Source organism: Litchfieldia salsa (assembly GCF_900104555.1).
Taxonomy (GTDB): Bacteria; Bacillota; Bacilli; order Bacillales; family Bacillaceae_L; genus Litchfieldia; species Litchfieldia salsa.
In genome coordinates this window covers 1-57,671 of sequence record NZ_FNJU01000009.1, presented here as the reverse complement: position 1 = coordinate 57,671, position 57,671 = coordinate 1, and the positions used below count along the sequence as shown (strand labels likewise).

The window sequence follows — 57,671 nt, the reverse complement described above, 5'->3', positions numbered from 1 at the left end:
TGTACCCATTTACGTTGATTATCTGATAAGCCTGTACAGTAATGCTCCATTGTGTCACTTTCGAAGGGAAGATTCGGGTTTGGATCTTCTAGATGGAATCCTTCCTCTGACGGCAAGCCTTGGCAAAAACGATCATAGAATTGATTTTCCTTTGTTAAATATTCTAGCAATCTGCCTCGGATTGTGCTGTATGCAAAGGTAGAAAACCCTCCTTTCTTAGGGTCAAAGCGACAATGTGCCTCCCACAATGCAATTAATCCTATTTGGTAGAAGGCCTCGTGATCACGATACAGGTGTAATTTTTTCATAATGGTAAGAATAAGTGGTTTATAGTCATCTACTAGCTTTTCGAAGGGTTGGCTCAATGTAAAAGTTCCTTAAAAAAAGCGCGCTTTTTAATATTCCGTCGGTAGTTCTAAAGTAAATGAATTTCATGGGTTCGTCTAAATGGCAAGTGTGTTGTTTGATGGGGGGAGCATGCGGCGTAAATAACGTTTCATAAGAACATACGTGAAGTTTAAGGGGAGAACAGTGGGGGATATGTAGAGTAAGTATAGAATTTGGGAAGTGGGGACGGTTCTCGTGCACCACTTAAAAGAGATACTAGATTTGCATGAGGCCTTAGTACACCACTCAAAATGAGACGCGAGAACCGTCCCCATGCACCACCCATGCACCCCCACCAAACCTAAAAAAACAGATAGGGGATGCCCCTATCTGTTTGCTTGTAATGAGAGTTCTGCTAGATTAATTTTTCCATCTTCAACTAGGTGACATGCAGCTTGTTGTTCTCCATCGACATGGTGGAGTTTCGGCTCTTCTGTACGACAACGGTCAAAGGCGAAAGGACAACGAGTGTGGAACCTACATCCTGATGGAGGATTGATAGGTGAAGGAACATCACCTTTTAGTATGATTCTTTCTTTCTTTTCTCCAATATTTGTACTAGGAATTGCAGATAGTAAAGCATATGTGTATGGATGCTGTGGGTTTTCGAACAATGATTTCTTGTCAGCAATCTCTACTATTTTTCCTAAATACATCACGATGATACGATCTGAAATATGACGAACAACTCCAAGGTCATGTGAGATGAACAAGTAAGTTAATTGGAATTTTCGTTGCAAGTCTTTTAATAGATTTAGTACTTGTGCTTGAATGGAAACATCTAACGCTGATACAGCTTCATCACAAATAATTAACTTAGGATTTACTGATAAAGCTCTGGCAATTCCGACACGTTGGCGCTGACCACCACTAAATTCATGTGGATGACGATCAATTTGATGTGCGCCAATTCCAACCGTCTGAAGCAATTCCTCAATTACTTTTCGACGCTCATTCTTAGGAACGACATTTTGAATTTCCATCGCTTCTTCTAAAATTTGGCTGACTGTTTGTCTTGGATTTAATGACGCATAAGGATCTTGAAAGATAATTTGAAGATCATTTCGTTTCTTTCTCATTTCCTTTTTGTTTAAGCTCAATAAATCTTCTCCATCAAACATAACTTCTCCAGCATAAGGATTGTCTAGACGAAGGATTGCTCGACCTGTGGTTGATTTACCACAGCCAGACTCTCCAACAATACTAACCGTTTCGCCTTCTTTAACGGAAAAACTAATATCATCTACAGCTTTTACATGGTTGATTGTTCGTCCTAAGACTCCACCTTTAATAGGGAAGTATTGCTTGAGGTTTTTAACCTCTAGTAAGTTTTTTGTACTCATGGCTGAGGAACCTCCTCTTTTTCCCATTTCTCAGTATACATCCAGCAACGAACCTGATCCCCTTTGTTGATCTCCAACAACTCAGGTAATTCCGTCTTACAAATCTCACGAGCATGTTCACATCTTGGTGCAAATCGACAGCCTTGTGGAAGTGAAAATGGACTTGGAACAGACCCAGGGATAACAGCAAGGTCACCTTCGTAATCTCGGTCATGCTTTGGTACAGAATTGATTAGTCCAACCGTATATGGATGTTTAGGCTCAGTAAACAGTGTTTTCACATCTGCATACTCGACAACCTTCCCACAGTACATAACCGCAACATAATCACACATCTCAGCAACAACACCTAGATCATGTGTAATCATCATGAGGGAAGTGCCTAGCTCTTGTTGAAGTTTCTTAATTAAATCAAGGATTTGTGCTTGAATGGTTACATCTAGCGCAGTCGTAGGTTCATCTGCAATAAGTAGCTCTGGATTACAAGCTAGCGCAATCGCAATCATCACACGCTGACGCATTCCACCTGATAATTCGAAAGGATACTGCTTCGCGCGCTTCTCGGGTGATGGAATACCAACAAGCGTTAGCATTTCAACCGCTTTCGCCCATGCATCTTTCCGGTTTAATTTTTGATGAATTCGAATCGATTCTGAAATTTGTTCCCCACAGGTTAAGGTAGGGTTCAGTGAGGTCATCGGCTCTTGGAAAATCATCGAAATATTATTCCCGCGAATACCCATCATTTGTTTCTTGGTTTTGTCGAGTAGATTTTCCCCTTTGAAAAGAATTTCTCCACCAACAATTTTACCAGTTGTTTCTTCTAGCAAACGAAGAATCGATAAGGATGTAATACTTTTTCCTGACCCAGATTCCCCTACAACTCCAAGGGTTTTCCCTTTTTCTATTGTAAAATCAACGCCATCTACTGCTTTTACTTCGCCCTCATCTGTAAAAAAGGAGGTACGTAGATTGATTACTTCTAAGATATTATCGTTTTTCGCTATAGTCATTCTATTCAACCTCCTTAATTCAAGTCAATTCGTTTGTTAATGAGGCGGTACGTAATATCAACAAGGAAGTTAACAAGTACAAATAGGACCGCACAAACGAGAATGGTACCTTGCACCATTGGAAAATCATGCGCACGGATCGAGTCAATAATTAAACGTCCAAGACCGTTGATTGCAAATACAGTTTCAGTAATGATTGCTCCGCCTAGTAAACCACCAAACTGTAATCCTACGATTGTCACGACAGGAACTAGTGCATTACGTAGAGCATGCTTATAAATAACAAGACGATCACTCACACCTTTTGCATAGGCAGTACGGATATAATCCTGATTGATTACCTCTAACATACTTGAGCGAGTCATCCTTGCGATAATCGCTGCTCCACCTGTTCCTAATGTGATCGCTGGTAGAATAATATGTTCCCAGGTTCCCCAACCTGCAACAGGAAGGACTCCAAGATTAACGGAAAATAAATAAATCAACATAATACCAAGCCAGAAGTTTGGCATAGAAAGCCCGAATAATGCAACAAGCATAATACCGACATCAGTAAGAGAGTATTTTCGGGTAGCTGAAATGATTCCTGCAATTAACCCGAGTAAAACAGCAGCTGCTGTCCCTATAAGTGCTAACTGAACCGTAATGGCAAAACGGGAAGCGAAAATTTCTTCTGCTACTGGACGAGAAGTTCTGATTGATGTCCCTAAATCACCTTGAACGGCATTTGTGAGAAATCGAAAATATTGAACATGAAGTGGGTCATTTAGACCTAAGTTTTCACGCATTTGTTCAACTTGCTCTGGATTTGCATTTTCTCCTGCCATAATTTTTGCTGCGTCACCAGGGATCAGGTGCATCATCAAAAATACAGCTAATGTAACCCCAATCATAACGGGGATGGTTTGAAATAGTCTTCTAAGGATGAATACGAGCATTTAGTTCACCTTCCCTTCATTATTTTCTAGTTTTTGGATCTAACGCATCACGGAGACCGTCTCCGAATAAATTGAATCCAATAACTACTACTAATATAACTAATCCTGGAAACAGAGTGATATATGGTGCCTGACGGATATATGATCTTCCTTCACTCAACATCGTTCCCCATTCAGGATCTGGTGGTTGTGTTCCCATTCCAAGGAATGAAAGTGCTGCAGCAGTAATAATCGCTGACGCAATATAAAGTGTTGATTGAACAATAATAGGTGAAACGATATTTGGGAGGATATGTTTAAAAATAATTCTGAAATCTGTAGCTCCCATCGCTCTAATCGCATCAATGTACTCTAGCTTTTTGACTGTCAAAGTAGATCCTCGTACAATTCTAGCAAATGTTGGAACCGCGAAAAACGCAATCGCTATAATAACATTTGTTGTACTAGCTCCTAAAATACTAACGATCGCTAAGGCCAATAAGATTCCTGGGAAAGCTAGTAAAATATCACAAATTCTCATGATTAATGAATCAATCCATCTTCCATAATAACCAGCAACAATTCCTAGCACGATTCCGACAGCTGCTCCTAGAAGAGTGGATAAAACACCGACAGTTAAGGAAATCCTAGATCCATGAAGCAAGCGACTTAGAATATCTCTCCCTTTATCATCTGTACCAAACCAATGTTCTGCTGATGGTGTTTGCAATTTATTGGCAATATCTATGGTGTTTGGGTTATATGGTGCAATCGCTGGAGCTAATAAAGCAAGCAATACAAATACTGACACAATTATTGCACCTGCAAGTGCAGCTTTATTCTTAGCTAACTTCTTATAAAACTGCTTCGATGCAGTGAGCCTTGTACTCTGCTCACTTACAGGAATTGTTGTTGAAGATGTTGGTTGTAGCTCTGGTTGGCTCATCCTTAATCCCATCCTTTCATTCTTTAATTTTCTGTTACAAATTTTTTACACAGATAGGTATATAATACCGAGTCCATATAAATATTACAATAGTATGATTACTATATTTTTATAGAGTTTAATATCGTTGTTCGTTTTTTTAAAAATTCCCAAAATTCACTAAGGTAGAGTGAATTTTGCTATGTTTGTTAAAAAATCTGACAAACTTTATTATACTGGAAAAATGTTTACTTTATTGCTTTATGGCTAAAAAGTACTAAAATGTTAAAAAAATTAAGCGAAATTTATTGATGGTTTGTAATTTTTCGATTATTATAAACAAGGACCATGTAATCATGGGATTAATTAAGAAAAGAAATAGGGGGTTTTAGCATGAAGACAAAAAAGAATGTTTTCCTTATGCTTATGCTTGCATTTGTACTTGCATTAGCGGCATGTGGAAACAATGACAACACAACTGAAGAAAATTCAGGCAATGAGAGTGAAGAAACACCGGCTGTTCAAGAAGGTGGGGAGTTAGTATTCGTTACTCCTTCTGATGCTCCGACATTAGATCCTCATGGAATGAATGATACAGCGACAACAAATGCTACAACTCAAATTTTTGACCGTTTAACTGAATATGCAGAGGACGGTTCTGTTGTAGGTTCACTTGCAGAAGAATTCACTGCTGTTGATGATACAACTTGGGAATTCAAATTACGTCAAGGCGTTAAATTCCACGATGGAACAGATTTCACAGCAGATGCTGTTAAAATGAGCCTTGAGCGCTTAATTGATCCAGAGTTTGCATCTCCACGTGCAGTTGTTCTAAATATGATTTCTGAGATCGTTGTTGTTGACGATCATACTGTTCAAATCAAAACAGCTGAGCCTTTTGCTCCACTTCCGGCTCACTTAGCACATAATGCAGGTTCTATCATTGCGCCTTCTGCAATTGAAGAAGAAAACAATGGTGGAAAAAAGGTTGACGAAAATCCAGTAGGTACAGGTCCATTCAAATTTGATTCATGGAACCGTGGTGCTGAAATTAAATTTGTTAAGTTTGAAGATTACTGGGGTGAAGCTCCAAAGGTTGACTCTGTAGTATTCAAAGTTATCCCAGAACAAGCTACTCGTGTAGCAATGCTTGAAACAGGTGAAGCACATGTAATGTTAGTTGGTTCATCTGATGTAACAACTGTAGAAACAATTGACGGAATTGAGCTTGATCGTGTTAAGGGTACTCGTATGGACTATGTTGGTTTCAACATGAACAAAGAGCCATTTAACAACGAAAAAGTACGTCAAGCAATTGCAATGGCAATTAACAAAGACGATATCGTTAATGGAATTCTTGATGGTCAAGGTGTACCTGCTGTAGGTCCACTTGCACCAACTGTTGTTGGGAATTCTCAAGATTTAAAGCCACTTGAATTTGATGTAGAAGCAGCGAAAGCTTTATTAGCAGAAGCTGGATTTGAAGATGGATTCGAGACAACTCTTTATGTAAACGAAGGAAGTAAAGAACGTGCTGACATCGGTGTATTAGTTCAAGCTCAATTAGCTGAAATTGGCATTGACGTTAAAATCGAAACAATCGAGTGGGGTACTTTCTTAGAAAAGACTGGTGCAGGCGAGCATGAAATGTTTGTACTTGGTTGGACAACTGTAACAGGTGATGCTGACTACGGTCTATACGCTCTATTCCATTCTTCAATGCATGGATCACCTGGTAACCGTTCATTCTATACAAATGAAACTGTAGATGCTTTATTAGAAAAAGGTCGTACATCTACAGATCAAGAAGAACGTAATGCTGCATATGCAGAAGTATCACAAATCTTAATCGATGAAGCTCCAATGGTTTACCTACAACACCCAGACTTCGTTCATGGTATGAACGGAATCGATGGACTGTTCGTAAACTTCAGCGGAACTCCATTCTTCCACAATGTAGGATTAACAAAATAATTAAACCAAAAAACCCCTATTTCATCCCGAAATAGGGGTTTTTGGTGCATGGGGACGGTTCTGATGTCTCATTCCCATTGGTCCTACCGTTCGATGATTCGAAATACCCCCCCAACACTTTCGAGTCAGATAACTCTCTCCTTTGTTCCTCTTAAATCCGCAAAAGGATAATCAAAACTAGCTTATTTAAGGTATACCGGTCCAACTTTTCCAATTAGAGTAAGTAATAAAAAAAATAATGTCGAAATATAATAGATTAGAAAGAATGAAGTCGATATAATAGAAGAAGTACAAAACCATATTAATTTCAGAGGATGATCTAAACTTGGATAGCATAGTGATTACAGGTTACGGAATGAAAATTCCTGGCGCGAATGATAAGGAAAGTTTTCATAGAGTCCTAGAAGAAGGGATCTCGACACTATCTGTGCTTGAGGGTGTTGGCCAAGGTCAGTCAAATATTGTGGCTGGTGTAATTGAAGGTGATTTTCTTCAATTAGGAGAACGAAATTACAAAAGGTATCCAAGATCAACAAGATTGGCTATAGCCGCTGCTAGTGATGCAGTAAAAATGGCAAATTTATCTTATGATCCATATAGAATAGCAGTTATTATAGGGACTTCAGCAGGTGCGATACTGGAAATCGAGCAGTATTCATCAGTTGCATTAGATTTGAAAAAATATCCTTTACAAGGGGTTTCGCTTGTTGATAGCCATACTCTTTCAGCTTCGGTAGCTGAGAATATTGGCACACGTGGCCCAACTTTTACAATAACAACTGGTTGTACAGCTAGCATTGATGCCATTTTAATGGCAAAGCTATTACTTCAATCCGGCCAAGTAGATGCTTGTGTAGTTGGAGGGGCGGATGCGCCTTTAGGTCAGTGGAGTATTAATGGCTTCACAAAGATGAGATCAATCGCATCTAATGTGTCAATTGACCAGACAGGTGTGCCTTTCTCTCAAGATCATCATGGGTTTGCCATTTCAGAAGGGGCTGGAGTATTAATTCTCGAACGTGAGGAACATGCAGTGAGACATGGTAAGACGATTTATGGCCACATTTCAAACGTCCTTTCTCGAAATGAAGGAAGGCCGATTTTACAGTCTGATGAAACCGGTCAAGAAATGCTACAAGCTTACAAGGACACACTTGGGGAAACGATTCCATGTTATGTCAATAGCCAAGCACTAGGCTTGAAAGTAAATGATCGAATTGAAGCATATATTCATAGAGAGAGCTTTAAGCCAACGGTTCCAATTACTTCTATTAAAGGAATGATCGGTCATTCCTTTGCAGCGATGGGGACTATTCAAGTTATTTCTGCTTTGATTTCCATGGAATATGGATTCATACCTCCTACCATCAAAACAGCAGGGAAAGGCTTTGAGGATTTACCAATTGTTTATGAAACGAGCTATCAACCTGTAAATATAGTAAGTATTACAACACATGGAAATAGTGGTAATAATGCTTGTTTAGTACTTACTAAATAGGGAGGATTTTTAAGTGTTTTTTCTATTCTTAGTTTTAGTAGCCCTTATTCCACTGTGTATAGGGGTCTCGATTTTCTTTATGTTTAAAAAAAGCAAGCTTGCAAAGGTGTTGTTTTTATTTTTAATATTAGCGTCAATTTGGCAAATTGATGTAGCTTTCTTATTTTCCTATGGCATTTTTCCGATTGATACGATTGATTTCTTTTTTCGTCTCTTACGAATAGGTTCAATTATGCTTACGCCAACCTTATTTTATGTAGGATACACGATTACTCAGCAAGAGATTCCAATGCTTTTTAAAAGTAAATGGCGCTATATCATGAATCGCAAGACAGTTATTGTCTTTTATGGTTGGAGTTTTATTGTGTATTTAGTTGGTTGGAGTAAAAATGGAATTGCTTCATTAAAGATCATCCAACCGAATGAAGCCTTCCATTTCTACTTTCCGACATACGGAAATTTATCTTGGATTTTTGACACGAATGTGTTGATGTTTGTCATTAGTATTATCGCTTGTTTTTTTATTGGAAAACAGATTAAGCAAGCTAATCTACGGTCTTTTCTTTTGCATTTTATTTTTACGACAGCTGTAGGTTATAGCATTGGGATCTTAAATATGTATCCTGAAGCTAAGCTGTTTCCTAGTGCAGTCGCTGTGTTGGTTTTTGCGATTTCACTTTTAATCCTATCTAATCGAATGCACCTTAATATTGTAAAAGAAATGAATAATGAGCTAGATCAACAGAGAACGTTCTTAAGAAATGTCATAGACCTCAATCCTAATTATATATACGCAAAGGACCAAGAAGGTCGATATTCACTAGCTAACCTTTCGTTTGCAAAGCTATATGGGAAAGAAATTGATGAGATTATCGGGAAAACTGAATTTGATATACAGGATGATAAACTGTTGGCAAAGGAGATTTTTCAAAGAGATCAGACAATCCTTGCTGAATCAAAGGGTGTGATGATTCCTGAGGAAGTTATTATTGATAAAAAAGGTAATATCAGGTGGCTGCAAACCTCTAAAATTCCGATTAAAACGAATGAAACTACTGTTCTATTAGGTGTTTCCAATGATATTACCGAGCGTAAATATCATGAAGACGAAATCACTTATCAAGCAAACCATGATGTGACAACAGGTTTAGCGAATAGAAGGCTTTTTAATGAGGATCTAACTACTTTATTTAAAAAGAATAATTCAGAACTAAATAGTGCTGTTATCATGTTGATTGACCTAGATCGGTTTAAATATATTAATGATACCCTTGGACATGATGTTGGGGACTTATTATTAATTGAGGTTGCAAAGAGACTTGAAATGTTCCTAGTCGAAAATAAGCTTACGAACGCGAAGGTTTACAGAGTAGGTGGGGATGAATTTACACTAGTATTCCCTAATTGTACGAAAGCTGAATCAATTGAATATGCTACGTCAATTTTACAGGAATTTAAAAAGGGATTTTCGTTTGGGGAAATGGAATATTATATTACTCCGAGTATCGGCGTCTCCTTATATCCTGAAGATGGGCGTGATGCAAAAACATTAATGAAAAATGCGGATACCGCGATGTACTATATAAAGGAACGAGAAAAGAATAATTTTAAGTTATTTACTGAAGATATGAATTATCATTTTTACAGAAAGATGATGATTGAGAAAGAACTAAGAGAAGCGGTTGAAAGAAATGAGTTTGAGCTTTATTATCAACCACTGGCGGATATCGATACAGGCTTAGTCTCTGGAATGGAGGCACTTCTACGCTGGAAGAACAAAACGCTGGGTGTTGTTTCACCTGCGGAATTTATCCCGATTGCAGAAGAAACAGGCCTTATCATTCCAATTGGTGAGTGGGTACTAAAATCAGCGTGTGAACAAGCCTTTAATTGGCAACAAATGGGATATAGACCATTGAAGGTAGGCGTCAATATTTCAATCAGACAGCTACTAGATAAGAATTTTCTGAAGAAAGTAGCGACGGTTGTAGAAAACTCTAAATTGGATCCTCGTTATATTGACTTAGAGGTGACAGAAAGTATTGCCATGCATGACTCAGATGAAATGATTTCAAAATTATACAGGTTAAAGGAAATCGGGGTAAGTCTTTCCATGGACGACTTCGGCACAGGGTATTCCTCACTGAGCTACCTTAAGAAATACCCATTAGATACGTTGAAAATTGATCAATCCTTTATTAGAAATATTACTAAAAAGAAAGATAATCAAGCAATCGTCAACAGTATCATCTCAATGGCAAAGCACCTTAACTTAAAAGTAACAGCCGAGGGAGTTGAAAATAAAGAAGAGTACCAATTTCTTAGCAACCTCCACTGTGACTTTGTTCAAGGATACGACATTAGCCGCCCTTTGAACGCAGAAGACTTCGAAAACAATATACTAGTAACAAATTAATGGTGCGCGGGGACGGTTCCCGTGCACCATTTTTTCATGTGACATGGGGACGGTTCTCATGCACCATTTTGATCCTATATGTAGATAGAGCATGAGACTTCGAGTACAATCTAGCATCGTCTGAATGAAACGCGAGAACCGTCCCCCTGCACCAATGCAGGCGCAAAAATACCTTCGATTTTCTTTTTTTATGCTATGATATCGTTAATAACACTAGAATAGGAGAATCGTATGAGTGAGAAGGATGTAGAACTTTATCATAGAATTCAACAAGGTGATAAGCACGCACTTGAACTGCTGTATGATCGTTATGAAAAACTACTATACTCTTTTTCCTTTAAGTTAACAGGTCAAAGGGAGTTGTCAGAAGAGGTTGTGCAAGAAGTGTTTATCAAGATTTGGACGAAAAAGGGAATCTATAATGAACATAAAGGGAAATTTTCCTCTTGGATTTTAACAGTTGCTCGAAATACGGGAATTGATATGATTCGAAAAAAGAAAGAGGTAACCTATTCAATAGAAGAACGTGATTCGATTTCCAGTCACGAGCCTTTAACAGAGGATCTTGTTGAATGGAAGGAAGAGGGTGCACGTATCAGGGACGCGATTTCAAGTTTAGCAAAGGAACAACGGGAAATTGTAGACTTGCTTTATTTTAAAGGCTTATCACAGCAGAAAATTGCAGATGCTTGTCAACTTCCTCTTGGTACGGTCAAAGGCAGGGTTCGGCTAGCATTACAGCATCTGAAGAAAAGACTGACCATCCATGAGAAAGGGGGGCAAAAATCATGAACCAAGTTGGTTGCGATGGGTTGCTAGATTATTTGAATGAGACAATTGATGAAGAAACAAAGAGAGCATTCGAACAACATATGGAAGGATGCGAAGATTGCCGAAATGAACTGTCTGAACTTCAGTCACTAACGGAGATCTTACCATTTGCTTCAGAACCGGTACCACCTCCAAGTGGAATGAAGTCTCGAATTTTAGAAAATGTATTTGCCACAGAACAAGAAGAAAAGATTAAACAGAACATAGAGCAAGCACCTTCTATCAAAAACGTTACGAATAAAAAGAGAAGCTGGTTAACCCCCTTGTTAGCTGCATCCTTATTGTTTTCATTACTAGGAAATAGCTACTATTTCCTAAATAAAAATAGCCCATCTGAAACACCTATCGTACAAGAAGGGACAGATAAGGTTATAAAAGTAGTTAACTTATCTCCATCAGAATCAATCAATGCAAATGCGATGGCATCGATGATTGATAAGGGCGATGAGATGGCATTGGTTATACAGGCAGACAGCTTAGCCCCTCTTAAAGGGACCGAAACCTATCAAGTATGGTTACTTGAAGATGGAAAACCATATCGGGCCGGAACATTTGTGCCAAATCAGGACGGAATAGGTGGCGTTTCATATATGGTGAAGGATGCGGGAGAACATTCATATGATACCATCGCAATCACCATTGAGCCAACAGCCGACAGCGAACTACCGCAAGGGGAAATTATTTTAAGCTCAGGACTATAATGTATCTTTTATTCAAGGAGAGGAAATTACCTCTCTTTTTTTTGCCTAAAAATAAAAATCCACTGATCCAATTCTAATGTTCATTCGTTTGCTTAATGATAAGACGTTAAATCCATTGAAGGGAGATCCTGTATGACAAAACGAATGAAAATGTTTTCGATTTTACTATGCGTTTACGTGATTTCAGGTTGTGATACTAGTGAACAGGTAGCTATGAGCCAACCAAAAGTTGAGTCTACAATGGTTGAGGAAAAAGTAGTACTGGCACCAGCTCCGTCACCTACTAATTCAAGTCCACCAATCATTCGGGATGAACGTGAGGGGATTATTCCGCTGACCATTGAAATTCCTTCAATTGGTGTCGAGGCTGAGGTTGAGGATGTTGGTCTTCTTGAAAATGGTCAAATGGCTGTACCTGAAGGGAGTGAAAATGTTGCTTGGTTTGAGCCTGGTCCAAAACCGGGAGAGCCTGGGAATTCGGTGATTGCTGGTCATGTTGATGATACTGTCAACCCGGCCGTATTTTACGACCTCCACAAAGTACAAATAGGTGAACATATTTACGTGACAGATCAACAAGGAAAAAGGCTGACCTTTTTGGTAAGAAAAAAAGAGATCTATCCTCGGACAGATGCTCCATTAGATGACATTTTTGGATTCACCTATCTTAGTATGTTGAATTTAATTACGTGTGAAGGTGAGTATGACCCCGAAACGACTGAAAGAGCAGAGAGATTAGTTGTTTTCGCAGAATTAGTTAAAAATTAATTTTTAAAAAAGTGATCCAAACATAGGGTAGGCATCGTTAGCTTAATGAAAAAAACAAACAAGGGGAGAGGTAGAAGAAATGAAAATGAAAACGAACTGGAAAAGAGCGTTAATAGCAGTACCTTTAAGTTTATCCTTACTTATACCAGCAGGAGGAATGGTGAGTGCGGCAAGCCAAGAATCGGTCCCTACGGTTTCGACACCTGGAGCAGATTTACGTTCTTCATTGGCACATTTATTAAGTGAACACGGATACTTAGCGATTGAAACAATGAGAAAGGGAGCGCAAGGAGCAGCTGATTTCGAGGCATCTGCAGCAGCATTAGATGAGAATACGGTAGATTTATCTAGTGCGATTGCTTCTGTATATGATGAAGAAGCGGGAGTCGCATTTGAAGAAATGTGGAGCGCGCATATTGGATTTTTTGTTGATTATGTAGTAGCCGTTGGAAAGAACGATGAGGCTGGAAAGAAAACCTCATTAGACGAATTATCTCAGTATAGACAGGATTTCTCGCAGTTTCTAGAAACAGCAACAGGAGAACGCTTGGAAGCAGGCGCACTTGCCGATGGTTTACAAATGCATGTAAACCAGCTAGTAGGGGCATTTGACAGCTATGTTGCAGGAGATTACAACAAGGCATATGAATATGAAAGAGAAGCCATTGGCCATATGCATATGGTTGCAAAAGGTTTATCAAGTGCAATTACTGATCAATTCCCAGAGAAATTTAATAATACGAAGGCAGTTACTCCAGCTGCAGATTTGAGAGCCGCACTAGATCACTTGTTATCTGAACATGCTGGGCTTGCGGCAATGGCGATGCAAAATGGAATTGATGGTTCAGATGATTTTGCTGCTTCTGCAGATGCATTAAATGCCAATACAGAGGACCTTGCGAAGGCAATTAGCTCGTTGTATGGTGAGGAAGCGGGTCAAGCCTTCAAAGAAATGTGGGAAAATCACATCGGATTCTTTGTGGATTATGTGAAAGCGACTGGAGCTAATGATGAAGAAGCAAAAGAGGCGGCACTATCGAACCTTGATAACTACCGTACCGAATTTTCAACATTTATTGAAACCGCAACAGAAGGAGAAGTTCCAGCCACTGCCTTAGCTGAAGGATTACAAATGCACGTCAATCAGTTAGTTGCTGCTTTCAATAGTTATATTGCGAAAGACTATGAAGCTGCCTATGAATCTATTCGTGAAGCATATGGCCAAATGTATGGAGCATCTAAGGCATTATCTGGAGGAATCGTTGCACAATCTCCTGACAAATTCGCAAGCCAAATGCCAACTGACATGCCTAAAACAGGACTAGTCCAACCAAGCACAGAAAAAAACAATATTCAGTGGGCACTGGTGCTTCTAGGACTATTCACAATTGCAACCGCAACTCGCGTCATCGCCCGAAAAAATTAAATGGAGCATGGGTGGTTCATGGGGACGGCTCTGCCGTCCCAATCGTGTTAAATTTAAAATGAGTTTGCTCATGGGGTGACTTTCCTTTTTTTTAAGATATTACCAACGAAAAGTTTGATAGTCTATTATTTCATTATCCTTTTTTGTCCTTTTTAGGTATAATATAGGATATTATACTTAATGTTTTGCACTCAACATGATACGGGGGATTGTCTGATGATATCGAAAAACCGTTATATCGTTCCTAACCAGACAGATTTTACAACCCTTGATGAACTAGAATTGATCTGGGAAAATACCAATGATGCCATCTTCTTGATTGCACCTAATGGCTCCGTGTTAAGGGCAAATCCAGCGTTCGAAGTAATTCTTGGTTTTAGCAGTGAAGAATTAAGAAATGATCCACAACCACCAATCATTCCTCAACACTTGATCAAGGATCAAAAGCCCTTTTTAGAAAAGATGAAAAAAGGTGAACGACTCAATTATTATGAAATCCAACGACTTACGAAAACAGGGGAATTATTAGATATTGTCGCTTCTTATTCGCCTGTCCTAAATCATGATGGCGAGTTATTATTTACGGTGGCTATGTACAAAGATGTGACAGAACAAGTTGCAGCACAAAAGAAGGTAAGGGAAAGCGAGGAAAAGTATCGATTCATTGCGGAAAATACATCTGATTTAATTATGATTTTAGATGAGGCAAAAATGATTACATATGTTTCTCCCTCGATAGTAGCATTGTTAAATGTCTTACCTGAGGATTGTATGAATAAATCGATCTCGGATTTCCTTTATGAGGAGGATGTTCCTCTTTTTATGGCATTGGTTGATACGGTAACGAAAAACAAAAAGACCTTACAATTAGAAGTTCGTTATAAAAGCGGGCATAATGAATTTTTGTGGATGGATGTAAAAGGTTCTTCTGTTGTCGAACAAGATAAGACGAGAACGATTATTGTCTCAAGGGACATAAGTGAACGTAAAAAGCATGAGGAAGAGCTAAGATATTTAGCTTTTCATGATACGTTAACAGGCCTTCCAAACCGTTATCACTTTAATGAATTATTAAATGATGAGATTAAAAAGTGTAGGAAAACCTCTAGTGATTTGGCTCTTATGTATCTTGATATTGATCTCTTTAAGAATGTGAATGATACACTTGGTCATGCTGGAGGAGATGCGGTTCTTATCGAATTTTCAAGGCGGATTAAACGTTCAATTCGATCGACCGATAAGGTCTGTCGTTTGAGTGGAGATGAGTTTGTTGTAATTATTTCAGAGCCTTTTAACCAAGACAATGTCCAAGCTATTGTGAAAAGAATACAAGCCGAAATTGAAAAACCAATGGTGTATGAAAATCAAAGCATCAACATAACAACATCAATTGGGATCTCTACATACAATGGTGAACTTTCTCCTGAGGAGATCGTAAAAAGAGCAGACCAAGCCCTTTATGAAGTTAAAGAAAATGGTAAAAACAACGTTTATTTTTGGTGAGACACGGGGACGGTTCTCATGCACCATTTTGTTTGTTTTAATAGAATATGAGAACTGTCCAGGTACACAAGTTTGAGATGAGGCATGAGAACCGTCCCCGTGAAGCAAATTAGTTGTATAGGCAACTACTTGTTGCTATAATGAAAACATCTTATGGTTGGGCAATAATCGTTATCATTTTCGGGACTAATTTCTACGCTGGGAGACCTTTTGGATGAAGAACTTTGTCAATGATTATATAGGTATTTTGATTCATCATACTGACTTAGCGTTAACGAGTTATGTTAAAGCGAAGCTAGAGCCCTTAAATATTGCACCTGAACAAAACTTAATCATGTTACTTCTATTGGAAAAGAACGGATTGACGCAAAATGAAATTGCTCAAAAACTGAACAAAGATAAAACCAATATTGCTCGTATGATCAGCAATCTTGAGAAAAAAGGTTTTATCCGAAGGCATGTTAATGAAGTTGATCGTCGTTCGCTCAATGTGTATCTTACCGATTGTGGGGAAAAACTAGGTGAAAAATTATATCCAATTGCTAGAGAACACAATCAGGTTGTCTGTTCTGGAATTTCCGAAGAAGAATTATTGATTGTTCAAAAAGTGTTGATGAAAATGAGAAGGAATGTAGAAAACAATGCTAAATAATTGATTACTCGTTTATTGAAACATTTTCGATAAAAAAGAGGTCTACACACGAAGTATAAAGCTGTTTTCTTAGCCATTTTAAACACAACAAGAATCCAATACATCCTAAGTAATATAGTTGCTATAACAACTATAAGAATGTAAGTATATTAATTTTAAGTAAGAGGGAGAGTTTTTTAAATGAATGTATTAGTTGTAAAAGCAAATAATCGTCCGGCTTCAGAGGCTGTTTCTAGTAAAATGTATGAAGGGTTTATGGCTGAATTAGAAGGTACAAACCTAAACGTAACAACTTATGATGTATATGAAGAGGATACTCCATATTTCGGTCAAGACTTATTCAATGCTTTCGGAAAAGTTCAAAACGGCGGAGAATTAACAGATGTTGAATCACGCCTATTAGCTGCTAAACAAAAAGCAATGGATGCTCTAACTGCAGCAGACGTTGTCGTGTTTGCATTCCCATTATGGAATTTAACAATCCCTGCAAAACTTCAAACGTTTATTGATTACGTTTATGCGGCAGGATTTGCATTCAAATACGATGCAGAAGGTAACATGGTTCAACTGATGACTGACAAAAAAGCGATTCTTTTAAATGCTCGTGGTGGAGTTTACTCAACACCAGAAGCAGCTCCAATGGAAATGGCTGTTAACTACATGCGTAACGTATTTGGTGGCGTATTCGGTATGGAAATCATTGACGAAGTTGTGATTGAAGGTCATAATGCAATGCCTGATAAAGCACAAGAAATCATTGCAGCTGGTATGGAAGAAGTAAAAGCTTCCGCACAACGCCTAGTGGCATTATCTAAATAATGGTGCATGGGGACGGTTCTCACGTCTCATTCAAAATAGTCCTGCCTGAGTTTCATACTCAACAGGGCTTTTTTTTTGGTTGTGGCGTGCAAGGGGGCTAAGCATGATGCTGGGTAGGGACGGTTCTCGTGTCTCAAGTAAGCTCAGCAATTGGTACTAAAGCGGAACGAAAGAACTTGCGATAACCCCCATACAAAATTGGCACACGAGAACCGTCCCCTTGAAACTTATTCGTGTTGGCTTCGTATTAAATGAAGGAGTTAAATTTTGGAAGGGGGAACAATGGTGGAGACTTTTTTGAAAGTTGAGGGTTTGAGGAAGTCATTTAAAGAGATAGAAGTTTTGAAGGAAATTTCCTTTGAAGTGAATAAGGGTGAGATTATGGCGATTCTTGGACCAAATGGAGCGGGGAAATCGACAACGATTCGTAATATCATGGGTATTATGTATCCTGATCAGGGGAGTATCACATTCCAAGGTCATACAGAAATTCCTCGTAATAAGATAGGCTACTTACCAGAAGAGCGTGGACTTTATAAAAATGTAAAGGTTTTGGATATCCTTCTTTATTTAGCCGATTTAAAGGATTATCCAATAAAAAAAGCGAAGGAGCGGGCACTTTCCTATTTGAAAAAGTTTGGTTTAGAAGGGAAGGAGAAGGTGTCTGTCGAGGAATTATCAAAGGGAATGGGGCAGAAGGTACAGTTTATCGCTTCTATTTTACACGAGCCAGAGTTTTTAATTCTTGATGAACCCTTTTCAGGACTTGACCCGGTGAGTCAGGAGCTATTTAAATATGAGATTAAGAATCTAGCAGCGAATGGAACAGCAATTCTATTATCCTCTCACCAAATGAACTTAGTAGAGGAAATGTGTGATCGTTTATTTTTAATCCATCGTGGTCAAAAGGTCATTTATGGAACAATGGGTGATGTCAAAAAGGAATACGCGAATTTCAAATGCACGATAAAAGGCAAAAATCGTGTGGAAGACGTTGAAGGGTTAGCAGAGGTACAACGAGTTGAACAGTCTGATGATGCGATTACTTTATTTCTATCAAAGGACGTAAATATAGCATCTTGGGTAAGGTCGTTACCAGAAACACTAGAAATCAATGAGTTAACCATTGACCGAATTTCATTACATGAAATCTTTATTGATATTGCGACTGATAAAAATATCCTAAAGGAGGGGGCAGAGATCAATGCGTAATTCATTAAAAGTTGCAAAATGGGAAATGAAAAGAAATATGAAAAACAAAACCTTTCTCATTGGTTTATTTTTAACCCCAATCTTATTCCTAGGGTTTATGTTCATTGGCACTCTTTTTGAAGATTCAGAGGGTGAACAAGAGCCGGCAACACGTGTACTTATAAATGATCAACTTGGTGTATTTGAAGCTCTCGAAATAACAGTGATTGATCAAGGTCTGAATTGGGAACTGGAAACTACAGATAAAAACAATGAAGTAATGATCGAAGAACTGAAAGGAATGGAAAATTCAGCGTATCTAGACTTAGACCAGGATTCTTTTGATAGTGGTGTATTTGAGGTTTATACGAGTGAAGAAATGAATCCATTCTTTATGAATGAAGTACAAGTGTTAGAAATTCCTTTAAAAACCATGCAAATGAAGGAATTAGGGTTAACGGATGAGGAGTTAGTTGCTGTTTCTAAAGGGGTGGTCTTTGAAGAAGCAATTGTTGATGAAATCACGGTTGGTGAAGAAGGTGAGGAAGTAAGTGGTGGTGAAGACCCATTTAAACGCGTTGTTCCTGGGGCCTTTGCGGGAATTATCTTACTCTCGATTGTGTTTTCAGGTATGTATATTTTTCAAAGTGCTTCTCAAGAAAAGAAAGATAAAGTGGCAGAAATCATTTTATCCTCGCTGACACCTGGAGAGTTGATGCAAGGGAAAATTATTGGTTACTTTGGTCTAGGAATGGTGCAGGCAGTTGTCTTCTTAGGGTTTGGTATTCCGATTGCCCTTTGGAAGTTAGAAATCCCTATATTTGAGTATTTATTTGTTCCAGAATTATTGCTTTATATCCTAATCGCGATCCTCGGTTACTTTCTATTCGCGGCTCTGTTTGTGGGAGTGGGAGCAACAATGGCAGATATGTCAACCGCAGGTAATTTTCAAGGGATGGTCATGATGCTACCTTTCCTGCCATTTATATTTATTGGGCCGGTTGTGGGAGACCCAAGTGGGTTAATTGCCCAAATTGGGACGTACTTTCCATTTTCAATGCCTGGAATTTTACTATTACGCCTCGTTTTATTAGATAGTTGGCCATGGATTGAAATCATCATCTCACTTGTTATTTTAGTGATCAGCATATGGTTGTTTATGAAGCTTGCAGGGAAAATCTTTAAGGTAGGAATCTTAATGTACGGAAAAAATGCGACACCTAAAGAAATTTGGAAATGGATTCGTGCTTAATCAATGATTTCTGGGGACGGTTCTCATGTCTCATTCACTGTTTACCTCAAATGCGATGGTGCACGAGAACCGTCCCCTTGTTACCATAAATAAGGTTTAACAACCATGAACCAAAGCATGGTCATTAAAAGAATAATATAGATCCAAACTGAGTTTTTTAGCTGTGTTGCTAACTCTTGATGATTCGCGCCTTCCTCGTTAAACCTTTTTAAGGTTGGAGAAAATGCGCGAGCCAAAAAGAATAATGAGGCAAACAAAATAATGATGGTCATTAGAATCCATGGAGTGTCCCATGTCCAAGGACTTAACACAACGAGCAATACTCCTGAACCTACAAGTACATGACCAGCGTGCTTTGTCAATCTGACAACAAAGCGGAACGTTTCTATGTAAAAGGCTAATTCCTTATCGACCGCATGTCCCATTTTTTTTACAATCGGTAAAAGTATAAAGAATGGTCCGAGTGAAATGATGACGCTAGAAACATGAATAAAAATGATGATACGATAAAATAAATCCATGCCAACTTATTTCGAATCTTCTATTGGATGAAACTCATGAACCCAGACCTTCATTGTAGGCAGCCAAGGCATGCCAGGGTGATATGAAAGAATCGTTTCTTTATATTCTTCCACAGATTCAAATCCTTCTTGACGTGCATGATCATCAGTCAAATCACCAAGAGATTGAGAATACACAGCCTCAACAGTGAATTGTTTCCCTTCTAATTCCATAACCTCGCCAACATCCGCATATCTTCCATTCCGCCTTGTTGCTGTTTTTCGCCCTTCTAGTACCAACTTAATATCATCACCCTTTGTGATGAGACGTTCAATACTACAGGTTTTCGGTGGTAATTCAGCTTGTCCATTTTGATTAGTCAATTTTAAAACTCCCTTCATTCTTATCTAATAACTATACCATAAGATGCAAGGTCAGTTCTTGAGGTGAGCGGGGACGGTTCTCGTGTTTCATGCCAAGACTTGAAATGGTGCACGCGGAAGGGTTCTCGACTTCTGTGCAAAGGGGCCTAAAATGGTGCACGAGAACCGTCCCCTGTTTCATTCAACAATTTCAATTAATTGTGTATGGATGTTGATGAAGTATGTTTCCAATAAATCGGCTAATTTTCCATTAAGATTTTGATACTCAGTATCGGCTTTTTCAATCACCTCATAAAAAGCTTCTTCTTGTATTTCATTATTTTCTAATGCCTTGAATAACTCCCACGATTTTTCACCATACTCTTTTTCAATTAAGGAATATTCATGAGCATTAATCTCTTCAAGAATGGATGTAAGTTCTTTGAAATAGTTGCTTGCTCCTAATTCTTCTATTTGCGTTCCAAACCAATTGAATAAAGCCTCATGACCTCCACTTTCAAGTTCAGAGTAGTAATGGTAAACAAGAGAAACTTTATTTGCGAGTTGGTTATCTGTTGGGAAATCATATTCGCTCATTAAAAAAACCATGGCATTCCAAATATCATCATTAGTTATTAAGTCTTTTCTATTCATTTTTTTTAACAACTAAAAAACCTCCTGAAATCATTGACTGTAAATATTCTCCAACCTACACTGAATATCCTTTTTGGTGCGCAGGGACGGTTCTCATGTCTCACTTATAAATAAAAGCCTTGATGAAGTATATTACTCATCAAGACTTTGGGTGTTTACATAAATCATCCTAGTGAAGTGTACACTACCATCAAGATCTATTTTATCAAAATATTAATTAATCAAAATCTTATCTAATACAAACTTTTCAACAACCTTAGCTACACCATCATTCATATTTGTGTCTGTCACATAGTCCGCGATTTCTTTAATATCATCTGGAGCATTTCCCATCGCTACACCAAGGCCAGCAAATTCAATCATCGCTTGGTCATTATAGCTGTCACCGATGGCAATAACCTCTTCGCGTTTAATTCCACAGGATTTGATTAGCTGTGCCAAGCTTGTCCCTTTTGTCACACCTTTTTCAGTGAATTCAAGGAAATATGGCTTTGAGCGCATAACACTAAATTCTTCCTCTAGTTCCACTTGAAGCTTAGCTTCTACTTCTTTTAATCTCTCTGGATCGCCGACCATTAATACTTTAACAACGGGTTCTGTTACAGAATCTGTGAATTTATCGACAAGTTTGATTGGAAGCTTTGTTATTTCCGATTCTCTAGTTGTATAAGGGTTGTCCACCTCTACTATAATTTCATCCCGAATATAGGTATGAATATTTACTCCTTCACGAACGCTTAGTTCATATAGTTTTTGAGCGGCTTCAATGGGCAATGTACTACTAAACATATCATCATTTGAATGGCAGTTAATAATCTTTCCACCATTAAAAGAAAGAATAAAGCTCTCAAATTTTTCTAAGGAAAGCTCTGCTGCAATAGGCTTCATTCCGAAAGTTGGTCGACCAGATGCTAGTACAACTTTAACCCCGTTTTCTTGTGCCTTCATCAATGCTTCCTTAGTACGATCTGAAATCGAGTGATCATCACGTAACAATGTATCATCCAAGTCAAGTACAATCATTTTATATGTCATATTGGTTTATCCTCTCTCCATCAGTAATTATTACTTATTTTACTAAAGAACCCATGAGAAGTACATGGTGTACGGGGACGGTTCTCGTGTCTCAATCTACAGTATCAAAAAGTGTGGTGGTTAAAATTAGTGAAAAGATAGTTGGTGGTTGAAACAGAGGGCCGTCTCAAACTAGAAGAATGCATCGGAGCGTTGGAATGACCACAAAAAAACACCGCAGGAACAGAAAGTCTCAGCGGTGCTTTTTCATCATTATAATTAAGTTTACGACCAATTAGTATCCAACATAAGCTGTTCCAACAATGATTAAAAGAATGAACAGCACAACGATTAAAGCAAAACTGTTGTTATACATTCTTTATAACACCTCCTAACGTGTTATAGTGTTATCTTATGCAAAAATAGGGTCAGCGGGTGGACGTTAGCCTAAGAGATTGGAAACTGGTGAAAGAGTCTAGGGTGGTGGATGAGACGTGAGAACCGTCCCTGCGCCCCAATTTCTTTTCTGGGGATAATTGTATATTTCCGGTAAATCAGATAAAATAGTATAATTGATTAATAAGTAAGTAAAGGGAGTTTATGTATAGATGAAAATTACAATAGCTGGTACTGGTTATGTTGGTTTATCAAATGCGGTTTTATTGGCTCAAAATAATGAAGTGATTGCTTTAGATATTATTCAAGAAAAGGTGGACATGATTAATAATAAGAAATCTCCAATTATTGATCATGAAATTGAAGAGTATTTAGCAACAAAGGAATTAAATTTAACAGCGACGACAGATAACTATAAGGCGTTTAAGGATGCAGATTATGTTATTATTTCTACGCCGACTAATTATGATCCAGAAAAGAACTATTTTAATACGAGAACAGTTGAGGCTGTCATTGCGAATGTGTTATCAATTAACCCGGATGCTGTTATGGTTATAAAGTCTACCGTTCCAGTTGGGTATACAGAATCAGTCAGAGAGAAGTTTGATACGCAAAACGTTATCTTTTCACCTGAGTTTTTACGAGAGGGAAAAGCGTTATATGATAATCTTCACCCTACTCGAATTATTGTGGGAGAGCAATCGGAAAGAGCAAAGAAATTTGCAGACTTGCTTGCTGAAGGTGCAATCAAAGAAGATATCCCGGTGTTATTTACAAACTCAACGGAGGCAGAAGCTATTAAGCTCTTTGCTAATACGTACTTAGCCATGAGAGTTGCCTATTTTAATGAATTAGACTCATATGCTGAGGTAAGAGGATTAAATTCAAAGCAAATCATAGAGGGAGTTGGACTAGATCCTAGAATAGGAGGACACTATAATAACCCATCATTCGGATATGGTGGATACTGCCTACCTAAGGATACTAAGCAGCTTCTTGCAAACTACGAAGATGTTCCCAATAATATCATGGCAGCGATTGTTGATGCTAATAGAACGAGAAAAGACCACGTTGCAGAGATGATCATTAAACGTAATCCAAAAGTAGTTGGGATCTATCGACTTACGATGAAAATGGACTCTGATAACTTTAGACAATCAGCCATTCAAGGGGTTATGAAGCGAATCAAATCTAAAGGAATCGAAGTCGTTGTTTATGAACCAGCATTAGAACAAGCTGAATTTTATAATTCTAGAGTCATCAATGACCTTGATGAGTTTAAGAAAGTATCTGATGTAATCGTAGCAAATCGATTGTCAGAGGATTTAAAAGAAGTAGAACAAAAGGTTTATACAAGAGATTTGTTTAGTAGGGACTAACAGGGGACGGTTCTCATGTCTCAACATTGAAAAGCACCACTGGAGCAAGAGTCCAGTGGTGCTTTTTGTTACTATCTATTGTTTGAAATCAATTAGTATCCAACATAAGCTGTTCCAACAATGATTAAAAGAATGAACAGCACAACGATTAAAGCAAAGCTGTTGTTATGCATCCTTTATAACACCTCCTTATGTGTTACAGTGTTATCTTATGTAAAAAGAGCATAAGCGGGTGGACGTTAGCCTAGTAAACTGAAAACTAATAAATGAGTCTATGATGGTGGCTTTGGCCACACAAGAACTGATCGCCGTACTTCTTTAAAATGACACACGATAGAACCATTCGAGGTACTTCTTTAAAATGAGACACGAGAACCGTCCCCGATTGACCCGATTGATATTTTTCTAGAATAGGATTGATGTTTAATCAAATGTTTGATTAGAGGTGTGAATCCATTGTCATTCCTACTAAACAACCGTTTGGATAAATCTTATCGGGTTTTAAAATGCTATATCGGCCTCGTTAACAAGGTCGAGTAGGGAACACAAGAAAGAGTAAAGATGTAAATCTGCCGTCCCAATCAAGGTTAATTGTTTTATTCCTCAAGTAAAAACATACGTTATCCAAAATTCTCCTAATTGATTACGAAGACCCACATGACACAAAAAATTTGGTAAAATAAATTAGAAGATAGAATGAGTAATCATAAAAGATTACTATTCTTATTATTAAGACTCGGGCATATTGTGTTGTGCAAAGCCCATAGAATTTGATTTTTATAGAAGGTAGGTCTTTGTATGGCAATTGTGACTTCTACGAACAGTATTCATCCTGAGGCAGCTCTTACATCGAACACAAAAATAAATAACGGCTCACATATATTATATGTTTCCTCTGATCCGGAAAAATATATAGAGAATGCAGTGGTCTTCATTTCTGCAGGTTTTAAACTAAATCAAATTATTTTATTTGTAGATGATCCAGAAATCTATTCAATTATCCTTAAAAGGCTAACGCAACTAGGATATACCGAGGAGCAGTTAGGTAGCATTATATTTGCTAATCATGACGAATTTTATCACACAAATGACATCTTTGATTCAGATCGTGTGTTTCAGACATTTGAGAATTTGATCGGTCCGTTTTTACATAAAAATGTACCAATCAGACATTGGGGAAAGGTAAAGTGGCTTAAAGGACAACCTGATTTACTCAAGAAGATTAAGGTATATGAGATCGCAACTGACGAATATATAAGTAAAGTAAATTCATTTGGAGTATGTGCGTATGATGGGATGGAAATGACAGCAAGTCTACATATGGAAATGATGAAATATCATCAGTATATTATGTCTGATACGAACTTTGTGACTTCAAGCTTTTATGAAAAAGAAAAACAAGCCCCCTCTATTAGGATGGAAGCTAAATATGAGGAAAAAATCATTAATCTACAAAACCAGGAATTCCATTACAAGCATCTTTTAGACGTCATGCCTGATGCTGTTTTTATCTCTTATAACGAATCAATTGTTTATGGGAATCGAGCGTTCTTCAAGCTTTTAGAATGTGAACCAAAGAGTTTAATTGGTAAAAAAACATTAGAACTTGCTCATTCTTCATTTTATAAAAAAATGAAGGCGAGCATGAATGGCTTGAAGGATGAGGATCAACCCTCACCAATTGAAGGGAAACTCGTTTCTTTTTCTGGTAAAAGCATTGATATTGAGGCTTTATCCTTTCCATTTGTTTTTCAAGAATTAAGCGATACAATTATTACAATAGTTCGAGATATTAAGGAACGAAAAGACAATGAAAAATTGGAAATAAGAAATGGAAAGTTAAGTATCGCAGGTCAATTAGCAGCAAGCATTGCACATGAAGTCAGAAATCCTCTTACCACAATTAAAGGATTTCTAAAACTATCCCAGGAAGGTTCATTGGATTTGGATGTCTACTCGATTATTGATGAAGAAATTGCCCGGATTGAAACCATTGCCAGTGAATTACTAGTGTTAGGCAAGCCTCTATCAACAACGTTAAAAGAAGCAGATGTAGGGAAAATATTACGTAATATCTGCACTCTTATGCAATCTCAAGCAAATATGGAAAATGTGAGTATTCAATTAACAGAAATGGAGAAAAACCTCTTTATTTTATGTAATGAAGATCAAATCAAACAAGTGTTCATTAATATTATAAAAAACGCAATTGAAGCAATGGAGGCTGGAGGAAAGATTCGTATCAAAGCCTTTAGGGAATTTGACGAAGTCATTATTGAAATTGTCGACGATGGAAAGGGCATACCAGACCATATCAAAAATAAATTAGGAGAACCCTTCTACTCGACCAAAGAAAAGGGGACAGGCCTAGGAATGATGGTCTGCTACAACATCATTGAACAACATGAAGGCCAAATCGAATTCAATTCCACCGAAGGCCAAGGCACCACCTTCACCATCAAACTGCCATTAGTATGATACATGGGTTTTCATGTTTTAATCATTCCGGTCGATTTGGTATACTAAAATAAGTTGAGACATGAGAACCGTCCCCGTGTCACAAAGAGAGTGGAGTTAAGATTTTCGCTTGGCCTAATGTGACCGGTCGGAAAGAAACAAGTGTATTTTGGATAAAGAACTGTTAATATATTATACATATTATCCCAAAAGTCAGGAATGAAATATCTGTCCGTGAAAAAGAGAACGGTTTTCAGGCATTTCGTATACGGCTGATTAGAAAAAGTGAGACATGAGAACCGTCCCCATGCCCCACAACCAATGGAGGAGTTTATATGAGTATTTTAGTTACAGGTGGTGCAGGATTTATTGGTAGTCATACTTGTGTTGAGTTGTTGAATGCAGGGTATGAGATTGTTGTGTTGGACAATTTCTTGAATAGTAGTCCTGAATCATTAAGAAGAGTTGAAGGTCTTACAGGAAAAAAAGTGAAAGTCTATGAAGTTGATTTGCTAGACAAAGATAAAGTGGATCTCGTTTTTGAAGAAAATCAAATCGAGGCAGTGATTCACTTTGCAGGCCTAAAGGCTGTTGGTGAGTCAGTCGAACTTCCCATCTATTATTACCACAATAATATAACAGGCACTTTAATTCTGCTAGAAGTGATGAAAAAGCATAATGTAAAGCATATTGTATTTAGTTCTTCAGCAACTGTTTATGGTACGCATGCAACCGTTCCGCTTGTTGAAGATGCACCGCTTGGGGCAACAAACCCTTATGGAAGTACAAAGCTAATGATTGAACAAATTTTAAGAGATGTCTATCAGTCAGACAAGAGTTGGAGCATCGCACTTCTTCGTTACTTCAACCCGATTGGAGCACATAGTAGCGGGGAAATCGGTGAAGATCCAAAGGGGATTCCTAATAACCTTATGCCATATATTACCCAGGTTGCAGCTGGTAAGCGAGAAAAGCTAAGTGTATTTGGTAATGATTATCCTACAGAAGACGGTACAGGAGTTCGTGATTATATCCATGTTGTCGATCTTGCCGTAGGTCATCTTAAGGCTCTTGAAAAAATTAAGTCTAGTACTGGTGTCGAAGCATACAACTTAGGTACTGGAGTTGGATATAGTGTCTTAGATTTGGTCAATGCATTCGAAGAAGCAACAGGTGTGAAAATTCCATTTCAAATCACAGACAGAAGAGCTGGAGATATCGCTACCTGTTATGCAAGTCCAAATAAGGCGAAGGAAGAATTGGGCTGGTCTGCTGAAAAAGGAATTTACGATATGTGTAAAGATTCATGGAAATGGCAGTCGAGTAATCCAAATGGATACGAAAATTAATCATATTAAAAGTAGCCTTGCAGAGTCTCTCTGCAAGGCTTTTACTACATGATTTTGTAAGACAAACGTTTGATTAAACTCTTATAACCCGCACGGATTCTATTGTTCAAACGTTTGATTAAGATTTACCGGTTTTTTAGATTAATAGCAAACTTCGAAGATTACCACCCAATGAGACACGAGAACCGTCCCCATTCACCATGGCCGTTCATTTATTACCCATAGTACGAGATAGAAAGGGATGACGGCACTTAGTTCTAGTATATGGTTCAGTGGTAGTACCAGTTTTCTCTTATAAATCATTACTCTTAAATAAGCAAAGAAAAATGGAAGAAAAAGTCCACAAGTGACCCCACAGAAATTAGCTACACCGTCTAAAAATTCGGCATTACGATCAGGTAATGTATATTGACGAAATTCTTCAATTACCCCAAGTATGACAAGTGAAATCCATAAAAGCCGCAAACATGTAATGCTCATATCTTTGGAAGAGATAAAAAGTACAATAACACCTAATAAAAAAGAAAGACCAAAATAGAAGAGAAAATGAAGTTGTTTATCTTCTCCTACATTTAGAACATATTCCAGTATATCTATCATCTATCATCACCACTAACATTATGGGCAAATGGTAGAGAATAAATACCATGTAACATAGGGACGGTTCTCATGCACCAAAAACTCCCGCCTTTAACCTTAAACAGAGGGGGGCATGTTGATAGATATTATTTCTATTTAATTATTTATAAATATGTTAATGATAGAAATAGATTATTTACTTTGTTTACTAAATTAATATTTTATAGTTTTTTCATTAGAGGGACAAAGACTTGTCATCCAAGATAAAAGCTAAGATAAACCCTACAAGATAAATTAATATATTACAATTAATGACAATATTGTGTAATATTTTACAAATGGCTATTCAGTTTTTAATAAAAACGATAGAATAAAAATCATAGGTAAATAATCCTATGTAAATGTAAGGGGGATAATATTGATGGAATAATTATGTAATTGGATTGGTGTAACTTTTACAAACAAAAAGGATTTCCAAAATAACTTTCTTTGAATCATAGATAAGTTGTAAAGTAGATATACAAATCTATAAATTTATCATTCTCCACACAAGAAGATATACATTGCTCCTAGCACATCACCAGATCTCTTCTGAGGTAATTAGATTACACTTCAAATGACAACAAAGCCGTGTGACTCTATAAAAAAATGGAGCACGTGATAAGCGAGAACCGTCCACATGCACCATTGTACACCATCGTGTTATGCCGTTGTTTTATTAGAATTAATCTGAGCTTGTTGATTGATAAAAGCTAACGATAAACGGTTGAATGCTTCAGCCTGATCAATATTACATACATGTCCACTTTGAGGGATTGTTTCAAGCCTTGAATTGCTCTCCATCGAGACTGCAAACTTAGCGCCATCCAAAAAGACATGATCTTCAGCACCCATGATATACAGCTTAGGGATATCATTAGCTTGGTCTAAAGCTTTAGTAAAGACTGTCTGGGCGTTAATAAGTAGATCTGCCCACTTAATAAATTCTGGCTGACCGACCTTAGTTGCTGCAGTGATAAAGAATTCACGTGAATACTTATGGTTTCTCCTAGGCATCAAAATTCCAGCAAAAATTCTGTATAACAGCATATAAGGGACCAAATGGCGAATCGTATAAGCTAACTTAAACAAAAAGTCTGTCCATGGTTTCCAACTTATCACTGCCCCTCCTAAAATCATAGAAGAGATGCGTTCTGGGGCAACCCGTGAGAATTCATTCATAATGATCGTTCCTAATGAAATTCCAATCAAATGACATTTGCTGATCTGCAAGTGATCTAATACTTCTATAACCTTATGAACGATTGCTGTATATGAATAATCCCCATCAAGAGATTTACTTTTACCATGCCCAGGAAAGTTAATAAACAAACAATTCATGTTTTTTTTAAACAATCTCGCTTGCTTGTAAAAGATTAAGTGACTTCCTCCGACTCCATGAAGAAATACCACCCATTCCTTACTTGTTTCATGTGTATAAACTTTATACTCTAAAATAATCTTTCCACCCCTTATCCTAAAGCTATCATACAATCATTTTACCATACTGGAACGTGTGAGCGGTTCTAAAAGAAAGCAAACTACTCAGTTTTTTTCTTCCAAAAGTGGGAATCGGGGACGGTTCTCATGTCTCATAAGACCACATGTATATCGTCTTCGTTATCCACAGAGCCGATTTGCGCGTTTCCTTCGCTGATTCGCATTGTACATCCGCACAGCACACACCCTTTTGTGCTAACACCCTCAAAAAGTGCAACAGTTCATCCCCGGATTGTTGCACAAAAAAATGTACCAACACATCCTCGTGTTGGTGCACATTAAGTGTAACAGCACCTCCCGGTTACTAAAGTATCCCCGAAAAGTGTAACAGCACATCCTCGTGCTGAAACACGTTCAAGTGCAACAGTACACCCCCCGTGTACTGAAGTACCCCCCCCGAAAAGTGTAACAGCACATCTCCGTGCTGAAAACGCTCAAGTACAGCAGCACACTCCCCGTGTGTTGAAGTACCCCCGAAAAGTGTAACAGCACATCCCCGTGCTGAAAACGCTCAAGTACAGCAGCACACGCCCCGTGTGCTGAAGTATCCCCGAAAAGTGTAACAGCACATCCCCGTGCTGAAAACGCTCAAGTACAGCAGCACACCCCTCGTGTGTTGAAGTATCCCTAAAATGGTGTAACAGTACATCTTCGTGCTGAAGCACATCTAAGTACAGCAGTACCCCCCCCGTGTGCTGCTGTTCCCCAAAAAAAGTCCCAGTGGCTGAAGCACCCCAAGTACAACGGTATACCTAACAAGAAACCTCACCCGTAAACCAGTCCCCTTGAAAATTAAATCTTACTTTGGAAGTGATAAAAATGCCCCGTCAAGCTAGGAAGAAAAGTATAAGTGGGATGTACCATATAATATTGAGAGGAGCGAATAAACAGGAGATTTTTCATGATGATGAAGATTGTATGAGGTTTCTAGAAACGATCCTCAAATGCAAAAACTCCTCAAGTACAACCATTTATGCATATTGCTTGATGAATAATCATGCTCATTTACTGTTAAAAGAAGGGAATGAGGAGTTATCAGTTACAATGAAACGCATTGGTGTAAGATTTGTTCAATACTATCACTGGAAGTATAATACCTCAGGGCATTTATTCCAAGATCGGTATAAAAGTGAAAGTGTAGAGACAAATTTGTCTTTATTAAGAGTGGTTAGATATATTCATCAAAACCCAGTCAAAGCTGGGATGGTTGCCAAGGTGGATGAGTGGAAATGGAGTAGCTGCCTTGAGTATTATGGGAGAGCCATTTTTCCATATGAACTAGTTGACTATAATTTTATTTTTGAAAAAATATCGTCTGATCGAGCTATCGCTTTAGAGAGCTTTAAAGTTTTTAATGAGAGAGTTCATAATGATCATTGTTTGGAAGATGAAGATAATCAGCAGAAAAGATTATCAGATGATGAAGCTAGACCGTATATTAAAGAATTACTCGGTGAAATCGCGATCGCACAGGTGAAGAGTTTACCAAGGGAACAACGAAATCTAGTATTGCGTCAAGTAAAAGTAATAAGAGGTTTATCCGTTAGACAAGCAGCAAGAATACTAGGTATTTCACCTAATTTAATTTATCGTGCATAAGGTGCAGGGGGACGGTTCTCATGTGTCATTGAGACACGAGAACCGTCCCGGCACCACACATGGCAACCGAGGACCACAGTTGGGCCCCGGAAACAGCCGACGCCTTAACAATTTCACCTGAAATTGAGACACGAGAACCGTCCCCACGCCCCACGCCCCAAACCTCAGACCCCTAAAATGCCCCGGATCCACCACCACCGCCGCCTACTCCACCACCACCACCACCACCAACAGAAGAGCTTGAGTTGGTTGTGCTTTCTGAGGTTTGGTTGGCTGTGTGAAAATTAGATGATGCAATTGGTCCAAAATAGGCAATTGTCGTCATATCAGTAGGTGCATAAATTCCAGCTACATGAGAGTGACTCATACGGGATGGTTCAAAGGATTCCACAAGTTCTCTGTTTTTTTCTCTTAAATTCTTCTCATTCATACCTAATCCATAGAGATAGGCTCGCATTCGCTCATCCTCTGTTAATACACCCCAGCTAGTATCAGAGAGATCCCTAAAGTTCCTTTTAAATAACTGCCATTCATGGGAAAGTCTGAGACCATCAAATGTTTTTGGATGATAGGAAATCGCATAAATTAGAACAGATACTAGTAATAGAATCGTAATGAACATCCAGCCGAATAAATCGTACATTGGAAATAGAACCAGAAGGGGAAGCAACAGTAAGCTTGAAATCCCTACAGTCGTTCGATATTTTGTTTTATCTTCGTATAATTCATACTGACTTACTTCATTTCTTACAGCTTCATTCCAGTTCGCTTTGAAAGTTTGGTAATGACTATGATTTACCTTGTTTTTTGTATACGAAGTTAAATCATCAAAGCTAAAGATGCCATTCTTCCCAATTTTATCAAACAATAACTCGATTAAAATTTGCTCATGCCGTCTAAGCTCGGTTTCACGTTGGACAAGTCTAAATCCGTTATCCGCAGTTTTTTTCACGATGCCTCTGCGAACTAAATCAAGTAGGGCAGCTGCCATTGCTTCAGCAGGCAATACATTTCCGTTTGTATAAGAAATCGTTGCAGGCAGACTCATTATTTGTTTCGGAACAAAAAAGGTTCCATCATACTCCTGTTCAACATTCCTCTTTCTATTTCGAGCAGCCCTTGAAGTGCTTAGAATCAGTATGAATAAAATAAGGGCAAAAATAAGAATAGCAGATCCACCAAAGGTAGTAAGCTGTTCTTGTCGTTTCATTTTCAAAGCAGCCTCTTCAAGTAAATCTTGTTTTGCTTGAATGATCTTCTCTTTCATTGGTTTTTCCGAAGTTAATGATGCAGATGGAAATAATGAAACATCATAGGCTACTCTGATATCACCATTCTCCTCATACGGAACTTCACCCAGATTGAAAAGAACAGAGCCATCCTGTAGAATTTGTTCCGTCTCAAATGCCTCATCATACCCGAAGGCAATGACGTCTTCTGTTTCCTTAGGAGGATGGACGATTATTTGTAATTGTTCATACGTAGATTCATTACGATCATCAAAGAACGGCCAATAAAAATCCGCCACATCCTGATAGATATCAACACCATTTCCAATCAAATACTCGAGTTCAACAGTAATGGTTTCATCAGATCCCTTACGATGAACCTTGAACAATTGGTCCTCCTGTTCTATTTTAAGACTTTTCCCATTTTCCTCTGCATGGAAATTCTGTATGGAAGTACCCTCTTTTGGAATAACCTCTCTAGTAATTCCATTAAACTCTCCATCAAATTCGTAGGTATGAGTCTCCTTAACAAGTACATTCCCATTTCCCTGTAATTCTGCCTCAATTTTCACATCCGTAATCGCAAAATCAACTGCAAACCCTTCACTAGGTAGGAGAAAAAATAGAGCTAAAAAACAAAGGGAAACAACACTTATAAATGATTTTCTCTTCACCGTAAACACCACCTTTCATCTATATACGGAAAAAACAGTAAAAAGATTCAAATTGGTGCACGGGGACGGTTCTCATGTCTCACTAACACGAGAGAGAGGGGGGCATTATTCCAACCAAAAAGAGGCCAATCTTGTCTAAAGACAAAACCGCCCCACCTTTTTTCTTATTCTTCACCAGGTATATTAGACTGAAAAGGAAGTGTGTCCCAGAAGCTTGTATCTACAGTATCGATTGAACCATCAGCAATAGCTTTTACAGTTGAATCAAGAGTCAAAATGGTTTGCTTAATTAGATAACCATTACTCTTTTGACCGAGCACATAGGAATCATAATAGTGGTCTGACATACCACGCATTTCAAAGAGAAGAGTGGAGATATCATAACGAACAGCTATACCATTGCGACCGATGTTCTCGCCACTACCGCCTCTATATTTGCCAATAAGTCCCCAACCAGTCGAATCAACGGCATTATATACAATTGCACCGAGTTTCTTAGACTTCTCAACAACTTCGGGGTCCACTTTATCATTGGTTGGATAAAGCATTGAACCTGAAACCAACTCACCATTAATCCCACTGCGAGTACCTTGATGATGTAAATCAATCAGATAATCAATATCATATTTCATAAGTACTTGTTCATGAAGAGCTCTTGCTTCTGGTTGCATGGCTGTTGTCTCTTTATTATGCTCTCGATTTAAATCAATTTCATTTGCATTGTATCTTGTTAAATGACGCCCACCATCTGCTACATACTCATCAAGTGAAAAGTTCACATCACCCATAGCTCCATCTGAATTAAGCATAGGAATGATGAGAATGTTGACATGATCCAAAACACCTTTCGTCTTATTTGTCCCTAAGTGCTTCACAAATTCAAGGGCACCCTCGGTCGTTAATTGCTCATTACCATGTTGTTGTGTTAAAAATAAGATCGTTGGATTATCAGGATTAGAAATATACTTTGCCATAAAAATGTCTCTACCTTTAACGGTTTGACCGATGACTTCAAGTTTCATGGCCTCTTGTTTTGCCTCTTGAGTTTTGAGATAATCAACCATCTCCTCATATGTATAAAGAATGGACGTTTGAATGGATTCATTTCCACCATAATTTGGTCCATTTCCCACAGCTCCCACAGGTACGGAAATAGTAGTTAATGCCCCAAATGCTAACATTCCTGATAATGATATGGATAACATTTTCTTTTTCATCATATTCCTCCTTTAATAGTTTGACTAGTTTGAATTTTCTGCACAAAACTAGTATAAGTTTATAAAAGAAGGAAGTTAATAGGTTATATGGCTTATTATTTCGAGTTACTAATTATTCTTATGAAACTGAACCTACCCACTATGTCGAATTTGAGAATATTTGCTAGATATTGAGTAACTTTTAGTAAAATTAATGTAGAAATAAGGCTTGTAATGTCGATTAAAATCTACCATTTGACCTTCCGTTTTGCTAGACCGCTACTAAGCTGATTTTTCAAAAAAGTGAGGTGGAGGACATGATACATAAGCATTTACGTAATCATTTTCACAGCATACTACAAAGTTGAATTAACAACCCTTTGTCAGCTTTTTTAACAGGTTCTAAACTCCTAAAATAAAAGGGTAAGGTAGTCAGAAAGACGGTAATGAAAAATCTAAAGCAGAATATCAGAAATTATATTAATTTGAAATGAGACATGAGAACCGTCCACTTGCAACCTATGTCGAAAACTTATTAGGTAGATTTCTTTACAACATTTAACAATTCTATTAACCTATTAGGTAACCTAATAGAATATGAGGATTATGGGTTTTACAGACAATCTTAAATCGAGGAGGAACTCTATTTATGAAAAAGAAATTATCAATATTGATGATTGCAACCATTATGCTAGTATTCTCAAGCGTTGCTGCTGCTTCAGCACAGTCAGCTCCAGTATCTTACAAGCCATCACTTGTACATAAAAGCGGTAAAATGGCATATGAACATATGAATTATTTGGCAAATGTGATTGGATCAAGAATCGCATCAACTGAAAATGAAACATTGGCAGCAAACTATATAGAAGATCAATTTGAAAGAATGGGTTTAGAAACAGAAGTACAGCCATTTTCTTATACCAGAAGAGGCGGAATACACCATTCTTCAAATATCATCGCGTATAAGCCAGGGAAATCTAGCAAGCAAATCATTGTGGGTGCACATTATGACTCAGTTTCTGTTGGTAAAGGTGTCGATGATAATGCATCAGGAGTTGGTGTAATGCTAGAGGTAGCCGAGGTGTTAAAGAAGATCAATACTCCTTATTCAATTGTATTTATTGCTTTTGGAGCAGAAGAAGTTGGGCTACAAGGATCAAAGTTTTATGCAGCTAACATGTCCTCAGAGGAAATAGAAAACACAGTAGGCATGATCAATTTGGATAGCTTAGCAGTTGGCGACCAAATGTATGTATACGGTGGCCTTGGTGAAGAAGGATTTATTAGAGATCAAGCATTAAACATCGCAGAGAAAAAGAACTTAGATGTCGAAACAAACCCAGGATTAAACCCTAGTTATCCTAAAGGAACAACAGGAGACTGGAGTGATCATGCACCATTTAAAACCCTTGGAATTCCATATGGATATCTAGAAGCTACAAACTGGGAAATCGGAGCATTAGATGGATATGATCAAACAGTTGAGCATGGTGGTGTATGGCATACGTCAAATGATACTCTTGAGTTTATCGAAACAGAATATCCTGGTAGAATCCAAGAACATTTGAGTACGTTTAGTACACTACTTACAGATTTATTGAAATTCATGAACAAGACAAATACCTCTAAATAATCTTATTTCATTAAAATAAACCTCATGCCGAGTGAAGTCTAGTTGACTTTACTCGGCTATTTTTGTCGCTATGAGTCAAGAAAGAAACCCACGCAACATCCTATAAATAAGGCGAAACCCCTCATTTACTACATAACCACCATGACTGTAATAAAAACTTCACAACTTCTTGAATAATTTGTGAAGTTATTCACACAACTATTGTGAAAACATTCACAAGGTTGTAAGATACAGACATAGAGATAAATAAAAAATTATATAAGGAGAGGGTTCAAGATGATTAACACATTTTTAAGAGAAAATAAGATTGCAGCAGGCATTTTAACAGTGATTAGATTGTATCTAGGATGGACTTGGATGACTGGTGGATGGGGTAAAATTACAGGTGGAGGATTTGATGCAGCCGGGTATTTAAATGGCGCACTTGCAAATCCAGTCGCTGATAAAGCAACAGGAGCAGCGCTCTACCCAACATACAACGCATTTATTGAAGGTATTGCATTACCAAACGTAGGACTCATAAACTTCTTAATCCCTTGGGGAGAATTCTTAGTAGGTGTAGGCTTGCTGTTAGGCTGCTTAACGACTGCAGCGATGTTCTTTGGACTCATGATGAACTTCATGTTCATGTTTGCTGGAACAGTAAGCACAAACCCTTGGATGGTCCTACTAGGCGTCATTATCTTAGCAGCTGGTGCAAATGCAGGGAAATTCGGAGCAGACTATTATGTGCTACCATATTTAAGAAATGTAATGAAACTAGACTTAATTAAAGACACAACCAAACATGTTGCTTGACCTCTCATTTTACCTCACAAACCCTCATCGCACTTGGTGATGAGGAGAGGGCTTTTTGAGAGATAAATATAAATAGTAATTGCAACGCTAAGGAAAATCCCTTAGCGTTTTTGGTGCACGTGGACGGTTCTCGTGCATCATTTCGTAATTTGTTACACGTGGACGGTTCTGATCTACCATTTCGGGTTTGGATATAAATAATTGAGACACGAGAACCGTCCCCGTGCCCCACCCGCGCCCCATCTATTTTTTCTCATCCAGTTCATATAGAATAGTGAATAGATATTGTTTAAAGGAGAGATCGATTTGAATGTAAAGGAAGGGACTTTTTATGGGGTTGGTGAGGCTAAGCTCTATTATCGGATGATCCAACCGATGTCAAAGCCTAAGGGTGTAGTCATCGTTGTTCATGGTCATGGAGATCATAGTGGAGGGTTGCAAAATCTACTCGACAAACTGACTGAACATCAATATATTGTCTATGCTTTTGACTTGCGTGGTCATGGACAAAGTGTGGGTACAAGAGGGTTCATCAAAAAATGGGATGAATACCGAGGAGATTTACATACATTCCGACAAATGGTCGAATCAGAGTCAGCCAATCTCCCACTTTTCTTAATAGGACATAGCCTTGGTGGGGTCATTAGCCTTGAATATTGTTTAGTTCATGGAACAGGTATTAGAGGGCTTGTCGCGATAGCTCCAGCCATTTCTTATAAAATAAAACCGATAGAGAAATTACTGATTCCAATTCTGAGTAAAATAAAGCCTGATTACACAATAACTAGTGCTAGTAACCAAAGTTTATTAACGAAAGATCCTAAGATGATTAAGAGATTGAATTCAGATGGATTACGCCACAATACGGTCACACCTGGATTAGGACAAGGGCTATTACAGACCGTATCAAACCTAGAGACCAATGCAGATAAAATAACTTTGCCGTTATTATTGCAGTTTGGCTTAAAGGATGAAATCACTCCTCCTGAAAAATTACGTGACTTCTTTCACTTCATAGGTTCTAAGGAAAAGGTAATGAAGGAATATGATGAAATGCGGCACCGTCCATTTGATGAAGTTGGGCGTGAACAATTTTATCATGATTTGATAGATTGGTTGGAAGTTCAACTTTCAAAGTAGTAAAATATTTGGATAAAGAAATGTCCATAGAAACAACTCATCATTAAAAAGGTCAAATCTTTTCAATGATGAGTTGCAACCATTACAACTTAACAAAATCTTGTCATATCGGTTTGTATATTCACAACATAGCTTCTATTAAGGTTTACTTATACGCTTTCGCACTGTAATAAAAAGGACTGTACCTGCAATAGCAGTAGCCAAACTTATTAATAGGGGTTGAACTAGAGATGGTGATTCTGATAAGTGTTCTGTGCCACTGCCCCCAATTGTACCATCGTCAACGTAGGAGTCACTTAAAATAGGTGCCTTTTTTATTTTCTCCACTAATTTTTCAGAAGGTACAAGATCATAGTTTGGCTCATTTGAATTAAATTCAGATACATCCGATACCACGTATAACTGCTTATCTTTATTAATTACAAAATATTTATTGCCACTATCTTCTACTAAAGTAATGTCGCTTGGGTTTTCCCTTTTTACTTGTTCGTATGCTTCCCCAAGTCCGGATGATTTACCCCCATACTCAACCACAGTTAGATTACTATTTTCATAACCAACGGTGATAAAGGATTTTGGTTGTCCGTTGGTAGTAACAAAAAACCTCCAATTTTCAGTAGGCTTTAACATGTTTTTTAATTCTTTAATTGATTTATCTTTTTTCAGCTTCATATAGTCCACATAGTAGACTGGGAATCCGTCTCCGAGCTCAATCTGATTAAGCTCATCAATACTTGAGAATCCAAACCCTTCAGGATCAGAAGAAGCAGATGTTTTAAAGAGCTCAATACCACTAGCTTGAGCAAATTGTTGAACATCATCAGGAACATTCGTCGAGTTTTTTGCAGAAACAGGGACGATCAAAACGAATGTCAACATAAGAAACAATATAAATGTAATTGCACTCATTTTCATATTTGTTCCGCCTTCTTAATTAACATTGTAAAGAGTATGTGTCCATGTTTGATTAAAATTACTACCGCCTCGACCATGAATAAAACGGTAAGTATCTGTAAAATTAAACGCTTTCAAACTTCAGGGTGAAGAAAATGAATTCAAAGTTATGAAACAATTTATTTTTCGGATTATACCTCTTTTGTTTATAGCCTTTGTGATAGATTAATCCCACGTGGAATTCGTATAGGTGATACTTTACATATTTTTGAATAAATTGTAAATCTATAAAAAAAGAATTTTTTACAGTCCGTCTTTACCATTTCGAACTTAATAGAAGCTCATTCTCTATTCTAATACAAATCAGGATACAGAATGAACGTTCCAAGCCTTAGAGGGTGTTCCAAAAGTATAACTTTTGAGCACCCTTTCTTTTTGAATAACGATGGAAACCTAAATTCTTTGTAGATACCCTTGAAAGAAACAAAGAGGTAATAGTAGAACCTCTAATCCTGAGGGCGTTCAATAGAAAATGAGACACGAGAACCGTCCCCGAGTACAATTTTGTAAATATAATCTCACACTGATTGTTCTGAGTTGTTGGTCAAAATGAATACAATCGGTTATATGATGGTATCAGGAGGGACTTGGATGATACAAGAAGAAAGACCAGCTTTATTATTGAACCTTCTCCTTGAAAAGAACCAAACCACGATGAATGGACTTATGGAGCAGACAAAGTTGAGTAAGCGTCAGATTACGTATGATTTTGAGAAGATTAATTATTGGCTTCGGACACAAAAACTACCACCTATCATTTACAAACGTACAAATCTGATTTCAATGCCACCTGAAGTGAATCACTATTTTATAAATCATACTAACAGCACTCTCAAGCAATCAATGATCATCTCCGATGAAGAGCGTCTGTATCTCATTTATTTATATCTCTTCATTCGAACAGAGCAAATTTCTTCTGCACATTTAACAGATTTGTTAAGGGTAAGTAAGAACACCGTCATCTCAGATATGAAAAAGTTAAACAGTAAACTAGCATCTTCCATTGTGAGAGTTGATTATTCGAGAGAGCGGGGATACCACTTAAAAGGCTCAGAGTTTGATAAGAGGGTGGTCGTGCTTCAGTATGTTTCACTGCTATTAAAAAAGCCATATGGGCAAGATTTATTACACCATTTACTTGAAAAAAGCTACTTGCAGGATGTCTACTTTTACGTGAGAGAAGCACTGGAAATGGTGGAGAAGGAATTCCAATTACATTTTGTAGAAGAAAGATTAAGAGATTTTACTTATTTCCTAGTCTTTTATTATTACAGGCAAAAGCAGGGAAAGTTAGTTCAGCTCCATCGTGATGAGATTGATGTATTAATTCAGAATGGGATGAAGAAACCTGTTGAAAAACTTCTTGAAGCACTTAAGATTGAAAAAATTGAATCAGAACTCTGTTACACAATCATTCAATTATTAGGATTATCACGTGGTAATTTGAATTACCAGCAAGGAGATCTTGTATTTGATTTATGTAAAAAGCTTGTTCTTGATTTTGAGTCGAAGGCTTGTATTACGTTTGAGAATCGTACAGAAGTGATTGAAACGCTTTTTCAACATGTAAAACCGGCCTATTTTCGTATGAAATATCGAATTCCAATTAATAATCCGTTAATTGAACAGATTCAAACAGAGCACCATGAACTATACACGATTGTGAAGGATTTACTTTTACCGTTAGAAACGTTATTAAATATCTCGATTCCTGAAGAGGAAATTGGCTTTATTACGATACACTTTGGTGCATTACTACAGAAGCCAAAGAGAAAGCTTGCTGAAAAAAAGAGGGCCGTTGTCGTGTGTCCGAGTGGTGTTAGTTCATCATTGATGGTGAAGCATCAACTAGAATCTCTCTTTTCTGAAATCACAATTATGAAAACGCTATCAATAGCGGAGTTTGAACATGAGGATGCTAGTGTATATGATTTAATTTTTTCGACAGTACCACTTAAAAAGTCTTATCACTATTTCCATGTCAAACCGATTATGACCCCTACTGAGAAAAATGTGCTTGTAAATTCGGTGTACGGACAATTATTTCAAGTAGAGCACCATGAAATTTCAGCTAGTCAACTATTAAAAATTATTGGGAAATATGCGGATATCCATGATGAAGAAGCTCTAAAATATGAACTCACTGAACTATCAATTCATAAAAAGGTTAATGCTTTTAGGAGGAACCAACCAATGTTAAACGAGTTACTAACAGAGGATACAATTCAATTTGCAGATCAACTTTCAAGCTGGGAGGATGCAATCAAAAATGCAGCAAAACCATTACTTTCGAAAGGGGTGATCGAGGATTCTTATATCCAAGCCATGATTGAAAATGTGAAGGAACTTGGACCGTACATGATCATTGGTCCAGAAGTAGCCATTCCTCATGCACGACCTGAGAATGGTGTTAACAAAGTAGGGATGAGTTTTCTTAAACTAAAAGAGCCTGTTTACTTTCTAGGAGAAGAAAAGCATGCCGTGAGATTACTATTCTGTATTGCAGCAGTAGATCACACGACGCATTTAACCGCATTATCACAATTGACAAAATTGTTAAGTAGTAAAACAAATCTAGAGACTCTTAAGGACAGTGAGTCAAAGGATGAAGTAATCGAATTAATCACGAAATATTCATTATTAAATAAATAGGGAGGTTATAGTAAATGAAGATTTTAGCAGTTTGTGGGTCAGGGCTTGGTAGTAGTTTCATGCTAGAGATGAATATCCAAGATCTTTTAAAAGAATTGGGGGTGTCTGGTGTAGAGGTTGAGCATTCTGATTTAAGCTCTGCAACAGCAGATATGGCTGATGTGTTTATTACTGCCAAGGACCTTGCAGAGGGCACATCCCATTTAGGAGACGTTATTGTGCTAGAAAGCATTATTGATATGGATGAATTAAGAGAGAAGCTTATTAACGTTTTACAACAAAATGGTTTGTTATAAAAAGGGGAGGTATTCAAGATGGGTGAAAGATTCCTTAAATTAATGATGGACATCTTAAGTCAGCCTGCAGTGTTAATTGCCTTAATTTCATTTATTGGTCTTGTTCTACAGAAAAAAGCTGCAAGTGACATTGTGAAGGGGACGACGAAATCATTCCTCGGATTTATCGTAATCGCAGCAGGTGCGGGTATTCTAGTTGGTTCACTAGAGCCTTTTGGAAAAATGTTTGAAGTCGCCTTCAATGTCAGTGGCGTTGTTCCTAACAATGAAGCGATTGTGGCGATGGCGTTGACAAAGTATGGTACAGCAACAGCACTTATTATGTTTTTTGGAATGTTTGCCAATATTTTAATTGCACGATTTACACCGTTTAAGTATATCTTTTTAACCGGACATCATACTCTTTATATGGCTTGTATGATTGCAGTCATTCTTGTTGTAGCTGGTTTTTCTGGTACTTCTCTAATTATCCTTGGTTCAATTGTTTTAGGCTTTACAATGGCTATCTTTCCGGCCATGGCACAGCCCTTCATGCGTAAAATTACAGGGAATGATCAAATCGGGTTTGGTCATTTTTCTACAATTGGTTATGCATTATCAGGATTAGTCGGAAAAGTTGTTGGAAAAGGATCGAAATCGACCGAGGATATTAAATTTCCTAAAGGTCTTGGTTTCTTACGTGACAGCTCAGTGACGATCGCCTTAACGATGTCGATTTTATATGTGATTGTCGCGTTGTTCGCAGGTTCATCTTATGTCGAGTCAGAGTTAAGTGGTGGAACTCATTATCTCGTCTTCTCTTTATTGCAAGCGGTTACCTTTGCGGCTGGGGTGTTTATTATTTTAGCAGGTGTACGTCTCGTGCTAGCAGAGATTGTTCCAGCATTTAGAGGGATTTCTAATAAGCTAGTTCCAAACTCTAGGCCAGCATTAGATTGCCCAATTGTTTTTCCATATGCTCCAAATGCAGTGTTAATTGGTTTCTTTTGCAGCTTCCTTGGTGGGATTGTCGGGATGCTTGTTCTTGGCGCTGTAGGTGCAGTTATTATTTTACCAGGGGTTGTTCCACATTTCTTCACCGGAGCAACAGCCGGGGTATTCGGGAATGCAACAGGTGGAGTGAGAGGTGCAACGATCGGATCGTTTGTAAATGGTTTGCTCATCACCTTCATTCCGGTCTTCTTAATGCCAGTATTAGGTGACCTTGGTTTCGCAAATACGACGTTCTCTGATAGTGACTTCGGGGCAACCGGTATTCTTTTAGGAAATCTAGTAAACTGGTTCGGCACAACTGGCGTTTGGGTTGTCGTCATTGCAGGTACGATTCTAGCACTATTACCAGGCTTCTTTAAGAAAAATAAGAATACTGGAATGAGTGCATAATTCGGTAAAAACAACGAATAAGTGGAGATACGCTCTCCACTTATTTTATTGAAAGGCTGTTTACTCAAAGTTTGTTGTGTAGACATTAAACATTCAAACGGTAGATTGGTAGGCTGAATACACGTAGACTCCAGCGGGACCAGTGGCCAGAGTGAGACCCCACAGGAGCTGTGCGACGAGGAGGCTCACTGGTCACCCGCCGGACGCAGAGTGTATTAAGCCTGCGGTTTTAAAAGCAACAATCTAAATGAAAACAGCCTATTGAAATGGGGAGGTATTGACAATGGAAGAGCTTGAACGATTCAGAGATCAGATTCGTTTAAATACGTTAAAAGAACTCCACCACCTAGGTTTCGGCCATTATGGTGGAAGTTTATCAATTGTTGAAGTGTTAGCGGTCCTATATGGAAAAGTGATGAAGGTGGATCCAAATAAACCAGATTGGAAGGAGCGTGACTATTTTATCCTCTCCAAAGGTCATGGTGGTCCTGCGCTGTATAGTACTCTTGCGCTTAAGGGTTATTTTCCAGAAGAAGAGCTTTATACATTGAATAAAAATGGTACCAGGCTTCCTTCACACCCTGACAGAAACTTAACTCGAGGTGTAGATATGACGACCGGTTCTCTTGGTCAAGGAATCTCGGTAGCGGTTGGTGTAGCACTCTCTCATAAGCTTTCAGGAAGAGAAAACTATACGTATAGTGTTGTAGGTGATGGAGAACTGAATGAGGGACAATGTTGGGAAGCCTTTCAGTTTGCTTCACATCATAAACTAAACCGCTTGTTTGTGTTCATTGATGATAATAAAAAACAGCTTGATGGACCAACCACTGACATCATTGATCCACTCGATTTTGAAGAGAAATTTAGAGCGTTTGGATTTTTTACGATGAAGGTAGATGGAGGCTCCCTACAATCAATACAAGCGGCAATTGAACTTGGAAAATCACAAAAGGATAAGCCGGTTGCGATCGTTCTTGATACGGTTAAAGGACAAGGAGTTCTATATCTGGAGCAAAAAGCAGATAACCATCATGTAAGGCCGAATACTGAAGATGAAAAAGCGATTCTTGCGATGATTTCTGAGCTTGAGGATAAGGTAGAAAAGGCGGTGGCAAAATAATGATTCATACATCATCTAAGTTCGAATTAGAGCATGTAGAAATGCGTCAAATGTATGCTTCAACCATTTTAGAGCTAGCGAAACACAATCCCGACATCATCGCGCTTGAAGCAGATCTGATGAGCGCCATCTCAACGAATAAGATTATCAGTGAGATTCCAGGACAAATGATCAATTGTGGGATCATGGAGGCGAATATGATTGGTGTGGGTGCAGGAATGTCGATCACTGGTAAAATTCCATATCTTCATACCTTTGCTCAATTTGCCACAAGAAGGGCATTTGACCAACTATTTGTGTCGGGCGCTTATGCGCGTACAAATTTAAAGATCATTGGTTCTGACTCAGGTGTGACTGCAGAGCATAATGGTGGTACACATATGGCGTTTGAGGATTTGGGTTTAGTTCGATTAATCCCTGGAGCCACCGTGTATGAGGCTAGTGACTCGACAATGCTTGGTTATCTACTCAGAAAAATTGAGAAGGAATCGGGCATTCATTATATTAGAACCATTCGTAAGAAAGCGATAAAGCTGTATGAAGAGGATGAAGTCTTTGAAACTGGTAAAGGGAAGGTTGTTAGAGATGGTCGTGATGTAACCATCATTGCAAGTGGAATTATGGTGGCTGAAGCATTACAAGCGGCAAAGCTTCTTGAAGAAAAAGGAATTGAAGCAGCAGTCATTGACATGTTTACAATTAAGCCGATCGATCAAGAGTTAGTTGTTAAGTATGCGGAAAAAACAGGCTATGTCGTTACGGCTGAAAATCATAATGTAATCGGTGGACTTGGAAGTGCTGTTGCAGAAGTGTTAAGTGAGCATTGCCCAACACCGATGCGACGAATTGGTGTAAGAGAACAATTCGGTCAAGTAGGTACAACTGAATATTTGAAGAAGTACTATAAGCTCACAGATGAGGATATTGTTGAGGCTGTGAAGGAATTACAAAACAGATTTAGTGATTAAAAGCCTAAAGCTGATGATATTTCAGTAGTATACTAGGGGATTTTTCACAAAATAGCTTTATTTTTCCTGTCTAATTAGTGGTGCTACTCGTGATATAATATCTCAACCGAGTTTTACCAACTCTAACATTCACACCATGAGTAACCATCACTGATTGCGAGGGAATCATATGCAACATCAACATAAATTACTCTTCATTCTTCTTTCTTTCTTTTTCTTGTCCGCTTGTTCTGTTCAACCGAAAGTAGATGAGTTTTCTGCTGTTGATGGACAATTGGATTTAACAGCTTGGAATGTGAAAGAAGAGACGATCCCTTTGAATGGTCAATGGGAGTTTTATTGGAAGCAGCTTCTTGATCCCGCAGATTTCAATCAACCAATGGATCAAAGCCAATCTATTCAATTACCAGGTGTCTGGAGTACTCATTCAATTAACGGAGAACCTCTTCCAAAGGTAGGCTATGCCACGTATCGATTGCATGTTTCGATTGATAAAATAGACGAGGTGCTATCATTAAGAATTCCAGCTATCCATTCCAATTATACGATTTGGATTGACGATAAACTGCTTACTAAGACAGGTAAGGTTAGTATAAATGAAATAGAAAGCGTTCCCCAAAAGTATCCAAAAGTGATTGATTTTTTACCGAAAAATCATACATTTACAGTGACCTTACAAGTATCAAATTTTCACTATGTAACTGGTGGACTCCCTGAACCAATCACATTTGGTACGTCAGAGAATATTCATAATCAATATTTTAAGAGAAGCGTTCTGCAAGCGTTTATGCTTGGTATATTAGTATTAGCGGGTGTTTATCACATTGGGCTTGGCATCTATAGAAGGACGGAAAGTTATTTCTTTTATTTTGGAGCATTCTGCTTATTAGTAGCTCTCCGTTCCCTAATGATCGGTGATGTTTTTTTCACAAAGATGTTTCCGCACTTTAACTGGGAGCTGGCGATGAAATTGGACTATATTATTCTTTATAGCCATGTTCCGTTAATAGCAATGGTATTATACAGATTATATAGAGAGGAAATGAGCAGATTCATTACGAGGATTTGTACCATTATTCCTGTGATATTTGATGTGTTTACTATCTTTACCACTGCAAAAATATATCCATTATTCACAATGTACTTTCAATTTTTTATGTTAATATGTGTCGTATATGCCGGCTTCATTATTGTTAAAATTGTAAAGAGAAAGCAAAAGGAAACTTATTATCTTCTGACTGGTTTTGGAGTTTTAATGGTGACGAGTATCGGTGAGATATTTGGTAATCTATTAGGATTACCTGAGACAAATCTATTGGTGATTGGCATCTCAGTGTTTGTTGTATGCTTTTCATTAGTGATATCAAGAAGACTGTCATATTCGCTAAAGCTTTCGGAGAAGTTGGCTTGGGATCTCACACAATTGAACAATGAGCTTGAAACAAAGGTTGAGCAACGAACACAACAAATTAAACAATCTCATAAACAACTAGAGGAGCTTAACAATAAACTGAAAGAGATGGCACTCGTTGATGGCTTGACAAACATACCAAATCGGAGAAGTTTTGATGAATACTTTGACGTTCATTTTCAGAAATGCCAATTCGAAAATAAGCCTATTTCTGTCTTGTTAGTTGATATTGACTATTTTAAAAAATATAACGACTATTATGGACACCAAATGGGTGATCAGTGTTTAAAACTGGTGGCTCAGACGTTAAATGAAAATCAAGAGGGACTAGTTGCGAGGTATGGTGGAGAGGAATTCGTTTGTGTTTTACCTTACCAAAACCAGGCTGCTGCAAAGGAAATTGCTCAACGTTTAAATAGAAAAATTGAACAATTAGAAATACCACACGAAAAATCACCTATTTCTAAGCATGTAACGATCAGTATTGGACTAGCCACTATGATACCAGATCAAACAACGAATAAAAAAGAATTACTAAAACAGGCTGACCAAGCATTGTATCATGCAAAGGAAATAGGTAGAAACCAAGCTGTTAGCTTTACACCTTAAATGGATGGATCTCTGTTTCTATCCAAAAAAATGAGTGCCAGTTTGCTAGCACTCATTTTTTTTATAGGTAAATGCACCCTGAATTGAAATTGGCAACTTGCTGGTTGTCTTCCTTTGAAAATAAGCGGAGATTTTCCGGTTAAACTGCAAATAGAGCTTGGTTCGGTGTATATAAGCGGATATTTTCCGACTAAGCAAAGCAAAATCACACAATTCTATTGTTTGGGAGTAAATAGACGGAATCTCTCCGTCTATTTAAGCCAATTTCAATGCGACTTCCTATTTAAGGGGAATTTCTACGCTTATTTAACAACCGAGTTTTTGCCGGGCCTACCTTATGACTGCCTGAGGCTGGATAGGTGCTTGTTTTCTCAATCAATTTATAATCCTCGGTTTAAGAACGTGTACAACGTCCTCTTCAGTCATCCCAGTGTGCAGATCCTTGCGATAAAGCATTTCAATCATTTTAAGATCTGTTTCATTCAATTCTGAAACGATCGAATCTATGAATGGGTATAGAATGCTACTTCTATCTTCCTCAAAATGGTTGTACAGTCCAATTGCATGGATGAGTTCATGAAGAATGGCGTGATTTCTCTCTATTTGGGAAATGTCAGAGCCCACGAGTACAGTTGAACCAAGAATTCCACTCTCACTACTTACTTCATTAGGAAAGGCTAAGCCAATCGCCTGCGTGACCCCTGGGTATGATTCTTCACTTACAAACCGTGTAAAAGCCCAGGTCGGAATAAAATGTAGATCCAGTTGCCTTGAATAAGTCCGTCCTTTTTCTTCATGTGTAATAATGAATTTAAAAGGCAATAATTTGTTTAATGTTCCGACATGTTGTTCAAGCATCACCAGGTCTTTTTCCGTAGATCGTCCATGAACAACAATCGTCACCGTATCGGTCCATTTATAGAGGATTGGTTCCGTTTCAATGGTGTTCGGGTGAAAGAAAAAATCCAGAAACGTCTCTAATTGTTCGATTGAATAGGTTTGATTATCAATGATAAACGGATGTCTGAGCTCCGATTTTAAGCCGTTATTCTTTGTTGCGATAATCTTCAGAAAATGTGTACCTTCTTCAGTAATAGGCTTATTTAAGTCCACAGTTTTTCCATTAAGCAATGTCTGGTAATCAACATGCTCTTCATGCTTAAAATCAAACCTTGCCTTCTTAAAATAAACAGATTTAGGTGTTGTTGTAAGCTTGGGCTCACTAGGTTGGATATCATCGTGTGTAAACTGATAGGTGTAGGTTCTTTTAACCCCAAAAAGGTTTTTTGTTTTTAGGAAAAGTGTGTAATCACCATTATCCTCAACCGTGTAACCACTATTAATCTTCTTGTCATTTAAAACTAACTCATAGTCTCCATGAAAGTCATCATCTATTGAAATTACGGGATCAGATACATATATTTTACCGTCTTCAACGCCTTGAAGGATGTTCTCTGTCTTTGTACATCCAGTAATGAAGATCAGTAAAAGAATAAGCACATACTTTTTCATCATTTTCTGTCTCCCCTTTTGTCTTATTATAAAGGAAGTCAGTGATTAAATGGGAAAATAGTCACTGGAAATTGAATGAAGGTGGGGATGATACACATATAGTTTCAGATTTGTTACGTGGTCTTCATTCGCTCCAGTCCGTTCGCGTCCGGACTGGGTTATGGGGTATATGGTCAATCACATTTACTGTATAGATTATTTTTGTTCACTCTGTTTTATCCTTTTGATCGCATACTCGGTTTGTAATTGAGTAAAAATGAAAAACAACGGACCAAAAATCCATACTAATTTTCTATGCCAATCCAGGTTTCTTTTTAACATAATGCTTGAAATCACATAATTAATTAGCACACTCATAATCAAGTTACGCATTGTCTCATCCTTTCTTTTCCCTATTTTGTCTCGGGGGTAAAAAAAACATGCATTCCTTCAATGATATTGTAATTTTTTAGGAAGTGAGCTAAGATAAATTATTCATAACAATTGTAAAATAAGATGGTGAAGAACATGAATAAAAAACGTATCATTTGGTGGGTCATAACGATTGGCTATTGTTATATGATCTTTCACGCAACAGGATCACCAAGCTTCACAGGAGATAGTACTTCCAGCATGCTTGGAGATAGTATTAAGACTGTTTATGATTTTTTGGGAATCAGCTGGGATCCATACCTGCTCGTTGATCAGCTAAATTTCATTATTCGAAAATCTGGACATGTGATTGCCTTTGGTCTATTAGGCATTTTATTCCGCTTTGCTCTAGGTGATATAAAGCGAGCTTATCTATATGCGTGGATATTAACGACCGTTTATGCAATGACAGATGAATTTCATCAAAGCCTTGTACCTAGTAGAACAGCTTCCATCATGGATGTGGGTCTAGATTCGATTGGTGCAGGTTTGGCGCTTTTAGCATTATGGATTTTTAACAAAAGAAAAGGGAAGTTATAACAGTCTATTTTTTGGAAAATAATGAATAACCCCATGTTCACCAGTGTTTGATCAACAAGTAGCATCATATAATATAGTAATAACTTGACCAACTAATTACCTATAAATCTCACATACTAGTTTATTTCCAGATGTTAGCTCACCCATAACAGTAGGTAATGGTGGTATACTAGTATTTAAGAATTAGCAGGAGTGGGTAATGTGAAACATTTTATTCAAAACAAACAAGAAGAGATGCTTCAATTAATTGAGGAATTGGTCAATATTGATAGTGGATCTTATTATAAAGAAGGAATTGACCGAGTAGGCCTTGTTTTACAACAGAAATTTGAACGCTTAGGATTTACTGTGGAGGTAAAAGAGGAAGCCGACTATGGTAATAATCTGGTCATTAAGCATAAAAACGCAGTGGATCCAAGAATTATCATTTGTGGACATATGGATACTGTTTTCCCAGAAGGAACGGTTGCGGAACGTCCTTTCCGGGTGGAAGGAACAAGAGCCTATGGACCAGGTGTTGTTGATATGAAGTCAAGTCTGGTAGAGGTATTGTATGCGTTGATGGCATTACAAAGTGAAGACGTGAAGGCATATGAGAATGTTCTACTTGTGCTAAACGGAGATGAGGAAATCGGTTCACCCTCATCACGATCATTGATTGAAGATCAGTCAAATGGCAAGGATTATGCACTCATTATGGAGCCAGCGCGAAAAGACGGATCACTTGTATCCGCTAGACGTGGAGGCGGTCGATATACATTAGTTGTCAAAGGGAAAGCCGCACACTCAGGGATTGAGCCTGAGAAAGGGCGAAGTGCGATTGAGGCACTCGCTTATAAAATCATTCAACTACATCAGCTAACCGATCATGAAAATGGCATTAGTGTAAATGTCGGTATCATTGAAGGGGGATCTGCGGTCAATACGGTCTCACAAAATGCAGTCGCACATGTAGACATTCGTATCACTGAGCTAGAGCAAGCTGCGATGTTAGAGCAACAAATTAAATCAATTTGTTCTGTATGTGATGTGCCTGGAACAAAGATTACCTTAGAAGGTGAAATGAATCGACCTCCGATGGAAAAAAATGAACGTAACGAAGAGCTCCTTCATGTCATTCAAGGCGTCGGAAAAGAAATTGGTGTGAAGCTAAAAGACACTTCAACAGGTGGCGGAGGAGATGCTTCATTTACCTCAGCAAACGGTGTTGCCACGATCGACGGACTAGGTCCTGTTGGCGGAGATGCTCACAGTGAAAAAGAATATTTAGAAATCCCGACATTAACAGAACGAACATTGCTCTTAGCGAAAACCATTCAGAAATTGTCGGAGTAAAAAAGAGTTAAAAACCTACCTAATCGGCTCTCGATTAGGTTTTTTTGCGGTCTCTTTTTTTGGTGCCAGGCACCAAAACTGGGACGCGAATTGTCCCGGTTGCACCATCAAGATGGTAACATGGTGTGGAAAAAGGGTATACTTTAAGATAGAGAACAATTTTAATGGAAGCGAGGTTGATCTGATGAAACTAGCATTTATTTCAGACATTCACGGTAATGCAGTAGCTTTAGAAGCGGTATTGGCAGATATCTTAATGAGAGAGATTGATCAAATCTTTGTACTCGGTGACCTTTGTTACCGGGGACCTGAACCGAAAAGAGCTCTTGATTTAATTCGTGAATTAAACACAGAAGTTATTAAAGGAAATGCAGATGAATGGGTCGTTCGTGGTGTAAAAGAAGGCGAGGTCCCTGCTCAAGCATTAGAAATAATGAATACTGAGCGAGACTGGACGGTTTCTAAGCTTAATGAAGATGATCTTTCTTATTTAGCGAACCTACCTACGAGTATCCAAACAGAGGCTGATGGAGTGAAAATTCATGCATTTCATGCAACACCTGAAAGCTTATTTGATATAATTCCGCCAAATTCAGATGATGATAAAATTGAACAAACCTTAATGGCTGGACAAGCTGCAGATCTTTATCTATATGCACATATCCATAAACCATATATTCGTTTTATCGGTGGGCGTATTGTAATGAATATTGGGAGTGTTGGCCTTCCTTTTGACGGATTAGCAAAAGCCTCATATGGTATCGTAGAAGTCAATCAGGGTCAGATTTCAACAACGATTCAAAGAGTGACTGTGGATCCCGAATTAGCAGCAGCGAAGTATGATGAAGTAGGATACCCGAATGCTGACATGATGGCTCGTATCGTTAAAAACGGTCGACTCTAGCATTTAAGTGGGACAACTCTTGTCCCACTTCGGGTGCCTGGCACCAAAAATATATAAGTCTATAAAAAAATCTTCTTATTTATTGTATAAAAGTCTCCCAATCTGGCAAAAATTTAGCTATAGTAATGAAGAGAAAGGGAGAGGCGCTATGTTAATTGTAAAAAGCTACTTTTTATCTGAATTTGAACGATTTGAAACAGAAAGAAAAGTGTTGGAGCTAAGTGACGGAATCACAGAAGAGGAGCTCTTTGCTCTGGATGATCAGGAATTAGTTCAAAGGTATAATGAGTGTTCGAAAGAGAAGCTTGTTACACTTTAAAAAGCTTATGTTTTTCTTAAATCTGCATAATAATATGAGAAGCTTATTATGATATAAAAGGCTTCTTTTTTTTGTTGTAAAGGCTGTTAATAACTAGATAGGTAAGCCTACTGTATTCAGATGTAGGAAAGCTGGTAATAATAGATTTGTAATAGACAAAACGGACTGTTTGCATTAGGAGTTTGTCTAATAGAAGCCCTCTATTAGACAAAACACATGTCGCGGGGAATGGTTTTGTTCAATAGGAGAGCTCTATTAGACAAAACACGTGTCTCAGGGAATGGTTTTGTTCAATAGAAGAGCTCTATTAGACAAAACACATGTCTCGAGGAATGATTTTGTCCAATAGGAGAGCTCTATTAGACAAAACAAACGGTCTGGGGAATGGTTTTGTTCAATAGAAGAGCTCTATTAGACAAAACACATGTCGCGGGGAATGGTTTTGTTCAATAGAAATGCTCTATTAGACAAAACACGTGTCGCGGGGAATGGTTTTGTTCAATAGAAGAGCTCTATTAGACAAAACACATGTCTCGGGGAATGGTTTTGTTCAATAGAAGCCCTCTATTAGACAAAACCCAAGAATCGAGCAAAGACTTTGTTCGATAGGAGCCCTCTATTAAACAAAATCCGATAACCAAACAAAGATTTTGTCTAATAGGAACACCCAATAGCCAAAACCCCCTGATCCAAGCAAAGATTTCTTCACATAGCGGGGATCACATCAATTAAAATGGATACGCTGCCTCAGTAAAAAAATCTACAAATCACAAAAAATACCACCTTCAAATTTTGGGGTAATGACAGGCACTCTTTTGTTTAGTAGAATAGGTCTATAAAAAGGTTATCAATTGTTTAAGCTTCTAACACCTTAATGGAAGGGGTTACAATAGATTGAAAAAGCTATTAGTTGTTTATGGCATCTTAATTGCCTCTTTTCTAATGTATTTATATCAATACCAAACCCGAGAACTCCCAGCAGTATTTGATCAGGAAGATGAGAAGGTTCAGGGAGAAGTAGAGGATACTTATGTGATGGTGACTTTTATGGTCGGTATTGAGTATTGGAAAGAGGTTGTGAAGGGGTTTGAGGATGCAGCAGAAGCATTAAATGTATCAGTCGAATATCGTGGAGCCACACAGTATGATGTGAATGAGCAAATTACCGTTCTTGAGCAAGTCATTGCCAGAAAACCGGCCGGAATTGCATTAACTGCCATTCATCCTGAAAGATTAAATGCTACCATTAATAAAGCAATTGAAGCAGGAATACCAGTCGTATTATTTGATTCCAACGCACCTGACAGTAAGGCCGCTGCATTTTATGGTACAAATAATTTCATTGCAGGAGAGAAAGCTGCACATCAAATGGCAAAATTGGTAGGTAATGATGGGAAGGTTGGGGTCATTACACTTCCAAATCAGTCAAACCATATCGAAAGAGTGAATGGATTTCAGCAAACCCTTAAAGAAGAATACCCCAATATTCAGGTTGTGGATGTGAAGGATGGCAAAGCGGAAAAACTTCTTTCGAAGCAGGCTGCAATCGAGATGATGAAAGCGCATTCTGATTTGAAAGGTCTCTTTGTAACAGAAGCAAATGGAGGCGTAGGTGTTGCAGAGGCAAAGGCTCAATTAAATAGACAAATTGAAATTATAAGTTTTGATACAGATAAAGAAACCTTGGACATGGTTGAAAATGGAAGCATCTCGGCAACAATGGCTCAGGGTACTTGGAATATGGGATATTGGTCACTACAATATTTGTTTCACCTTCAAAACGATCTTATTTTATCAAAAAGTAAACTCTTCACCGATGATGCCACTTCCACCGTAACGATGGATACCGGTATTACCGTTGTAACGAAGGAAAACGTAGGGGAATTTTATGCAAGGTAAAAGATTCTCTTTACGAAAATTTATCACAAATAAACTACAGATTGATAATCTGCCTATTCGCTACAAAATTATTGCTTTACTATTAGGAATTAGTATTCTTCCGTCGATTGTACTAGGCCTTTTAATCAATGTGACGGTTGACCGTATTATGGAAAAACAAGATGCGGAACATACGTTACAACTCATTGGTCAGGCAAATAAATCACTTGAATCCTATGTCGAAAATATGCAGAATATCTCCTATTTAATCTCCTTTGATCAGGATGTGAAGCGCTTTTTAAAAAATAGTGAAAATGAATTCCAACCTGATCCTGATTATTCTTATCAAATCAGACAGTTTCTTCAGGGGTTTACGACTGTGAATCCAGAAATCGCAGGTATTCTTTTAATCAATAGTGATGGAGAATATATTAGTAATGAAATGTATGCACGAAATATTAAGTCATTAACTGAAGAGAAATGGTATAAGGAAGCAATTGAAAATAAGGGGATATTCAAAATAATCGGCCATCCAAAGGATCGAAATGTGACTTCACATGTGAACTACACGGATGAGGAGTTAGTTTCCGGGGTTCGAGCAATCGTTGATCCTACAACACAAAAAGTCCTGGGCGTTGTTCTCATTGACCTTAAGCTTCGAGTCATTTCTGAAACACTTAAGGACGTAAAATTAGGTAAATCAGGATATTTGATGGTGACAGAAGAAAATGGAGACACCATCTATGCACCTCCAGAAGCTATTATTAGTAAAATTCCAACTGAGTGGTTTGAGGAATCACCAAGAAATACGTTCTCGAAAAATGTGGATGGTACAGATCTTCAATTCATTTATAGAAAGTCTTCTTTTACAAATTCAACGACCATCGGTGTTTTTTCACCAAGTGAATCTGTATTAGAGGTTCAGCAAATCCATTTCTTTGTGATTAGTTATTTATTTATTGTGATCATGTTTGGTATAGGAGCGTCGTATTATTTATCATATTCAATGTCCAGGCCGATTCGCCAACTAAATGCTTTTATGAATAAAGCAGAATCAGGGGACTTATTGATTCGTTATAAAGGTGATCGCGAAGATGAAATTGGAATGCTTGGAAGAAGCTTCAACACCATGCTTGCTCAAATTAATAAACTCATATCCTTAACCGAGATTCAGGAGCGTCAAAAACGAGAAGCAGAATTACGTGCATTACAAGCGCATATCAAGCCTCATTTCTTATACAACACATTAGATACAATCAATTGGATGGCTAGAAAAAAAGGGGCTCTTGAAGTAGCAGATGTAGTGGAATCGTTGTCACAATTATTCCGTATTGGGTTGAGCAAGGGAAGTGACATGATTACATTAGAAAATGAAATTGAACATATCTTCAGCTACTTAAAAATACAAAAAGCAAGATACAAAGACAAGTTAATGTTTGATCTAAATATTGATACCAACTTGAACAGTGTAACCGTCCTAAAACTTGTCCTACAACCGGTTGTTGAAAACGCAATTTATCATGGGATAAAAGAACGAAGAGGTCCTGGACATATTGAAATTATCGGGAAAGAAGAAAATGGGGACCTTGTGCTCTATGTAAAAGACGATGGTGTCGGAATTCCCGAAGAAAAATTAATAAAGCTTAATGAAAACTTAGCAACTGATTTTAATAACATCGAGGAATCACGAAATATGAACAAAATTGGATATGGAATTATGAATGTACAAGCTAGAATCAAATTAACATTTGGTGAACCATATGGCTTATACATCACAAGCGAGCAAGGCAAAGGCACAACCGTAAAAATTCTATTACCAAAATGAAACAGTGGACGGCTTTCGTGTATGAGACACGGGGACGGTTCTTATGTGTCATCGGACTATGAATGAGACACGAGAACCGTCCCCATGAACCGCACCATATAAGGGGGAATTTATTTGCAGGAGTATTTGAAGGTATTGATTGCCGATGATGAGCCGAATATTCGTGAGGGTATACGTGATTCAATTAACTGGAATGAAGTGGGCATGGAAGTAGTGGCTGAAGCTGAGGATGGGGAGGAAGCTTTAGAACTCGCTTTAAAGCATGAAATAGATATCTTGCTTGTCGATTTAAATATGCCGATCATGAATGGATTAACCATGGTCAAACATCTTCGGCAGGACCTACCTGGATGTCGTGTACTCGTCATTTCAGGATATGATCAATTTAGTTATGCACAAGAAGCATTGCGTTTGCAGGTAGAGGACTATTTGCTGAAGCCTGTGAAACCGGAGAAACTATTGGAGGTCCTTCACAACATCCGTGATAAGATCAACCAGCAGGCTGAAAAAACTAACTATATGAAAATGGCAACAAGTCATATTACCCAACACCAGCTGGTTATTCAAGAACGCTTTTGTAGAGATTGGGTTGAAGGTCATCTTTCAGAGACGAAAACCCTTGAGCAACTGCGATTCCTAGAAATGCCAACCACCGCTCCGACTCATATCATTGTCATTCGAAGCCAGGAATTTCAATTTGATCAACCACTCATTAGAGGGAATGATCGAGAAATCTTTATCTTTGCTGTTAAAAATATCTTATTGGAAATCGTGAATGAGAAAAAATCACTTATTTTCACTGATAGTAAAGGTCTATTTTTCATTATTCTTTGGGGTCAAGTTCAAGAAGATCTATTTTCTAAAATAGAAAACGCCATCCAAGAATATTTAAAGGCAGCTGCCACCGTTTATGCTGAACCAATCACAGGTGACTTAATGGACGTTCCTACATTTTATAAAAATTGTAAAAGTAAAGTATATGGAGAATCAATCGTTTCACCAATTGTAAAGAGAGCTAGAAATTACATCAGAGAGCATTACACAAGCACTGATTTAACTTTAGATTCTCTTGCTCAAAGCCTTCAAGTGTCACCGGTCTATTTAAGTCGTACAATCAAACAAGAGCTAGGCCTCTCATTTGTTAGTTTAATAACACAAATGAGAATGAAAAAGGCTATTAGTCTCTTAAATTCAACAGACTTACAAATCCATGAAATTGCTGAACAAGTCGGTTATGATTCACAGCATTATTTTAGTACGGCGTTTAAGAAAGCGGTTGGAGTATCACCAAATAAATACAGAAAAGGAATATACAATGAAGACAAGCCTGTAATGGACTAGTGCCATTATGGGTTTTTCTATTATATGAGGACATCTTTGTGGGAATCAGAGAAAAGTTCGCGGTATTTTAGGTCTGTCTTAGTATTGGACCTCCC

At 37.9% G+C, this 57,671-nt stretch carries 49 protein-coding genes (1 of these 49 running past the window's edge); 32 read left to right on the top strand and 17 right to left on the bottom strand.

The genetic code is table 11. The features are described 5' to 3' along the window. The 5 genes from BLQ56_RS16210 to BLQ56_RS16190 form a co-directional block, all read right to left on the bottom strand. Positions 1-365, bottom strand: partial view of a sigma-70 family RNA polymerase sigma factor gene (locus tag BLQ56_RS16210; RefSeq protein ID WP_090856628.1) — the 5' portion only. The gene continues 124 nt to the left of window position 1, outside the view; only the first 365 of its 489 coding nucleotides appear in the window; its start codon is at positions 363-365; its stop codon lies beyond the left edge, outside the window. Between the two features lie 348 nt (positions 366-713). After that, a complete protein-coding gene (locus BLQ56_RS16205) occupies positions 714-1,730 on the bottom strand; it encodes an ABC transporter ATP-binding protein (protein ID WP_090856625.1) in 1,017 nt (338 codons plus the stop codon). Next, entirely contained in the window at positions 1,727-2,743 is a 1,017-nt protein-coding gene (locus BLQ56_RS16200; RefSeq protein ID WP_090856623.1) for an ABC transporter ATP-binding protein, read from the bottom strand. Before BLQ56_RS16200 ends, BLQ56_RS16205 begins: the two co-directional genes overlap by 4 nt. A 14-nt stretch (positions 2,744-2,757) precedes the next feature. Further along, complete coding sequence (locus BLQ56_RS16195) at positions 2,758-3,681, bottom strand: ABC transporter permease (protein ID WP_090856620.1); 924 nt, start codon at positions 3,679-3,681, stop codon at positions 2,758-2,760. A gap of 19 nt (positions 3,682-3,700) precedes the next feature. Next, entirely contained in the window at positions 3,701-4,618 is a 918-nt protein-coding gene (locus BLQ56_RS16190; RefSeq protein WP_386756477.1) for an ABC transporter permease, read from the bottom strand. Positions 4,619-4,978: 360 nt separating this feature from the next. Here BLQ56_RS16190 and BLQ56_RS16185 point away from each other — a divergent pair, with 360 nt between their 5' ends. From BLQ56_RS16185 to BLQ56_RS16130, 12 genes are all read left to right on the top strand, one after another. Continuing rightward, on the top strand, positions 4,979-6,559 hold the full coding sequence (locus tag BLQ56_RS16185) for a glutathione ABC transporter substrate-binding protein (protein WP_090856614.1): 1,581 nt from the start codon (positions 4,979-4,981) through the stop codon (positions 6,557-6,559). 325 nt (positions 6,560-6,884) lie between these two features. Continuing rightward, positions 6,885-8,057, top strand: a complete 1,173-nt coding sequence (locus BLQ56_RS16180) for a beta-ketoacyl synthase N-terminal-like domain-containing protein (protein WP_090856609.1) — start codon at positions 6,885-6,887, stop codon at positions 8,055-8,057. Positions 8,058-8,070: 13 nt separating this feature from the next. Continuing rightward, positions 8,071-10,473 carry a sensor domain-containing protein gene (locus BLQ56_RS16175; RefSeq protein ID WP_090856606.1) on the top strand — a complete coding sequence of 801 codons (2,403 nt, stop codon included), beginning with the start codon at positions 8,071-8,073 and terminating at the stop codon, positions 10,471-10,473. Between the two features lie 231 nt (positions 10,474-10,704). Beyond that, complete coding sequence (locus BLQ56_RS16170; RefSeq protein WP_090856603.1) at positions 10,705-11,265, top strand: RNA polymerase sigma factor; 561 nt, start codon at positions 10,705-10,707, stop codon at positions 11,263-11,265. After that, positions 11,262-12,005 (top strand): anti-sigma factor, encoded by a 744-nt coding sequence (locus tag BLQ56_RS16165; RefSeq protein WP_090856599.1) that lies wholly within the window; start codon positions 11,262-11,264, stop codon positions 12,003-12,005. The genes BLQ56_RS16170 and BLQ56_RS16165 overlap by 4 nt, the downstream gene beginning before the upstream one ends. Before the next feature lie 132 nt (positions 12,006-12,137). Continuing rightward, the gene (locus BLQ56_RS16160) at positions 12,138-12,773 is read left to right on the top strand and encodes a class F sortase (protein WP_090856596.1); all 636 of its coding nucleotides are present in this window, start codon (positions 12,138-12,140) and stop codon (positions 12,771-12,773) included. A 79-nt stretch (positions 12,774-12,852) separates the two neighbouring features. Continuing rightward, the gene (locus BLQ56_RS16155; protein WP_238457293.1) at positions 12,853-14,199 is read left to right on the top strand and encodes a copper amine oxidase; all 1,347 of its coding nucleotides are present in this window, start codon (positions 12,853-12,855) and stop codon (positions 14,197-14,199) included. A 216-nt stretch (positions 14,200-14,415) separates the two neighbouring features. After that, the gene (locus BLQ56_RS16150) at positions 14,416-15,702 is read left to right on the top strand and encodes a diguanylate cyclase domain-containing protein (RefSeq protein ID WP_175490342.1); all 1,287 of its coding nucleotides are present in this window, start codon (positions 14,416-14,418) and stop codon (positions 15,700-15,702) included. 214 nt (positions 15,703-15,916) lie between these two features. Further along, positions 15,917-16,354: a MarR family winged helix-turn-helix transcriptional regulator gene (locus BLQ56_RS16145; protein WP_090856590.1), complete on the top strand. Its 438-nt coding sequence runs from the start codon at positions 15,917-15,919 to the stop codon at positions 16,352-16,354. Positions 16,355-16,534: 180 nt separating this feature from the next. Next, positions 16,535-17,173 carry an FMN-dependent NADH-azoreductase gene (locus tag BLQ56_RS16140; protein ID WP_090856588.1) on the top strand — a complete coding sequence of 213 codons (639 nt, stop codon included), beginning with the start codon at positions 16,535-16,537 and terminating at the stop codon, positions 17,171-17,173. Positions 17,174-17,458: 285 nt separating this feature from the next. Further along, positions 17,459-18,385 (top strand): ABC transporter ATP-binding protein, encoded by a 927-nt coding sequence (locus BLQ56_RS16135; RefSeq protein ID WP_090856930.1) that lies wholly within the window; start codon positions 17,459-17,461, stop codon positions 18,383-18,385. Beyond that, the gene (locus BLQ56_RS16130) at positions 18,378-19,616 is read left to right on the top strand and encodes an ABC transporter permease (protein WP_090856585.1); all 1,239 of its coding nucleotides are present in this window, start codon (positions 18,378-18,380) and stop codon (positions 19,614-19,616) included. The genes BLQ56_RS16135 and BLQ56_RS16130 overlap by 8 nt, the downstream gene beginning before the upstream one ends. A gap of 80 nt (positions 19,617-19,696) precedes the next feature. Here BLQ56_RS16130 and BLQ56_RS16125 read toward each other — a convergent pair whose 3' ends face one another. The 5 genes from BLQ56_RS16125 to BLQ56_RS16105 all read right to left on the bottom strand — a co-directional run bounded on the left by BLQ56_RS16125 (position 19,697) and on the right by BLQ56_RS16105 (position 22,523). Then, complete coding sequence (locus tag BLQ56_RS16125; protein ID WP_090856582.1) at positions 19,697-20,137, bottom strand: hypothetical protein; 441 nt, start codon at positions 20,135-20,137, stop codon at positions 19,697-19,699. Positions 20,138-20,143: 6 nt separating this feature from the next. Beyond that, positions 20,144-20,500, bottom strand: a complete 357-nt coding sequence (locus tag BLQ56_RS16120; RefSeq protein ID WP_090856579.1) for an ASCH domain-containing protein — start codon at positions 20,498-20,500, stop codon at positions 20,144-20,146. A 177-nt stretch (positions 20,501-20,677) separates the two neighbouring features. Next, positions 20,678-21,145 carry a DMP19 family protein gene (locus tag BLQ56_RS16115; protein ID WP_238457292.1) on the bottom strand — a complete coding sequence of 156 codons (468 nt, stop codon included), beginning with the start codon at positions 21,143-21,145 and terminating at the stop codon, positions 20,678-20,680. 201 nt (positions 21,146-21,346) lie between these two features. Next, positions 21,347-22,168, bottom strand: a complete 822-nt coding sequence (locus BLQ56_RS16110) for a Cof-type HAD-IIB family hydrolase (RefSeq protein WP_090856576.1) — start codon at positions 22,166-22,168, stop codon at positions 21,347-21,349. A gap of 274 nt (positions 22,169-22,442) precedes the next feature. Further along, a complete protein-coding gene (locus BLQ56_RS16105) occupies positions 22,443-22,523 on the bottom strand; it encodes a YjcZ family sporulation protein (protein WP_090856573.1) in 81 nt (26 codons plus the stop codon). 232 nt (positions 22,524-22,755) lie between these two features. Here BLQ56_RS16105 and BLQ56_RS16100 point away from each other — a divergent pair, with 232 nt between their 5' ends. Further along, a complete protein-coding gene (locus tag BLQ56_RS16100) occupies positions 22,756-23,922 on the top strand; it encodes a nucleotide sugar dehydrogenase (protein ID WP_090856570.1) in 1,167 nt (388 codons plus the stop codon). 92 nt (positions 23,923-24,014) lie between these two features. On the opposite strand, the gene BLQ56_RS16095 is transcribed toward BLQ56_RS16100, so the two are convergent. Beyond that, complete coding sequence (locus BLQ56_RS16095; protein WP_090856566.1) at positions 24,015-24,095, bottom strand: YjcZ family sporulation protein; 81 nt, start codon at positions 24,093-24,095, stop codon at positions 24,015-24,017. A 625-nt stretch (positions 24,096-24,720) separates the two neighbouring features. On the opposite strand from BLQ56_RS16095, the gene BLQ56_RS16090 reads away from it, so the two are divergent. Both BLQ56_RS16090 and galE read left to right on the top strand, forming a co-directional pair. Then, positions 24,721-26,400, top strand: coding sequence for an ATP-binding protein (locus tag BLQ56_RS16090; protein ID WP_090856564.1), 1,680 nt, complete (start codon positions 24,721-24,723; stop codon positions 26,398-26,400). Between the two features lie 314 nt (positions 26,401-26,714). Then, on the top strand, positions 26,715-27,728 hold the full coding sequence (galE, locus tag BLQ56_RS16085; RefSeq protein ID WP_090856561.1) for a UDP-glucose 4-epimerase GalE: 1,014 nt from the start codon (positions 26,715-26,717) through the stop codon (positions 27,726-27,728). 195 nt (positions 27,729-27,923) lie between these two features. On the opposite strand, the gene BLQ56_RS16080 is transcribed toward galE, so the two are convergent. Both BLQ56_RS16080 and BLQ56_RS16075 read right to left on the bottom strand, forming a co-directional pair. Beyond that, positions 27,924-28,328: a VanZ family protein gene (locus tag BLQ56_RS16080; protein WP_090856559.1), complete on the bottom strand. Its 405-nt coding sequence runs from the start codon at positions 28,326-28,328 to the stop codon at positions 27,924-27,926. 681 nt (positions 28,329-29,009) lie between these two features. Beyond that, entirely contained in the window at positions 29,010-29,840 is an 831-nt protein-coding gene (locus BLQ56_RS16075) for an alpha/beta fold hydrolase (protein WP_090856556.1), read from the bottom strand. Positions 29,841-30,665: 825 nt separating this feature from the next. Between BLQ56_RS16075 and BLQ56_RS16065 the strand changes: the two genes are divergently transcribed. After that, the gene (locus tag BLQ56_RS16065; protein ID WP_090856546.1) at positions 30,666-31,445 is read left to right on the top strand and encodes an REP-associated tyrosine transposase; all 780 of its coding nucleotides are present in this window, start codon (positions 30,666-30,668) and stop codon (positions 31,443-31,445) included. 172 nt (positions 31,446-31,617) lie between these two features. On the opposite strand, the gene BLQ56_RS16060 is transcribed toward BLQ56_RS16065, so the two are convergent. Together BLQ56_RS16060 and BLQ56_RS16055 are read right to left on the bottom strand one after the other, a co-directional pair. After that, positions 31,618-33,348 (bottom strand): DUF2207 domain-containing protein, encoded by a 1,731-nt coding sequence (locus BLQ56_RS16060; RefSeq protein ID WP_175490341.1) that lies wholly within the window; start codon positions 33,346-33,348, stop codon positions 31,618-31,620. A 164-nt stretch (positions 33,349-33,512) separates the two neighbouring features. Then, the gene (locus BLQ56_RS16055) at positions 33,513-34,565 is read right to left on the bottom strand and encodes a M14 family zinc carboxypeptidase (RefSeq protein WP_090856540.1); all 1,053 of its coding nucleotides are present in this window, start codon (positions 34,563-34,565) and stop codon (positions 33,513-33,515) included. 628 nt (positions 34,566-35,193) lie between these two features. Between BLQ56_RS16055 and BLQ56_RS16050 the strand changes: the two genes are divergently transcribed. The 3 genes from BLQ56_RS16050 (at position 35,194) to BLQ56_RS16040 (ending at position 38,115) form a co-directional block, all read left to right on the top strand. Further along, the gene (locus BLQ56_RS16050; RefSeq protein ID WP_090856538.1) at positions 35,194-36,177 is read left to right on the top strand and encodes a M20/M25/M40 family metallo-hydrolase; all 984 of its coding nucleotides are present in this window, start codon (positions 35,194-35,196) and stop codon (positions 36,175-36,177) included. Between the two features lie 276 nt (positions 36,178-36,453). Further along, positions 36,454-36,975, top strand: a complete 522-nt coding sequence (locus BLQ56_RS16045) for a DoxX family membrane protein (RefSeq protein ID WP_090856536.1) — start codon at positions 36,454-36,456, stop codon at positions 36,973-36,975. A gap of 306 nt (positions 36,976-37,281) precedes the next feature. Further along, complete coding sequence (locus BLQ56_RS16040) at positions 37,282-38,115, top strand: alpha/beta hydrolase (RefSeq protein WP_090856533.1); 834 nt, start codon at positions 37,282-37,284, stop codon at positions 38,113-38,115. Positions 38,116-38,253: 138 nt separating this feature from the next. Here the strand turns inward: BLQ56_RS16040 and BLQ56_RS16035 are convergent, their stop codons facing one another. Further along, positions 38,254-39,030, bottom strand: coding sequence for a hypothetical protein (locus BLQ56_RS16035; RefSeq protein WP_090856530.1), 777 nt, complete (start codon positions 39,028-39,030; stop codon positions 38,254-38,256). A 630-nt stretch (positions 39,031-39,660) separates the two neighbouring features. Between BLQ56_RS16035 and BLQ56_RS16030 the strand changes: the two genes are divergently transcribed. The 6 genes from BLQ56_RS16030 (at position 39,661) to BLQ56_RS16005 (ending at position 47,511) form a co-directional block, all read left to right on the top strand. Beyond that, positions 39,661-41,721: a BglG family transcription antiterminator gene (locus tag BLQ56_RS16030; RefSeq protein ID WP_090856528.1), complete on the top strand. Its 2,061-nt coding sequence runs from the start codon at positions 39,661-39,663 to the stop codon at positions 41,719-41,721. 14 nt (positions 41,722-41,735) lie between these two features. Further along, entirely contained in the window at positions 41,736-42,017 is a 282-nt protein-coding gene (locus tag BLQ56_RS16025) for a PTS sugar transporter subunit IIB (RefSeq protein ID WP_090856525.1), read from the top strand. A gap of 18 nt (positions 42,018-42,035) precedes the next feature. Then, positions 42,036-43,400, top strand: a complete 1,365-nt coding sequence (locus tag BLQ56_RS16020) for a PTS ascorbate transporter subunit IIC (protein ID WP_090856522.1) — start codon at positions 42,036-42,038, stop codon at positions 43,398-43,400. Between the two features lie 283 nt (positions 43,401-43,683). After that, the gene (locus BLQ56_RS16015; protein WP_175490340.1) at positions 43,684-44,523 is read left to right on the top strand and encodes a transketolase; all 840 of its coding nucleotides are present in this window, start codon (positions 43,684-43,686) and stop codon (positions 44,521-44,523) included. Next, positions 44,523-45,491, top strand: coding sequence for a transketolase family protein (locus BLQ56_RS16010; protein WP_175490339.1), 969 nt, complete (start codon positions 44,523-44,525; stop codon positions 45,489-45,491). The genes BLQ56_RS16015 and BLQ56_RS16010 overlap by 1 nt, the downstream gene beginning before the upstream one ends. A 169-nt stretch (positions 45,492-45,660) precedes the next feature. Continuing rightward, entirely contained in the window at positions 45,661-47,511 is a 1,851-nt protein-coding gene (locus BLQ56_RS16005; protein WP_090856517.1) for a sensor domain-containing diguanylate cyclase, read from the top strand. Between the two features lie 375 nt (positions 47,512-47,886). Here the strand turns inward: BLQ56_RS16005 and BLQ56_RS16000 are convergent, their stop codons facing one another. Continuing rightward, a complete protein-coding gene (locus tag BLQ56_RS16000) occupies positions 47,887-49,026 on the bottom strand; it encodes a DUF2927 domain-containing protein (protein WP_090856514.1) in 1,140 nt (379 codons plus the stop codon). A gap of 504 nt (positions 49,027-49,530) precedes the next feature. On the opposite strand from BLQ56_RS16000, the gene BLQ56_RS15995 reads away from it, so the two are divergent. The 7 genes from BLQ56_RS15995 (at position 49,531) to BLQ56_RS15970 (ending at position 57,576) form a co-directional block, all read left to right on the top strand. After that, entirely contained in the window at positions 49,531-49,974 is a 444-nt protein-coding gene (locus BLQ56_RS15995) for a VanZ family protein (protein WP_175490337.1), read from the top strand. A gap of 201 nt (positions 49,975-50,175) precedes the next feature. Further along, a complete protein-coding gene (locus tag BLQ56_RS15990) occupies positions 50,176-51,309 on the top strand; it encodes a M20 family metallopeptidase (protein WP_090856510.1) in 1,134 nt (377 codons plus the stop codon). A gap of 184 nt (positions 51,310-51,493) precedes the next feature. Then, on the top strand, positions 51,494-52,213 hold the full coding sequence (locus BLQ56_RS15985; protein ID WP_090856508.1) for a metallophosphoesterase family protein: 720 nt from the start codon (positions 51,494-51,496) through the stop codon (positions 52,211-52,213). Between the two features lie 148 nt (positions 52,214-52,361). Further along, positions 52,362-52,532 carry a hypothetical protein gene (locus BLQ56_RS23610; RefSeq protein WP_175490336.1) on the top strand — a complete coding sequence of 57 codons (171 nt, stop codon included), beginning with the start codon at positions 52,362-52,364 and terminating at the stop codon, positions 52,530-52,532. A gap of 894 nt (positions 52,533-53,426) precedes the next feature. Next, the gene (locus BLQ56_RS15980) at positions 53,427-54,431 is read left to right on the top strand and encodes a substrate-binding domain-containing protein (protein WP_090856506.1); all 1,005 of its coding nucleotides are present in this window, start codon (positions 53,427-53,429) and stop codon (positions 54,429-54,431) included. Then, a complete protein-coding gene (locus BLQ56_RS15975; RefSeq protein ID WP_090856503.1) occupies positions 54,421-56,235 on the top strand; it encodes a cache domain-containing sensor histidine kinase in 1,815 nt (604 codons plus the stop codon). The genes BLQ56_RS15980 and BLQ56_RS15975 overlap by 11 nt, the downstream gene beginning before the upstream one ends. 114 nt (positions 56,236-56,349) lie before the next feature. Next, entirely contained in the window at positions 56,350-57,576 is a 1,227-nt protein-coding gene (locus tag BLQ56_RS15970) for a response regulator transcription factor (protein ID WP_090856500.1), read from the top strand. Positions 57,577-57,671: the final 95 nt, after the last annotated feature.

Coding starts and splice junctions, on each gene's coding strand:
- BLQ56_RS16170 (WP_090856603.1), top strand. CDS start 10,705: ATGAGTGAGAAGGATGTAGAACTTTATCATAGAATTCAACAAGGTGAT.
- BLQ56_RS16145 (WP_090856590.1), top strand. CDS start 15,917: ATGAAGAACTTTGTCAATGATTATATAGGTATTTTGATTCATCATACT.
- BLQ56_RS16095 (WP_090856566.1), bottom strand. CDS start 24,095: ATGCATAACAACAGCTTTGCTTTAATCGTTGTGCTGTTCATTCTTTTA.
- BLQ56_RS16065 (WP_090856546.1), top strand. CDS start 30,666: ATGCCCCGTCAAGCTAGGAAGAAAAGTATAAGTGGGATGTACCATATA.
- BLQ56_RS23610 (WP_175490336.1), top strand. CDS start 52,362: ATGTTAATTGTAAAAAGCTACTTTTTATCTGAATTTGAACGATTTGAA.
- BLQ56_RS16055 (WP_090856540.1), bottom strand. CDS start 34,565: ATGAAAAAGAAAATGTTATCCATATCATTATCAGGAATGTTAGCATTT.
- BLQ56_RS16100 (WP_090856570.1), top strand. CDS start 22,756: ATGAAAATTACAATAGCTGGTACTGGTTATGTTGGTTTATCAAATGCG.
- BLQ56_RS16125 (WP_090856582.1), bottom strand. CDS start 20,137: ATGGATTTATTTTATCGTATCATCATTTTTATTCATGTTTCTAGCGTC.
- BLQ56_RS16010 (WP_175490339.1), top strand. CDS start 44,523: ATGATTCATACATCATCTAAGTTCGAATTAGAGCATGTAGAAATGCGT.
- BLQ56_RS15985 (WP_090856508.1), top strand. CDS start 51,494: ATGAAACTAGCATTTATTTCAGACATTCACGGTAATGCAGTAGCTTTA.
- BLQ56_RS16045 (WP_090856536.1), top strand. CDS start 36,454: ATGATTAACACATTTTTAAGAGAAAATAAGATTGCAGCAGGCATTTTA.
- BLQ56_RS16205 (WP_090856625.1), bottom strand. CDS start 1,730: ATGAGTACAAAAAACTTACTAGAGGTTAAAAACCTCAAGCAATACTTC.
- BLQ56_RS16185 (WP_090856614.1), top strand. CDS start 4,979: ATGAAGACAAAAAAGAATGTTTTCCTTATGCTTATGCTTGCATTTGTA.
- BLQ56_RS16155 (WP_238457293.1), top strand. CDS start 12,853: ATGAAAATGAAAACGAACTGGAAAAGAGCGTTAATAGCAGTACCTTTA.
- BLQ56_RS16150 (WP_175490342.1), top strand. CDS start 14,416: ATGATATCGAAAAACCGTTATATCGTTCCTAACCAGACAGATTTTACA.
- BLQ56_RS16030 (WP_090856528.1), top strand. CDS start 39,661: ATGATACAAGAAGAAAGACCAGCTTTATTATTGAACCTTCTCCTTGAA.
- BLQ56_RS16000 (WP_090856514.1), bottom strand. CDS start 49,026: ATGATGAAAAAGTATGTGCTTATTCTTTTACTGATCTTCATTACTGGA.
- BLQ56_RS16130 (WP_090856585.1), top strand. CDS start 18,378: ATGCGTAATTCATTAAAAGTTGCAAAATGGGAAATGAAAAGAAATATG.
- BLQ56_RS15995 (WP_175490337.1), top strand. CDS start 49,531: ATGAATAAAAAACGTATCATTTGGTGGGTCATAACGATTGGCTATTGT.
- BLQ56_RS16195 (WP_090856620.1), bottom strand. CDS start 3,681: ATGCTCGTATTCATCCTTAGAAGACTATTTCAAACCATCCCCGTTATG.
- BLQ56_RS16050 (WP_090856538.1), top strand. CDS start 35,194: ATGAAAAAGAAATTATCAATATTGATGATTGCAACCATTATGCTAGTA.
- BLQ56_RS16105 (WP_090856573.1), bottom strand. CDS start 22,523: ATGTATAACAACAGTTTTGCTTTAATCGTTGTGCTGTTCATTCTTTTA.
- BLQ56_RS15975 (WP_090856503.1), top strand. CDS start 54,421: ATGCAAGGTAAAAGATTCTCTTTACGAAAATTTATCACAAATAAACTA.
- BLQ56_RS16200 (WP_090856623.1), bottom strand. CDS start 2,743: ATGACTATAGCGAAAAACGATAATATCTTAGAAGTAATCAATCTACGT.
- galE (WP_090856561.1), top strand. CDS start 26,715: ATGAGTATTTTAGTTACAGGTGGTGCAGGATTTATTGGTAGTCATACT.
- BLQ56_RS16165 (WP_090856599.1), top strand. CDS start 11,262: ATGAACCAAGTTGGTTGCGATGGGTTGCTAGATTATTTGAATGAGACA.
- BLQ56_RS16080 (WP_090856559.1), bottom strand. CDS start 28,328: ATGATAGATATACTGGAATATGTTCTAAATGTAGGAGAAGATAAACAA.
- BLQ56_RS16190 (WP_386756477.1), bottom strand. CDS start 4,618: ATGGGATTAAGGATGAGCCAACCAGAGCTACAACCAACATCTTCAACA.
- BLQ56_RS16110 (WP_090856576.1), bottom strand. CDS start 22,168: ATGACATATAAAATGATTGTACTTGACTTGGATGATACATTGTTACGT.
- BLQ56_RS16015 (WP_175490340.1), top strand. CDS start 43,684: ATGGAAGAGCTTGAACGATTCAGAGATCAGATTCGTTTAAATACGTTA.
- BLQ56_RS16020 (WP_090856522.1), top strand. CDS start 42,036: ATGGGTGAAAGATTCCTTAAATTAATGATGGACATCTTAAGTCAGCCT.
- BLQ56_RS16025 (WP_090856525.1), top strand. CDS start 41,736: ATGAAGATTTTAGCAGTTTGTGGGTCAGGGCTTGGTAGTAGTTTCATG.
- BLQ56_RS16090 (WP_090856564.1), top strand. CDS start 24,721: ATGGCAATTGTGACTTCTACGAACAGTATTCATCCTGAGGCAGCTCTT.
- BLQ56_RS16140 (WP_090856588.1), top strand. CDS start 16,535: ATGAATGTATTAGTTGTAAAAGCAAATAATCGTCCGGCTTCAGAGGCT.
- BLQ56_RS16005 (WP_090856517.1), top strand. CDS start 45,661: ATGCAACATCAACATAAATTACTCTTCATTCTTCTTTCTTTCTTTTTC.
- BLQ56_RS16160 (WP_090856596.1), top strand. CDS start 12,138: ATGACAAAACGAATGAAAATGTTTTCGATTTTACTATGCGTTTACGTG.
- BLQ56_RS16035 (WP_090856530.1), bottom strand. CDS start 39,030: ATGAAAATGAGTGCAATTACATTTATATTGTTTCTTATGTTGACATTC.